The organism is Streptomyces sp. S3(2020) (genome assembly GCF_013044505.1).
Lineage (GTDB): Bacteria > Actinomycetota > Actinomycetes > Streptomycetales > Streptomycetaceae > Streptomyces.
Genome location: NZ_JABERD010000032.1, coordinates 1 through 57671 on the forward strand (window position 1 = coordinate 1; position 57671 = coordinate 57671).

General features: G+C 68.0%; 44 protein-coding genes and 4 pseudogenes (1 of these 48 running past the window's edge). 22 read left to right on the top strand and 26 right to left on the bottom strand.

What is annotated here, in order from left to right:
* The 3 genes from HLK59_RS13360 to HLK59_RS13370 form a co-directional block, all read left to right on the top strand.
* A partial coding sequence (locus HLK59_RS13360) for a jacalin-like lectin (RefSeq protein WP_277349474.1) occupies positions 1-338 on the top strand: 338 nt, incomplete at its 5' end.
* Between the two features lie 155 nt (positions 339-493).
* The gene (locus tag HLK59_RS13365; protein WP_240982378.1) at positions 494-1828 is read left to right on the top strand and encodes a glycoside hydrolase family 43 protein; all 1335 of its coding nucleotides are present in this window, start codon (positions 494-496) and stop codon (positions 1826-1828) included.
* 16 nt (positions 1829-1844) lie between these two features.
* Positions 1845-3848, top strand: a complete 2004-nt coding sequence (locus tag HLK59_RS13370) for a ricin-type beta-trefoil lectin domain protein (protein WP_171141605.1) — start codon at positions 1845-1847, stop codon at positions 3846-3848.
* A gap of 129 nt (positions 3849-3977) precedes the next feature.
* Here the strand turns inward: HLK59_RS13370 and HLK59_RS13375 are convergent, their stop codons facing one another.
* Positions 3978-5375 (bottom strand): HupE/UreJ family protein, encoded by a 1398-nt coding sequence (locus HLK59_RS13375; protein WP_171141606.1) that lies wholly within the window; start codon positions 5373-5375, stop codon positions 3978-3980.
* Entirely contained in the window at positions 5372-6607 is a 1236-nt protein-coding gene (locus tag HLK59_RS13380; RefSeq protein ID WP_346779723.1) for a DUF3500 domain-containing protein, read from the bottom strand. Before HLK59_RS13380 ends, HLK59_RS13375 begins: the two co-directional genes overlap by 4 nt.
* A 603-nt stretch (positions 6608-7210) precedes the next feature.
* Between HLK59_RS13380 and HLK59_RS13385 the strand changes: the two genes are divergently transcribed.
* The 5 genes from HLK59_RS13385 to HLK59_RS51935 all read left to right on the top strand — a co-directional run bounded on the left by HLK59_RS13385 (position 7211) and on the right by HLK59_RS51935 (position 14804).
* Positions 7211-8302: a DUF3500 domain-containing protein gene (locus HLK59_RS13385; protein ID WP_171141607.1), complete on the top strand. Its 1092-nt coding sequence runs from the start codon at positions 7211-7213 to the stop codon at positions 8300-8302.
* A 3-nt stretch (positions 8303-8305) separates the two neighbouring features.
* Positions 8306-9748, top strand: a complete 1443-nt coding sequence (locus HLK59_RS52370; protein ID WP_171141608.1) for a hypothetical protein — start codon at positions 8306-8308, stop codon at positions 9746-9748.
* Positions 9749-9797: 49 nt separating this feature from the next.
* On the top strand, positions 9798-11510 hold the full coding sequence (locus tag HLK59_RS13395; protein WP_346779724.1) for a tannase/feruloyl esterase family alpha/beta hydrolase: 1713 nt from the start codon (positions 9798-9800) through the stop codon (positions 11508-11510).
* An 895-nt stretch (positions 11511-12405) separates the two neighbouring features.
* A complete protein-coding gene (locus HLK59_RS13400; protein WP_171141609.1) occupies positions 12406-14307 on the top strand; it encodes an NACHT domain-containing protein in 1902 nt (633 codons plus the stop codon).
* A gap of 374 nt (positions 14308-14681) precedes the next feature.
* Positions 14682-14804 (top strand): hypothetical protein, encoded by a 123-nt coding sequence (locus tag HLK59_RS51935; protein WP_277349475.1) that lies wholly within the window; start codon positions 14682-14684, stop codon positions 14802-14804.
* Between the two features lie 4 nt (positions 14805-14808).
* On the opposite strand, the gene HLK59_RS13405 is transcribed toward HLK59_RS51935, so the two are convergent.
* From HLK59_RS13405 to HLK59_RS13450, 10 genes are all read right to left on the bottom strand, one after another.
* Complete coding sequence (locus HLK59_RS13405) at positions 14809-16209, bottom strand: aldehyde dehydrogenase family protein (RefSeq protein WP_171141610.1); 1401 nt, start codon at positions 16207-16209, stop codon at positions 14809-14811.
* Positions 16202-17539 (bottom strand): MmgE/PrpD family protein, encoded by a 1338-nt coding sequence (locus HLK59_RS13410; protein WP_171141611.1) that lies wholly within the window; start codon positions 17537-17539, stop codon positions 16202-16204. The genes HLK59_RS13405 and HLK59_RS13410 overlap by 8 nt, the downstream gene beginning before the upstream one ends.
* Before the next feature lie 16 nt (positions 17540-17555).
* On the bottom strand, positions 17556-19163 hold the full coding sequence (locus HLK59_RS13415) for a thiamine pyrophosphate-binding protein (protein WP_171141612.1): 1608 nt from the start codon (positions 19161-19163) through the stop codon (positions 17556-17558).
* Between the two features lies 1 nt (position 19164).
* Entirely contained in the window at positions 19165-20196 is a 1032-nt protein-coding gene (gene tcuB, locus HLK59_RS13420; protein ID WP_171141613.1) for a tricarballylate utilization 4Fe-4S protein TcuB, read from the bottom strand.
* The gene (tcuA, locus tag HLK59_RS13425) at positions 20183-21559 is read right to left on the bottom strand and encodes an FAD-dependent tricarballylate dehydrogenase TcuA (RefSeq protein ID WP_171141614.1); all 1377 of its coding nucleotides are present in this window, start codon (positions 21557-21559) and stop codon (positions 20183-20185) included. The genes tcuB and tcuA overlap by 14 nt, the downstream gene beginning before the upstream one ends.
* On the bottom strand, positions 21559-22581 hold the full coding sequence (locus tag HLK59_RS13430) for an ABC transporter substrate-binding protein (protein WP_171141615.1): 1023 nt from the start codon (positions 22579-22581) through the stop codon (positions 21559-21561). Before HLK59_RS13430 ends, tcuA begins: the two co-directional genes overlap by 1 nt.
* Entirely contained in the window at positions 22578-23465 is an 888-nt protein-coding gene (locus tag HLK59_RS13435) for an ABC transporter permease (protein WP_206327091.1), read from the bottom strand. Before HLK59_RS13435 ends, HLK59_RS13430 begins: the two co-directional genes overlap by 4 nt.
* Positions 23462-24223, bottom strand: coding sequence for an ABC transporter ATP-binding protein (locus HLK59_RS13440; protein WP_171141616.1), 762 nt, complete (start codon positions 24221-24223; stop codon positions 23462-23464). Before HLK59_RS13440 ends, HLK59_RS13435 begins: the two co-directional genes overlap by 4 nt.
* The gene (locus HLK59_RS13445; RefSeq protein ID WP_171141617.1) at positions 24220-25161 is read right to left on the bottom strand and encodes a DUF6282 family protein; all 942 of its coding nucleotides are present in this window, start codon (positions 25159-25161) and stop codon (positions 24220-24222) included. Before HLK59_RS13445 ends, HLK59_RS13440 begins: the two co-directional genes overlap by 4 nt.
* Positions 25162-25266: 105 nt before the next feature.
* Positions 25267-25923 (bottom strand): GntR family transcriptional regulator, encoded by a 657-nt coding sequence (locus HLK59_RS13450; RefSeq protein WP_171141618.1) that lies wholly within the window; start codon positions 25921-25923, stop codon positions 25267-25269.
* 66 nt (positions 25924-25989) lie between these two features.
* Here HLK59_RS13450 and HLK59_RS52375 point away from each other — a divergent pair, with 66 nt between their 5' ends.
* Entirely contained in the window at positions 25990-26763 is a 774-nt protein-coding gene (locus tag HLK59_RS52375; RefSeq protein ID WP_171141619.1) for an NAD(P)-dependent oxidoreductase, read from the top strand.
* Between the two features lie 102 nt (positions 26764-26865).
* Here the strand turns inward: HLK59_RS52375 and HLK59_RS52380 are convergent.
* A pseudogene (locus tag HLK59_RS52380) lies at positions 26866-27497 on the bottom strand (family 43 glycosylhydrolase); the annotation flags it as partial.
* Between the two features lie 59 nt (positions 27498-27556).
* Positions 27557-27832, bottom strand: a complete 276-nt coding sequence (locus HLK59_RS13460; protein WP_346779725.1) for an IS3 family transposase — start codon at positions 27830-27832, stop codon at positions 27557-27559.
* Positions 27833-27915: 83 nt separating this feature from the next.
* On the opposite strand from HLK59_RS13460, the gene HLK59_RS13465 reads away from it, so the two are divergent.
* On the top strand, positions 27916-28200 hold the full coding sequence (locus HLK59_RS13465) for a transposase (RefSeq protein WP_171141620.1): 285 nt from the start codon (positions 27916-27918) through the stop codon (positions 28198-28200).
* Positions 28201-28416: 216 nt separating this feature from the next.
* Here HLK59_RS13465 and HLK59_RS13470 read toward each other — a convergent pair whose 3' ends face one another.
* A complete protein-coding gene (locus HLK59_RS13470) occupies positions 28417-28875 on the bottom strand; it encodes a hypothetical protein (RefSeq protein WP_171141621.1) in 459 nt (152 codons plus the stop codon).
* A 636-nt stretch (positions 28876-29511) separates the two neighbouring features.
* Between HLK59_RS13470 and HLK59_RS13475 the strand changes: the two genes are divergently transcribed.
* Positions 29512-30750: an IS110 family transposase gene (locus HLK59_RS13475; RefSeq protein WP_171141622.1), complete on the top strand. Its 1239-nt coding sequence runs from the start codon at positions 29512-29514 to the stop codon at positions 30748-30750.
* Between the two features lie 36 nt (positions 30751-30786).
* Here the strand turns inward: HLK59_RS13475 and HLK59_RS13480 are convergent, their stop codons facing one another.
* Positions 30787-31818, bottom strand: a complete 1032-nt coding sequence (locus HLK59_RS13480; RefSeq protein ID WP_240982376.1) for an AsnC family transcriptional regulator — start codon at positions 31816-31818, stop codon at positions 30787-30789.
* 118 nt (positions 31819-31936) lie between these two features.
* Between HLK59_RS13480 and HLK59_RS13485 the strand changes: the two genes are divergently transcribed.
* The 4 genes from HLK59_RS13485 to HLK59_RS13505 all read left to right on the top strand — a co-directional run bounded on the left by HLK59_RS13485 (position 31937) and on the right by HLK59_RS13505 (position 38573).
* Positions 31937-33280: a diaminopimelate decarboxylase gene (locus HLK59_RS13485; protein WP_171141623.1), complete on the top strand. Its 1344-nt coding sequence runs from the start codon at positions 31937-31939 to the stop codon at positions 33278-33280.
* A 226-nt stretch (positions 33281-33506) separates the two neighbouring features.
* Entirely contained in the window at positions 33507-34955 is a 1449-nt protein-coding gene (locus tag HLK59_RS13490) for a M81 family metallopeptidase (protein WP_171141624.1), read from the top strand.
* A 258-nt stretch (positions 34956-35213) separates the two neighbouring features.
* Positions 35214-36620 carry a Na+/H+ antiporter NhaC family protein gene (locus tag HLK59_RS13495; RefSeq protein WP_206327092.1) on the top strand — a complete coding sequence of 469 codons (1407 nt, stop codon included), beginning with the start codon at positions 35214-35216 and terminating at the stop codon, positions 36618-36620.
* 1437 nt (positions 36621-38057) lie between these two features.
* Positions 38058-38573, top strand: a complete 516-nt coding sequence (locus tag HLK59_RS13505) for a hypothetical protein (protein ID WP_171141627.1) — start codon at positions 38058-38060, stop codon at positions 38571-38573.
* Here the strand turns inward: HLK59_RS13505 and HLK59_RS13510 are convergent.
* Positions 38540-39745: an IS110 family transposase gene (locus tag HLK59_RS13510; RefSeq protein WP_171141628.1), complete on the bottom strand. Its 1206-nt coding sequence runs from the start codon at positions 39743-39745 to the stop codon at positions 38540-38542. The genes HLK59_RS13505 and HLK59_RS13510 overlap by 34 nt on opposite strands.
* A 387-nt stretch (positions 39746-40132) precedes the next feature.
* Between HLK59_RS13510 and HLK59_RS13515 the strand changes: the two genes are divergently transcribed.
* Complete coding sequence (locus HLK59_RS13515; protein WP_171141629.1) at positions 40133-40609, top strand: polyketide cyclase; 477 nt, start codon at positions 40133-40135, stop codon at positions 40607-40609.
* Between the two features lie 324 nt (positions 40610-40933).
* Here HLK59_RS13515 and HLK59_RS13520 read toward each other — a convergent pair whose 3' ends face one another.
* Positions 40934-41422 (bottom strand): NUDIX domain-containing protein, encoded by a 489-nt coding sequence (locus HLK59_RS13520; RefSeq protein WP_171141630.1) that lies wholly within the window; start codon positions 41420-41422, stop codon positions 40934-40936.
* A gap of 366 nt (positions 41423-41788) precedes the next feature.
* Between HLK59_RS13520 and HLK59_RS13525 the strand changes: the two are divergent.
* A pseudogene (locus tag HLK59_RS13525) lies at positions 41789-41920 on the top strand (RNA-binding protein); the annotation flags it as partial.
* A gap of 582 nt (positions 41921-42502) precedes the next feature.
* On the opposite strand, the gene HLK59_RS13530 reads toward HLK59_RS13525, so the two are convergent.
* From HLK59_RS13530 to HLK59_RS13540, 3 genes are all read right to left on the bottom strand, one after another.
* A complete protein-coding gene (locus HLK59_RS13530; RefSeq protein ID WP_171141631.1) occupies positions 42503-43108 on the bottom strand; it encodes a dihydrofolate reductase family protein in 606 nt (201 codons plus the stop codon).
* Positions 43109-43162: 54 nt separating this feature from the next.
* On the bottom strand, positions 43163-43603 hold the full coding sequence (locus HLK59_RS13535) for a class I SAM-dependent methyltransferase (RefSeq protein WP_171141632.1): 441 nt from the start codon (positions 43601-43603) through the stop codon (positions 43163-43165).
* A gap of 638 nt (positions 43604-44241) precedes the next feature.
* Entirely contained in the window at positions 44242-44874 is a 633-nt protein-coding gene (locus HLK59_RS13540; protein WP_171141633.1) for a TetR/AcrR family transcriptional regulator, read from the bottom strand.
* A 129-nt stretch (positions 44875-45003) separates the two neighbouring features.
* Between HLK59_RS13540 and HLK59_RS13545 the strand changes: the two genes are divergently transcribed.
* The 3 genes from HLK59_RS13545 (at position 45004) to HLK59_RS13555 (ending at position 49236) form a co-directional block, all read left to right on the top strand.
* Positions 45004-46434: an MFS transporter gene (locus tag HLK59_RS13545; RefSeq protein ID WP_171141634.1), complete on the top strand. Its 1431-nt coding sequence runs from the start codon at positions 45004-45006 to the stop codon at positions 46432-46434.
* Between the two features lie 1497 nt (positions 46435-47931).
* The gene (locus HLK59_RS13550; protein WP_171141635.1) at positions 47932-48306 is read left to right on the top strand and encodes a peptidase inhibitor family I36 protein; all 375 of its coding nucleotides are present in this window, start codon (positions 47932-47934) and stop codon (positions 48304-48306) included.
* Positions 48307-48309: 3 nt separating this feature from the next.
* Positions 48310-49236: a hypothetical protein gene (locus tag HLK59_RS13555; protein ID WP_171141636.1), complete on the top strand. Its 927-nt coding sequence runs from the start codon at positions 48310-48312 to the stop codon at positions 49234-49236.
* Between the two features lie 176 nt (positions 49237-49412).
* Here HLK59_RS13555 and HLK59_RS13560 read toward each other — a convergent pair whose 3' ends face one another.
* Complete coding sequence (locus HLK59_RS13560; RefSeq protein ID WP_171141637.1) at positions 49413-51683, bottom strand: MMPL family transporter; 2271 nt, start codon at positions 51681-51683, stop codon at positions 49413-49415.
* 175 nt (positions 51684-51858) lie between these two features.
* Between HLK59_RS13560 and HLK59_RS13565 the strand changes: the two genes are divergently transcribed.
* Positions 51859-53031, top strand: coding sequence for a histidine kinase (locus HLK59_RS13565; RefSeq protein ID WP_171141638.1), 1173 nt, complete (start codon positions 51859-51861; stop codon positions 53029-53031).
* Positions 53006-53668, top strand: a complete 663-nt coding sequence (locus HLK59_RS13570; protein WP_171141639.1) for a response regulator transcription factor — start codon at positions 53006-53008, stop codon at positions 53666-53668. The genes HLK59_RS13565 and HLK59_RS13570 overlap by 26 nt, the downstream gene beginning before the upstream one ends.
* A gap of 365 nt (positions 53669-54033) precedes the next feature.
* On the opposite strand, the pseudogene HLK59_RS50960 reads toward HLK59_RS13570, so the two are convergent.
* The 4 genes and pseudogenes from HLK59_RS50960 to HLK59_RS13590 all read right to left on the bottom strand — a co-directional run.
* A pseudogene (locus HLK59_RS50960) lies at positions 54034-54508 on the bottom strand (type II toxin-antitoxin system PemK/MazF family toxin); the annotation flags it as partial.
* Positions 54509-55596: 1088 nt separating this feature from the next.
* Positions 55597-55761: pseudogene (locus tag HLK59_RS13580) on the bottom strand (IS5/IS1182 family transposase); the annotation flags it as partial.
* Between the two features lie 419 nt (positions 55762-56180).
* Complete coding sequence (locus tag HLK59_RS13585) at positions 56181-57257, bottom strand: polyprenyl synthetase family protein (protein WP_171141640.1); 1077 nt, start codon at positions 57255-57257, stop codon at positions 56181-56183.
* A gap of 409 nt (positions 57258-57666) precedes the next feature.
* On the bottom strand, positions 57667-57671 hold the end of the coding sequence (locus HLK59_RS13590; protein WP_171141641.1) for a hypothetical protein. Its footprint extends 751 nt past the window's final position; only the last 5 of its 756 coding nucleotides appear in the window; its start codon lies beyond the right edge, outside the window — the gene reads right to left on this strand; the stop codon is at positions 57667-57669.

A 57671-nucleotide genomic window follows, 5' to 3' on the forward strand; every position in this document is an offset into this window, starting at 1 on the left:
TCGCCCTGCGCGCCGGCTCCCGCGTGGACCAGATGAGCGTGACCCTGTCCAACGGCACCACGCTCACCCACGGCGGCACCGGCGGCACCGCCTCCTCCCTGACCCTGGCCAGCGGCGAGTACGTCACGACCGCCTACCTCTGCCAGGCCCAGAAGGACGGCCGCACGCGGATCTTCTACGCCAAGTTCACGACGAGCACCGGCCGTACGCTCGCCGGCGGCACCACCACCTCCGACTGCGTGACCCGCACCGCGCCCTCCGGCTGGCAGATCGCCGGCTTCCACGGCAGGACCGGCGACGAGGTCGACAAGGTCGGCTTCATCTACACCCAGCGCTGACCGCCCCGGGACGCGGTACGCCGCGTACCAGGCCCCCTCATCACGTTCCCGAACCCCGTTCGAGATCCCGGTCACTTCAAGTGCCCCGCACGCACACCCCCTTGGAGAACGAGTTGACCCCCAACCACCATCTGTCCCGCCGCGGCCTCCTGGGCATGACCGCCGCCGTACCGCTCGCGCTGACCATCGGCTCGGGCACCGCGTACGCAGCCGACTCGGCGTACGCGATGGTCTACTTCACCGAGTCGACCAACCTCGGTGACGGCACCGACTACGGTCTGCACCTCGCCGTCAGCCCCGATGGGCTCAACTGGACCCCGCTCAACCAGAACAACCCCCTGGTCACCCCGACCGCCGGCGCCCTGGGTCTGCGCGACCCGTTCCTGATGCGCAAGCAGGACGGCACCTTCGTCGTGATCGCCACCGACCTCAAGGGCACGGACTGGAGCTACAACAGCCAGTACATCCATGTCTGGGACTCCGCCGACCTGCGCACCCTCACCGGCTACCGGCGTCTGAAGCTGCACGACATGACCACCCACAGCTGGGCGCCCGAAGCGTTCTGGGACGCTGGCCGCGGCCAGTACGCGGTCATCTACTCCTCGGTGAACTCCAGCGGCCACAACGTCATCATGGTGAACTACACCAGCGACTTCGTCACCGCCTCCGCCCCACAGGTCTTCTTCGACCCCGGCTACGACGTGATCGACGGCAACATGGCCCTGGGTGTGAGCGGCTACAACTACCTGTTCTTCAAGAAGGACCAGACGCTGGTCAGCGCCAGGTCCACGTCCCTGGACCCGGGCAGCTTCACCGAGTACAGCGCGGGCGTGGCGCACGGCGGCACCGAGGCCCCCACCGTGGTCAAGTCCCTCACGTCCAGCAACTGGTGGCTCTGGGGAGACACGTACACGCCCAACGGCGTCTTCTACGCCTGGCAGTCCAGCAGCCCGGCCACCGGCTCCTGGGTGGCCCTCGACCAGCGGACCTACACCCAGCCGGTCAACTCCAAGCACTGCGGCATCGCGACGATCACCACGGCCGAGTACGACAACCTCCTCACGAAGTGGGGCGCCCCGAGCTGGAACCGGCTCAAGTCCTACAACTACCCGGCCCGTTACGTCCGGCACGCCGACTATGTGGGCCGCATCGACGAGTACCCGATCGAGCCGTACAAGGACTCCCTGTGGACCCTGGTCCCGGGTCTCGCCGACAGCTCCGGGGTCTCCTTCCAGTCGGTCAACTACCCGACCCGGTACCTGCGGCACTACAACTACGCGCTCCGACTCGACGTCAACGACGGCACGTCGACGTACGCCGGCGACGCGACCTTCTACCGCACGGCGGGCCTGGCGGACGCGAGTTGGTCCTCCTTCCGCTCGTACAACAACCCGACCCGCTACATCCGCCACTCCGACTACGTCCTGCGCATCGACCCGATCTCCACGACCACCGGCCAGCAGGACGCGACCTTCCGCGTCGGCTACTGAGCACAGGAGAAAAGCAATGTCGTATGTCAGCATCCGAAGACGAGCCGGCCGCGTCACCTCGCGCGTCCTCGCCCTCGCTCTCACCCTGGCCGGTGTGGCGGCCCTGGACGGCCGAGCTCCGTCGGCCCCCCTGACGATCGAGCCGGCCGCCGTCAGCACCAACCAGATCGGTGTGACCCCGCCGTCGATGGGCTGGGCGTCCTGGAACAGCTTCGCCAGCAGCATCGACTCCGAGGTCATCGAGCAGCAGACCGACGCGCTGGTCTCCTCCGGCATGGCGGCCGCCGGCTACCAGTACGTCAACCTCGACGACGGCTGGTGGCAGGGCGACCGCAACGCCGACGGGTCCATCGCCGTCGACGCGGAGCTGTGGCCGGGCGGCATGAAGGCCGTCGTCGACTACATCCACAGCAAGGGCCTGAAGGCCGGCATCTACACCGACGCCGGCCAGAACGGCTGCGGCTACTACTACCCCACCACCCGCCCGGCCGCCCCCAACACCGGTATGGAGGGGCACTACCAGCAGGACCTGGAGACCTTCCAGCGCTGGGGCTTCGACTACGTGAAGATCGACTGGTGCGGCGGGCGGGTGGAGGGCCTCGACCAGGAGACGACGTACAAGGCGATCGCCGCCGCCAACGAGGCCGCGACCGCCGTCACCGGGCACAAGCTCGTGCTGTCCTTCTGCGAGTGGGGCAGCGGACTGCCCTGGAACTGGGCGACCGGCTACGGCGATCTGTGGCGCACCAGCACCGACGTCATTTTCTGGGGCCAGACCCCCACGACAGCCATGATGCTCGCGAACTTCGACAAGGCGCTGCACCCGGCCGCGCAGCACACCGGCTACTACAACGACCCCGACATGCTGATGACCGGCATGAGCGGCCTGACCGCCGCCCAGAACCGGCTGCACATGGGCCTGTGGTCGATCTCCGGCGCCCCGCTCCTCGCGGGCAACAACCTGGCCACCATGAGCACCGTGACCAGGGACATCCTCACCAACCGCGAGATGATCGCCATCGACCAGGACCCACGCGGCCTGCAGGGAGTCAAGGTCGCCGAGGACACCCGGAACCTGCAGGTGTACGGCAAGGTCCTCGCAGGTACGGGCAAGCGCGCCGTGCTGCTCCTCAACCGCACCGGCGCCGCGGCCTCCATGACCGTGCGCTGGGCCGACCTCGGTCTCACCTCGGCCACCGCGTCCGTACGCAACGTCTGGACGGGCACCGACGCCGGTTCCTTCGGGACCGGTTACACCACGACCGTTCCCGCGGGCGACGCCGTCCTGCTGACCGTCTCCGGCGGCACCGAGGCGTCCGGGACGACGTACGAGGACACCACCACGGCCACCACCCCGGTCTTCACGGGCGTCAACACCGCGGCGGCCGGCACCAAGCTGGTGGACATCACCTACGCCAACGGCGGCACCACTGCCCGCAAGGCGACCGTCAAGGTCAACGGCCAGTACTCCTACGTCGTCGCCTTCCCGCCGACCGGCTCGTCCACCACCTACCGGACCGTGTCCGTGCTGGCGCACCTCGCCAAGGGCGCCAACACCGTGCGCTTCGACGCCGTCTCCGGCAGCACCGCTCCCGACGTCGATGCCATCCGCGTCCAGGGCATCCCCGGCACCAACGGCATCGCGCTCGTCGGCGCCGCCTCGGGCCGCTGCGTGGACATCGAGAAGAACACCAACGTCGATGCCACCCAGGCACAGATCTGGGACTGCGGTGGCGGACGCAACGAGACGTTCACCCAGACCTCCCGCGGCGAGCTGGTTGTCTACGGGAACAAGTGCCTGGACGCCGACAACAACGGGACCACCAACGGCACCAAGGTGATCATCTGGGACTGCACGGGCGGCACGAACCAGAAGTGGACCCTCAACGCCGACGGCACGGTCACCAACAACCTCTCGGGGCTGTGTCTGGACGCCTCGGAGGCCGCGACCGCCAACGGCACCAAGCTGCTCCTGTGGACCTGCAACGGCCAGACCAACCAGAAGTGGACCGCGGCCTGACACCGCTCCCGGGACCGGGGCTGAGGCTGGGGCTGGGGCCGTCGACCTTCACCAGCGGCAGACGCTCGGATCCGGAACGGTGAACCCCCGTGGAGCCGCCGCTCCACGGGGGTTCACCGCCGCAGCGCGCTAGGAGCCGCTGCGGGAATGTGATGGGACGGCGGTGGATTCCGGGGCCTGCTGCGCAGGCGCCGGGTCCGCGTCGGCCCGGGCTCGCCGGCGGTGGGCCAACGTCCAGGCGATCGCCGCTATCGCCGTCACCGCGAGCGTGGCCAGCAGCAGCGAAGCGTGCGAGCCCGCACTGTCGGCCGTCCTCGCGACGGGGTTGGGCACGCCCAGGCGGTCGACCAGCCAGCCGAGTGCGGCCGTGCCGGTGAGCACCGCGCCGGTCACCCGCAGTACGGGTTGGACGCGCAGCCGGGCGAGGACCAGCAGCGACGGCAGGGCGAGGCAGACCAGCAGCAGCTGAACCAGTTCGATGCCGAGGTTGAAGCCGAGCAGGCTGGTCACCAACTGGCCCGTGGTCAGCTGCATCTCGGCGAGCACGAAGGAGAACGCCATCCCGTGGCCGAGCCCGAACACACCGGCCACCAGGGCCTCCTTGCCCGGGAAGAGCGGCCTTACGGCGTGGATCGCGCCGACCAGGATGCTCGCGGCGATGAACGCCTCGACCGGCCAGCCGGGGATGTCGAGCCGACCCAGCGCGGTGGCGGCCAGGGCGGCGGAGTGCCCGGCGGTGAAGGCGAGTGTGGTCCGGCCGATACGGGCCAGGGCCTTCCTCGGACCCACCAGGCCGTTCCAGCGCCCTCCGCTCGCCGCGAGCGGGGCGGGCAGCAACAGGATGAGCAGGAACAGCAGATGGTCGGTGCCGGTGAGGATGTGGTCACCGCCGAGTTCGAGCATGGCGACGAAGCCCCGCCAGTCGCTGCCCGCGCCGAGGTCGACCTTCAGCGCCGGGACCTTCATGGTCCGGGTGTCGATGCGGATCGTGCCGACCTGGGTGGCACCCACGCCGTCGACCTGACCGGCCGCCCAGTCCTGACGGACCGTCACCAGCACGGTATGCGTGATGACTTGGTGCACGATCGCGTCGTAGCCGAAGGTGAAGTGTCGTACGTCGGTGTCGGCCGGCGGGGTGAGCACGGCATGGACGACCAGCTCGCGGTACTCGCCGGTGTCCGTCTGGACAGCTCGGCTCAGGGTCGGGCGGCCGACGGTGACCTGCCAGGTCTGGCCGTCCGTGGCGGTGGGGTATATGTGCTGGACCAGGTAGGAGCGGATAGCGCCGGTCTGGGCGCTCAGCGTCTTCTGTGACAGCTCGATCCCGCTGGCCCGGGAGAACTCGTCGACGGGCAGTTCCAGCCGTGCGGAGACCGAGTGCTGGTACACGTCGAGCTGTACCACCGAGTGCGGCATCGGATGCGCGGCGGCCGGCGACGCCCCGAGGAGGAGCGCCGCCGGTACCGCGATCGCGATCCCGGCAACCCAGCGCACCACTGTGGTCAGCCAGTTTCGCGATCCGGTCATGAGAAGGAGAACTCGCTGCCGTAGTCGCGGGTGTGATCGCGGTACACGGTGTGGTAGTGGATCTTGTCGCGGTACACCACGCCGGTCTGGCAGATGAACTCGACCCACACACCGGGACCGTCGATACGGACGTAGTCGCCGTTGGTGTCCAGACCAGTGCCGCCGGAGTAGCTGATGTAGGTGTCCTTCAGCTCCCTCGCGTACGACTTCATCAACTGCTTCGCGGTGGCGTCGTCCACGTCCGCGACCCAGGGGTGGATGGCCGCGAGGACCAGCTTCTGCTGCTTGGGGGTCAGCTCGCTGACCTTCAGGCCCTCCTTGGTCTCCGGGAACTCGCCGTCGGAGCCCGGGCCGAGGAGCACATCGCCGAAGGACTCGGACAGCTTGGCCGCGGCCAGCTGCTCGGTCGTCAGGCTGCCGGTGAGAGCGAGCATGCCATTGCGGAACTTCGCCATCGGCTCGTACGTCGTGCCGTCGTCCGCGGTCCAGCTGGTGGGCTCGATACCGGTGAAGAAGGGGCTCGCTCCGGCGACCTTGCCGTTCTTGAACGTGATGTTGACGGCGAGGTGGTGGCCGCCGAAGTGCAGCTGCCAGGTGCCGGTCTTCGACGGGGTACCGAGGAACGCCAGGTAGTAGTAGCCACTGCCGTACGCGAAGCCGCCCCCGCCGCCCGTACCGCCGGAGGGCGGGGCACCCGTCGGGACGTCGGTCGGAGTCGCGGTGCTCGACGCCGTGTCGGTGGCCGTCGCGCTCGGCGCCGGGGCGGCGGAGCTGGTGGACTCCGCCGAGGCGAGCACGTCGTCGGCGAGGATGGTCTGCATGACATGGTCGTAGCCGGTGCCCTTGCCGGACCCCAGAGCCACCTTCAGTACGCTCTCGGCGGCGGCCAGCTGCTCGTCGCTCAGCGAACCGAAGTCGATGCCCGGACGGCAGGTCCCGGCGCACGGCAGGTTCGACCAGGCGGTCGCGTTGGCCTGGCTGAACTCCAGGACGGTCGACGCCTGCTGGTCGGAGTCCAGCGTGTTGAGGAACGCGTTGGCCGCACTGACCACGGCGGCGGTGCCGGTGTCCTTCTTGTCGACCGCGAAGTGGGCCGCCGCCTTCTTGTCGGTGGTGGTCGCGGCGTTCGCCGCCACGAATCCACCACCCACGAGGACGACACCGGCGGCCACGCCGGCCACGCCCCGCCAGGTCCGCCGCTTACGCGCCTGACTGGTTCTTTCCCTACTCACGAAGACTCCCTTGAGGCAAGGTCTGGGACAACCTGCCGGCCAACCGGGCAGCACCCGTCAACCGGCTGCGAGATCGCCAAGTCCGCATCCCTGCACGCTGGTTGGACTCGGAAGAACACACGGGGGGGCACGAGGTACCCGTCCCCGATGGATAAGGAAATTATCAACGGCATTGTTGACACTTCAATGCGCGAGCATCGGGGCATGCCCCTTTTGGGTTGCGTGCGCCGCATATTCAAGGAATTTGCTGGGCCAATTGACAGGTTGGGCTTATCGCGACTTCAGCCGACCGGCGGCCCGAGCGGGCATCGCCGCACACCCTGGCGAACAGCGGGCGCCCGGCGCCCCATTCGGCTCGGAGACCCGAGTAAGGTCGCCGCCGGCGCCGCTCGACATCTCCTACGGCTTCGACCTGACGCCCAGTCAAGAAGTTGACGCCGAACCGCGGTCCGACCCTGTGAATCTCACATGAAAAGCCCCCCGGGCCTTTTGGCGACAGGATCGTTAACGATTTCCTCCTCCCGTGAGCCGGAGTTGGCATGACCGGATCACTTCTTCGGCGTGCCCCGCTCGGCCACGCCCGACACCCGCCCAGGAGGCCATGTGTTAACGCTCCGGAACGAATCGACCCAGGTCAGCCCCCGTCGGCGCGGCCCTCGTATCGCGGTCACCGTCGCCACCGCGGTGCTGCTCGCCGCCGCCTTCACCACCACCGACACCGCCCCGTCGGCCACCTCACGTGCCGGCGTCAGCACCGTCGCCTATTCCGCCGAGGCCACAGCGGCCTCGGAGACGCTCACCGCCGTCACCACCTTCCTGGGCACGCTGAGTTCCTCGCAGCAGTCGACCGTCAAGGCGGAGCGCACCCAGTCCAACCTCTCGCAGTGGTCCAACTTGCCCGACGGCCTGTACACCCGCGCCGGACTGCGCATGGACGCGCTGACCTCCACCCAGCAGTCGGCGGTCCTCGCGATCCTCCAGACGGCACTGAGCGACGAGGGCTACGAGCAGGTCACCGGCATCACCACCGCCGACGGCGTGCTGCACGACAGCACCGGCAGCGACGACTACGGCTCCGACCACTACTGGATCCGGATCCTCGGCACGCCATCCGCCGACGGCCAGTGGACGGTCCAGTACGGTGGCCACCACCTCGCCGTGAACATCACGCTGACCGGGGACACCATGCCCCTGGCACCGACCCTCTTCGGCGTGCAGCCGGCCACGTACACGCTCAACGGCGTGAGCTACGAGCCACTGGCCGGCGAGACCGACAAGGCCTTCGCGGTCGTACAGTCCCTGGACGACGACCAGTTGGACACCGCGGTCCTGGACACCGCGGTCACCGAGATCATCCTCGGCGCCGGACAGGACGGGAAGACCCTCGCCTACGAGGGCGTCCAGGCCTCCACCTTCACCGACACCCAGAAGGAGCTGCTCCTCGACCTGATCACCGAATGGATCAGCCCGCTCAACGACGAACAGAACGCGTCCAAGCTGGAGTCCGCCGAGGAGAACCTGGACTCGACCTACTTCGCCTGGTCCGGTGGCACGTCGAGCAGCTCGACGATCTACTACCGCGTGCAGAGCCCGGACTTCACCATAGAGTTCGCCCACCAGCCCAACATGGGCGGCACCACCCACATCCACGCGATCTACCGCGAGACCGGCAACGACTACGGCGCTGAGGACTGATCAGTGACCACTGTCCAACGCCGCCTGGCCCGGTGGACGGCAGCGCTGCTGCTCGCCGCCACCGGGTCGGGCCTCGCGGCCGCGCCCGCCTCGGCCCACCCGACAGACGAGATCGTCCAGCAGACGTACCTCACCCCGGACGGCTCCCGGCTTGACGTCCAACTCGTCATCACACCAGGCGTGTTGGTAGCTCCGGCCTTCGTCAAGGCCCTCGACTCCGACGGCGACGGGAAACTCGGCCCGGCCGAGCAGTCCGCCCACACCGAGGACGTCACGAGCGCACTCACGCTCCAGGTCGACGGGACGAGCGTCCCGTTGAAGCTCTCCGGGAGCACGTTCGCCGACCACGCCCTGCTCGCCTCCGGCGGGGGCTCCGTCACTCTGGACCTCACCGCGGTCCTGCCCGACGGCAGCCAGACTCTCACGTACACCAACTCATACGACCCGCCCGGCACTTCGAGCACGGTAGCGCAGGCGAACCTCATGATGCCGACAGGCACCTCCGCGGTTCCGGCAGACGTGCGGCGCGCCGACGAGGGGCGGACCATCACGGCCCACCTCCCCGACAGCGATGCCACGACGGCCGCCTCGGAGGAGGCGGACGAGGACAGCGCCATGCTCGACGCCTTGCGCTCTCCGCTCTCCTCTCCCTGGGCGCTGCTGGCCCTGGTCGGCACGTGCGCCCTGCTCGGCGCCTTCCACGCTCTCACCCCCGGCCACGGCAAGGCGCTCCTCGCCTCCTATCTGGTCGGCGCCCACAGCACACCCAGGCAAGCGGTGGCCCTCGGCTCCGTCATCACGGTCACGCACACGTCCTCCGTGATCGCCCTCGGCACGGCGGTCCTGTTCGCGGGGCAGTTCGTGACGCCCGGGGTGATGGTGCCGATACTCCAAGTGGCCAGCGGGGTGGTGGTGTTGTTCCTCGGCGTACGGCTGCTGCGGCGCAGGTGGCCGGGGCGGGGCAGGGCGGACCAGGATCACAGCCACAGCCACAGCCACAGCCACAGCCACAAGGGTCACCGTCACAGCCAAGAGCACGAACACAGGCACGACCACGGTGGGCCCGGCCACTCGCACTCACACAGCCCCGGCGGGCGCCATCACCATCACCCGGTGGTCATCCCCACCACGTTCCGCGGCATCGCCGCCCTCGGTGTCTCCGGCGGGATAATTCCCTGCCCCGAGGCGCTCACCGTGCTGCTGCTGGCAGTGGGTCTTGGCCGTACGGCCCTGGGCATCATCATGATCTTCGCCTTCAGCATCGGCCTTGCCGCAGTCCTGGTCGGGCTGGGGCTGATCCTGGTCAGCGCCCGGTCAGGCCTGGAGCGCTTCCGGCAGCCGGTACAGAGCCCCTTGATGCAGTGGCTGCCCGCGACCTCCGCCCTCGTGGTCTCCGTACTCGGGCTGACCATCGCGGTCAGCGGGGTGGGGGCGCTCACGGGATAGACGTCGTGCCCGTCACGTCCGCACGCATCCGAATTCACTGGAGAACTTTGTGAAGCCACCCCTCCTCCGGCGTGCCCTCGCCTCCCTCGCGGCTGCAGTTGCCTTGACCCTCGGCACGGGCACCCTCCTGACCGGGGGTTCAGCCCAGGCCGGTACCGCGCAGGCAGCCACCGAGGCCACCGCGCCCGTCATGGACTGCGCGGACATCGCCGCTCTCGACCTGTCAGGCATCATCGGTGCCCCCACCCAGATCGCCGCGGCGACCGAACTGTCCGCCCACGACAACCCCCTCGGCGACTGGGCGGCCTGCGAGGTGACGGGACTGATCGCACCACAGATCCAGTTCGGCCTGAAGCTGCCGATGACGACCTGGCAGGGCAGCTACCTCCAGGTCGGCTGCGGCGGCAACTGCGGTGTGGTGGGCTCGGGCAGCGCCCCGGCAGCCGACGGGTGCGTGCCGATGACCGACGGCGCCTTCGCGGTAGGCACGGACAACCAAGGGCACTTCGGCACCAGCATGTCCTCCGGCCTGTACGGCATCGACCCGACCCTCAAGGCCGACTTCGGGTACAAGTCCGAGCACCAGATGGCCGTCGTGGCCAAGGACATCATCGAGCGCTTCTACGGCGAGTCGGCCGGCCACTCCTACTACGACGGCTGCTCGCAGGGAGGCCACGAGGCGCTCACCGAAGCCCAACGCTTCCCAACCGACTTCGACGGGATCGTCGCCGGCGCCCCCGCGAACAACTGGACCGCGCACACCTTCCAGCACGCCTGGAACGCCCGTGCCGTCTTCTCCGGCGACGACGGCGAGGCCACACTCACCACGGCCGACCTCGCACCGCTGCACGCCGCCGTGCTCACGGGCTGCGACGCCACCGACGACGGGATCGTCGAGGACCCGATCGCCTGTACCTGGGACCCGGGCAGCATCCAGTGCGCCGACGGGCAGACCTCCACCGACGACGTCTTCTGTCTGACCGAGACCCAGGTCACCACCGTGCGCGAGCTCTACTCCGGCCCGCTCGCCGAGAACGGCAAGCTGCTCTACCCGGGCTGGCAGCTGCGCGGCAGCGAGCTGAACTGGGCCGGCGTCATCGTCCCGACGACCGCCACCGGATCGACCTCCAACAAGACCAACGTCGACGAGCGGGTCAGATACCTGCTCTACCCCGAGGCACACCCCGAGCTGAGCTGGGACGATGTGGAGTTCACCACCAAGAACTACAAGAAGCTGATGAAGCTCAACGAAGGGATGATGGACGCCACCGACCCCGACCTGTCCGCGTTCAAGGCGGCCGGCGGCAAGCTGCTCATCTGGCACGGAGTGGCCGATCCGAACATCTCCTCCGTCGCCTCGATGGCCTACTACAAGGCTGTCGAGAAGACGATGGGCGGCGCGGATGCGACCACGGACTTCGCCCGGCTCTTCCTGCTCCCCGGCGTGGCGCACTGTGGCGGCGGCCAGGGCCCGCACAACATCGACGCGCTCACCGCGGTCGTGGACTGGGTGACCGAGGGCACGGCCCCGGACAGCCTGGTCAGCGAGACGGTCGGCAGCAGCGGAACGGTCACAGCCAGCCGACCGGTGTACCCGTTCCCGTACATCGCGGTGCCGGACGGGAACGGCGACTACACCAGGCAGGTCTCCATTGCCGAGCGTGACCTGAGCGTGGACTACCTCGGGTCGTTCCGTTCGGGCTACGAGACCGTGAGCAACTGGGTCCACGGTCAGTGGGTGACCACCTCCGGGAAAAGCTGAGTCCGTTCGCTCCTCCGCACGGAGCGGCGCTGCTGCTCACGAGATGGCCGCCCGCCAGGGTGGCCAAAGCGTGAGCCGCGGTACGTGCGGCACAGCGTCGGGCGGCAGGGTGAAGCACAGGACTTTGGTCATGGGGGGATCGGTGCGGCCGCTGGAGTCACGACCGTGACTGGTTGCAGACGACGTTCAGCACGGACGACGGCGACAAGAAGGTGAGGAACCTGTTCCACGGGTACACGCCGACGTCGGTGAAGGAACGGCTGGGCGAAGACAGCCGTCACCACCGTGGATGGACATCGACGCCGTCACGTCCCCGACTTCCTCGTACTGCGTGAGAACAACGTGCCCCTGGTCGTGGACGTCAAGCCTGGGCACCTACTCACCAGGCCGAAGGTGAACTGCGCGCTCGGCTGGGCCCGTGAGGTCGTGCCGTCACGCGACGGGGACTTCGAAGTCTTGTCCAAGCCCACCGGAGTTGGAGGTGGCCAATCTTCGCTTCCTTGCTGACTACATCGCCGCGACTGGCTCTTCGACCAGGACCTGCTCGCGGAGTTCCGGGCGACGGACCGGACGGGGCGACGCTGGGCGAGGCGTTACGTGCGTTCCCCCAGCACCCGGACTCGCGGGTGCTGGCCGCTGTCCTGCGGCTGTTGTGATGTCAGCACTTCGTGACGGACCTGGTGGAGCAACTGTCCGAGCGCCACGTACTGCACAAAGCAACAGGTCATGTCCAGAACTTGAGTGACCGGATTGGGCACTTGACCGTTGGGCGGGTATGCGATGGCGCTGGATGTTGGCATGGCTGCTATGCACCGTGACTGCTGGTGGGCTGATGTGCGTGTGGGGCCTGGGGGGACTTGACCAAGTCTCCGCAGCCGCTTCGGTGTTCGGGACTGTGGTCAGCCTGCTCGGGGTCCTGACAGTCTGGGCGTGGCAGGGCAAACCACGGCATACGAGCTCCGACACGGGGCAGATCACAGAGACGGCACAGACGCTTGCCCGCGTTGTTCGGCGTCGGTGGGAGGACGAGGCCATCCTGCGGCAGCTCTTCGAGCCCGCACCACTGCCCGTGATCTGGACCTGCTGCCGGCGCGGGGAACTCACGGACCGCACCACGCGGCCGGATTCTGCAATCCTGTGCCATGCGGATGTCCCCGACGAGCTGGTTGAGACGTTCCAGACAACACGTCAGCGCGTAGTCGTGCTGGGGCCTGGCGGTTCGGGAAAGACGACCTTCGCCGTCCTGCTTGTTCTCGCCCTGTTGAGGACGCGGAACACTGATGACCCCGTACCAGTGCTGTGTCCTCTGTCCTCCTTCGACCCGTCACGTGAAACTGTTCGGGACTGGCTGCAACGCCGAGTCACAGAGGACTATCCCGCGCTGAGTGATGTCCAGCGATACGGCACCAGCTCCATCGTGGAGCTCCTCACCGAGCATCGTCTGGTGCCCGTGCTCGACGGGCTGGATGAAGTACCAGCAGCACGTCAGGCGGGGGTCCTGGCGGCCCTCAACGACACCTTGCCAACGAATGCTCCGCTCGTACTAACCTGCCGTACCAACGACTATGCGCGCGCCGTACGGGAAAGCACGCCCCTGGCGAATGCGACTGTGCTGGAGCCCGCGCCGCTCCACGTGGGTCAAACACTTGCTGCGCTACGCCTGGCTGCTCCCAGGCAGCAACGTCCCGAGTGGGACACCTTGGCCGCTCATCTCAGTCAGAACCCTGATTCACCGGTCGGTCATGTCCTGACCAGCCCTCTGATGGCGACCATGGCCCGATCGGTGTACGCAGGTGGAGACCGTGATCCCACAGAGTTGACCGACCTCCGACGCTTTCCCACTCTTCCTGCTGTCGAGCACCACCTGCTGGACGCGCTCATTCCAACTCTCTATGCGCGCTCTCGGCGACAGTCCCCCACCGGAGGGTGGAATGCCGAGAAGGCGCGGCGCTATCTGACATTCCTTGCGCAGGGGCTGAGCAAGCAGGGCACCTTCGACTTTGCTTGGTGGAAGCTCCACACCTGGAGTTCCGCGCTGACCAATCCCTGGCGGCGCGCTGCTACTTGGCTGGCGATCGCCCTTGTCGGACACCTTGTCACCAATCCGTTCCTGGTGCTCTTCTTCGGTGCGCCGTGGGAGATCGTGCCGATGTGTATGGCTCAAGCCACTGCGGTCGTGCCCATGTTTCTCCTCAGCAGCCGAGCACCCGTCGCTCTTGCGACGATCGGACATCGTACTGGGTTCTCCGCCCTTGTGGCCCTCAGCGGCGGCTTGGCTATCTCCCCGGCCGCCGTACCCTTCCTCCCCGGCGCGAATGTAGCGCATAAGGTCCTCGGAGCCACCGCCTCCGTCGGCCTGTGTCTGTGGCTGGTCGTTCTTGCTGCGGGTTTGCCCGCCCCGCCCGAACGGCCGAACCGTGGCCGCCCCGGAATTGCTCAGTGGAGCCGACGTCTGCCCCGCGCATTGGGCATCACGGCATGTGTCGCTGTCTCATCCTCATTGTTCTTCGCGAGCTACGCGGCGTACCTGCATCGTGACGGAGAGCCGCGCTTCCTGGCCAGTCTGCGCGACGGGCTGGTGATCGGTGCCGTCTTGGGCATCGGACTCGCCTTCCTCCGCTGGATCAGGTCCGCATCCGCTGCAGACGATCAAGAAAGCCTTGAGGAGACACTGCGCGCAGATCGCCACTGGCACTGCTCGGCGGCGGAGCCTGTGCCCTCCTGTTCGTGCTGCCTGACGCCGGTGTCAGAACGAGCGTCTGGTTCGCCAACACATTCACAGATCTCGCGGTCGTGACGGCTTTCCGGCTCCTCGACAACGGGGTCATCGGGTTCGTCCTCGCACTGGCCACCTGCGCCTGGCCCTATTACGTCATCGCCCGGTTTCAGTTTGCTGCCCGCGGGCAACTACCCTGGCGCCTACAGGCATTCCTCGCAGACGCCCATCGTCTCGGCATTCTGCGCAGAGTGAACTCGACCTACCAGTTCCGCCATGCCCGACTGCAAAGTCACCTCGCCGAAAGCATTCGGTTGCCGGAGCCACGCATTTCTGCCAGCCTGCCAGGCGCACATTCTGATTCGACATCCTCACCATAATCCGATTGGCGTGCCGACCCGCGCTGCATCCCCGCGAGAGGGACACCGGAGCGAGACGAAAATGCGGGACATCACATGCGAGTGTCGATGTCGGCGCAGGTCGGCTTCACGCTGGGGGACATCGGAAACGAGAACCTGCAGGCCGCCTCGCACAGTCCGGACGACGCCGGTGACTTCGTCAAGTGGGTCGCGAGGTGACGATTTACAGGAAATGGCGGGGCCGGTGCCGGAGTAGGACGGCCCGCGCGTCGGTCATGTCAAGGACGGCGTACCGGGGTCCTTCTACGCCCTGGCCGCTGTCCTTGACCCCGCCGTACGGCATCGGGTCGGGGTGACAGCTGGACGTATCGTTGATCATGACGCCGCCCGTCTCCAGCAGACGGGTGAAGGCGAAGGCGACATCGAGGTCCTGGCAGAACACTCCGGCCTGGAGCCCGTACCGGGTGGCGTTGGCCTTGCGCACGGCCTCGTCGAGGGAGCCGAACACATCGACGGCGACCAGCGGGGCGAACGCCTCCTCGGACGCCAGCCGGGCCCCCTCCGGCAACCCGGCCAGCACTGCCGGGGCCATCAGAGCGCCCTCCCTGGTTCCGCCCGTGAGAAGTCGGCTGCCATAGCCCACGGCGTCCTTGAGGAGGCGCTCCGCACGCTCGGCCGCCGTCGCACCGATGAGCGGGCCGACCCGGGTACCGGGGGCGCGCGGATCGCCGTACGGGATGTCCCGGACGAGGGCGGTCAGCCGTGCGAGGGCCTCGTCCGCGATCGTCTCGTGCACGAGGAGCCGCTGTACGGAGGTGCACACCTGTCCGGCCTTGCGGTATCCGGCGCTGGCGACGAGCGGCAGGGCGTGGTCCAGGTCGGCGTCGCGCCACAGCAACGTCGGGGAGTTGGAGCCGAGTTCGAGGTGGGTGCGGGCGAGGCCGCTCACGGCCCGGATATGGCGGCCGACCTCGGTGGAGCCGGTGAAGGTGATGTAGCGGACGTCCGGGTGCCGTACGAGGTGGTCGCCGACCGTTTCGCCCGGCCCGTGCAGCAGGTGGAGGTGCTGTTCGGGCAGACCGGCCTCAAGCAGGGCCTGCACGAGGGTGATGGCGGACAGCGGGGCCTGTTCGGCGGGTTTGAGGACAACGGCGTTTCCGGCCGCGAGCGCGGGTGCGATCTTATGGGCGACCGTGCTGAGCGGGGCGTTGAACGGGGTGATGGCCGCGACCACCCCCACCGGCACGCGCAGGGTGAAGCAGAGCGAGTCCTCATGACCGGCGGCGGCCTGGACCGGGACCATCTCGCCGGTGAGCCGCAGAGCCTCCTGGGCGCTGAGTTCGAGGATGAGGAGGGTCCGGTCGAGTTCGGTGGTGGCGTCGGCCGGGGTGAAACCGGTCTCGGCGACGTACTGGGTGACGACCGTGTCCCGCCACTCGTCCAGCAGCCGGGCCGCCCGGCGCAGGACCACTGCCCGTTCCTGGTGGGGCAGTTGGTTCACGGCTCGGGTCGCCGAGGCGATGGCCGCGTCCACCTGATCGGGGCCGGGGACGTCGAGTTCGGCGATGCGGTCGCCGGTGTACTTGTCGAGCACCGGGAGTCGCTCCGTGCCGGCGTCAGCCACCGGATCGCCCCCAGTCCAGCGCTCTCATCCGTTTCAGGGCGGGCAGGCCCCACAGCGCGTCCGCGATAGAGGCGGCTCGCGCGGCTCCCAGGAAGTGCGGCACCAACTCGTCATACTTCAGACGTAGTTCGTCGTCACTCAGAGGGTCGTCAGGGTCGCCCTTGCGGGTCAGGCGGAGCCGTTCGTGTGTGCCGCCGTGCCGGTCGGTGATGCGGACACGGGCGGTGCGGCGACCGGGGGCGAGTCGGTCCAGGTCCGGGTCGATCCGGGCCGTGGTGAGGTCGACGAGCCGGCGGATCGCCGGGTCGCGCAGCGACTCGGGAGTGAAGGCCTGCAGCCGTACGCTGCCCAGGACGAGAGCGGCGGCCACCGTGTAGGCCAGGCTGAACTTGGCCTCGTCGGCTTCCCGGGGGTCGAGGCGCCCTGCGACCCGGGTGGCGGTCTCGTAGGTCTCGATCTCGATTCCGGTGACATCCTCCGCCCTTACGGAGTGGCGCAGTTCGAGAGCGGCGTCGATGGCGGCGAAGGTGTGCCCGCAGCAGGCGTGGTACTTGAATGTCGACTGAGTGACGCAGAACGGTTCGCCCAGGCCGCTGACGGAGAGGCTCTCGATCCCGGCGGTCGCGACGCCGAAGCCGACCGGTCCCTCCAGTACGTCGAGCGCGCCTGTGAGCCCCTTCTCGGCGGCGAGCGCGGCCACCGCCCCGGCTTCGGCCGCGTGTCCGGAGTGCAGCGGCTTGCCCGTGGACGGTGACCGGAAGGTCTGCTGGAGGCCGGCGGTCATGGTTCCGGCGAGTGCCAGCGCACCCGCGAACCGGCCGGGATCCAGCCTGAGTAGTTCCGCCGCCGCGGCCGCCGCGCCGAAGGTGCCGACCGTGCCGGTGGTGTGCCAGTTCCGGTAGTGCGCCGGCCCTACGGCGAGTGCGATCCGGGCGCCGATCTCGTATCCGATGGTCACCGCGCGCAGGAAGTCCTCGCCGGAGGCGTCGACGAGTTCGGCGACCGCGAAGGCGGCGGCGATCGTCGGGGCTCCGGGGTGGTAGAAGGCGTCCCGGTAGATGTCGTCGAGTTCGGCGGCGTGCGCCGCCGTGCCGTTGATGAGGGCGGCGGCACGCACATCGGCAAGGCGCCCGGAAGGGATGAGCCGGGCGGGTCCCGGGCTCGGATCGAGCGCCTCGGTCAGTGCGCGGGCAGCCCGGGTGTTGACGCCCGGGACGGTGGCCGACACCCAGTCGACGACCGCGCGTACGGCCGCGTGCCGTACCTCCGCCGCGAACGGGGTAGCACGCCGGGCGACCGCGAAGTCCGCCAGTTGTTCCACGACTGTCATGTCGGTGCTTCCCTCCTCAGAACTGCGCCTCGTACTGGGCGGGGTCGATGCGTGCCTCGATGAGCAGCGGGCGGGTGAGACCGGCCAACCCGGCGGTGGCCTTCTCCAGTTCGCTGACCGAGGTGACCCGCACGCCGTCGCAGCCCATCGAGCCGGCGAGGGTGACCAGGTCGATGTCGTCCAGGCGGGTCGCCGTACTCGGGTAGCCGAGGGCCTGTTGTTTGAGTTCGATGCGGTTGAGGCTGCCGTCGACGAACACCACTACTGCCAGGCGGAGTTGACGTGCGGCTGCCAACCGCAGTTCGGTGGCGGCCATCGCGAAGCCGCCGTCGCCGACCAGCGCGACGACAGGGGTCTCGCCGAGGGCGAGTTGGGCGCCGACGGCCCCGGGGAGTCCGAAGCCCATCGAGGACAGGCCGTTGCTCATGAGGACGCTCCGGGGGTGCCGGGTCTGCCAGCCCTGGCCGACGAGGAGCTTGTGGGAGCCGACGTCGCAGGTGACGACTGTCTCGTCGGGGGCGGCCGCGCGGACGACATCGATGACGTCGGTGGGGTTGAGGCGGCCGGACACCCGGCCCGCGTAGTAGGCCGTGCGGAGCCGGTCTCGGTGGGCGGCGATGTCGGTCTCGCTCCTGCGGGGTTCGCCCCGCCACCCGTCCGCAAGCCAGTCGAGGCTCGCGGAGACGTCTCCGACGACTTCGCAGTCGCTGGGGTAGATCTGGTCGGTGTTGGGCGTGGTGTCGATGTGCAGGACGGGCGTCCTGAGCGACCACGGTCTGATCAGTTCGACCGGGTCGAACCCGGCGGTGACGACGAGGTCGCTGTCGGCGAGGAAGTCCCACAGGACCTGGTTGCACGCCATGTCGAGGACCCCGGCGAAGCAGGGGTGGTTCTCGGGGAACACCCCCTTGGCCATCGGAGACACCACGACCGGGACTCCGGCCGCCTCCGCCAGCCGGATCAGGGCGTCGGACGCGCCGCACCTGCTCGCTCCGGCCCCCGCCAGCAGCACCGGGCGCCGGGCCGACCCGAGCAGTTCCGCGGGGTCCGGGCCGCCGGGGGCCCGGTGCACTCGTAGACCTCCGGCGGCCCCGTCCAACGGCGGCGGCGTGACCACGACATCGGACACCTGGGCGGCGAACGCCTGTGCGGAGCCCGTGAGATGGACAGCCCCGGGGCGTTCGGCGACAGACAGGCGGAGCGCCTTGCGCAGCACCGTGTCGACCGACTGCGGGTGGATCCGGCCCGCCCACTTGGTGACCGGGGAGAACAGCAGCTTGTGGTCGACGACCTGATGGGTGATCACATCCTCGCGACCGGCATCGACCTGGCCGGAGATCGCGAGAAGTGGAACACGGTCCCAGGTGGCGGCGGCCACTCCGTTGACGATCGAGGTCGAGCCCGGCCCGAGGGTCGACAGGCACGCCCCCGGCCGCCCGGTGACCATCGCGTGAGCCTCGGCCATGAACACCGCGGTGCCTTCACGGCCGCCGAGCACGACCTCCACGTCGAGGGCGCGCATCGCCTCCATCAACTCGATGATCGGGTCGCCCGGGTAGGCGAACACACGCCCGACCCCTGCGGCTCGGAGGTGTTCGGCGACCACCGTGGCGGTGTTGCCCATGTCATCGCTCCAGGTTGTCGTGGTGAATGGACAGGGTCCGGAAGATCCCGTGCACGAACTTGGTGTACGGCGCTATCCCGAACGCGACGACGACCGCGCCGACATGCAGCAACAGCAGCGGCCCGAAGACGACCGTCTCCCGGAACAGCAGCGTGAGCATCCCGGTGGCGGCGAGCACGAGCAGCGCCCACAGGAACCCGGTCCCACCGGATCGCACCCACAGCCCGGTCCCGCCGACGAGCATGGCGATGCCGCCGGCGCTGCCGCTGATCACAGGTACGGAGAGATAGCCGTACGGCGGATGCACGCCGAGGACGTTCTGGAGGAAGGCTGCCGACGTGGTCGAGACGACACACAGCCCGAAGCCATAGAGCAGCACCCGGTGGTATCCGCGCCGGCCCGGCCGCTCGCAGTCCGCCCCTCCCCCGGTCATGTGTTTCAGCTGCACGGCCTGGTGGAAGGTGGTCGCCCAGACGCGCGGCCGGAAGAGGCCGGCCATGCTGCCGTGGATGTCCCGCCAGTACCGCAGCGCGGCCCAGCCGAGCATTCCGGCCGCCCAGAGGCTCGGCGCACCCACCGCGATCAGCAGCGGGGTGTGCGGGAGGATCTCGTACGGGTCGCCGGGCGTGTCTGCCACGACGAACGGGCGGCCGGTGAACAGCCAGGAGAGCACAGCAAGTACGAGACATACGACGGTGAAGGCCAGGCCCGTCGCCCGGGGGCCCGGCTTCCGCTGCGGCCAGACGTAGCGGCGGTAGCTGTCCTGGCGTACCTCGGCGAACACCTTCGGCGGATCCACGGCGAACTGGTGCGGTGGGGCGTACATACAGGCGGTGAGGCAGTCGCCGCAGTCGTGGCAGAGGTTGGCGAGGTGCGTCATGTCCTCGCGTTTCAGGGTGGTCCGCAGCTCCAGGGCGGGCCAGACGGGGCAGTAACCGGCGCAGTAGCGACAGGAGTTGCAGATGGTGAGCTGACGCTCCGCCTCTTCGAAGAGATCACCGAAAAGGTCACCACAGAGATCATCCGAGGGCATGTCGGGCCGCCTCCGTTCCGGCGATACGGCCCCACACGGTGCCGATAGTCATGCCAAATCCGGCGAGGTATCCGGTGGAGAGGATGTTCCCGGACATGATCTCGCCGGCGGCGAAGACGTTGCGGAAGACCCCGCCGTCCACCCGGCGGACCTGCGCCTGGTCGGTGACCGCGACGCCGAGGTAGGTGAAGGTGATGCCGGGGCGCATCGGGACCGCGAAGTAGGGCGCTGTGTCCAGACGTTGGGCCCAGTTGCTCTTGGGTGGATCGAGTCCGGCGGTGGTCCTCCCGTCGGGGTGAGCCATGGTGAAAGGGCGGGACGGATCGACAGCCCTGTTGAAGGTGTCGACCGTCCCGGCGACCGTCCGCTTGTCCAGGTCCAGCAACTCGGCCAGTTCCTCGACGCTTTGGGCGCTGTAGGTGCCGTACATGGGAGGCAGGAAGGCTCCCTGGACCTTGGCGTCCCACAGGGCGTAGGCGATCTGGCCGGGCTGGAGGGCGATGTTGCGGCCCCAGATGGCGTAGCGCTTGGGCCAGATGTCCTCGCCCTCGTCGTAGAAGCGGCGGCCGTCCCGGTTGACCACTATGCCGAAGGGGATGGAGTCGATGCGGGTGGCGATTCCGCCGTCGTACTTCGGGCTGCGAGCGTCCACGGCGACCGCGTGGAACCCGCGTTCCTCGCCCGCTTGTCGGGCACCGGCATTCAGCAACTCCCTGAGTATGCCGCCGTCGTTGTACGCGGGTCCGCGCACGTGGAAGCCCTGGGCCGCCTCCCCCCAGTAGCGGCCAAGCCATGCGAGGTCGGCCTCGAAGCCGCCGCTGGAGCACACCACGGAGGATGCCCGCAGGCGGCGGCCGTCCTCGGTGTGGACCGCCGTGCAGGACTCGCCCTCGAACTCCAGGCGCGTGGCCTTGGTGTCGTACTCGATCGTGATTCCGCTCCGCTCGGCAGTCCGGTAGTAGGAATTGAGCAGGGCTTTGCCACCGCCGAGGAAGAAGCGGTTGGTGCGGGCGAGGTTGAGGGTGCCGGAGAGAGCGCGCTGCCAGTGGGCTCCGTGGGCGGCCATCCAGTCGGGTGCACACACAGAATGACGGATGGTCAGTTCGGCGAGCCGTTCGTCGCTCGGTCCGTCGCCGACTCCGCACAGATCCTTCCAGAGCTCAGTGAACGGGTAGGGGCCGGTGGTGAACTCGTCTCCGGTGTCATGGGCGCATCGGATGTTGCGTGTGTGCCGGCTGTTTCCACCGCGGAAGTGGACGGGCGCGCGTTCCAGAAGCAGGACGCGGCTCCCCGCGTCGGCGGCGGTCAGCGCGCTCACGATCGCCGCGTTGCCGCCACCGATGACAAGGACATCCGCGTCCATCAGGTGCGCAGGTCCTTCGGGACGAGTTGGTTGTAGTCGGGATCCTTCTCGATCAGGCCGGAGGCTTTATGGAAGGCCACCGCCGCGTCGAAGGAGGAGCGTTTGAAGGCGTTGGTCTTCGGGATCTCCGATCGCAGCAGAGGCAACAGCGCGTCGAGGGTCTCGTCGGCCATGCCCTCGCGGTACGCGGCGAGGAGCTTCTTGACCTCCGCCTCGTCGCCACCGTGGATGTCCTCCTTGGCCCGTACGAGGGCCTTCTGGAAGGCGGCGATCTCCTTGGTCTTGTCCTTGAGGATGCCCGCAGTGGTGAAGAAGACGCCGTGGGAGACGTCGACCAGGTCGGGGACGTCGCCGCGGGAGGGGGAGATGTAGAGGGTGCCGACGCCGTCACCCTCCGCCTGCTGGCCGAGTGGCTGGGCGAAGGAGAGGGCGTCCACTTGGCCGTTCTTGAGCGCGCCGAGCGCGGCGGTGGGTTCGCTGCCGAGGTTGACCAGTTCGGCGTCCTTCTTCGCGTCCATCCCGCCCTGGGTGAACAGGTAGATCACCAGCGCCTCGGTGCCACTGCCCGGCCCGGTGATGCCGATCTTCTTGCCCTTCAGGGAGGCGATCCGCTCGTCCAGGGAGGCATCGACCGCGGCACCCTCGAATTTCGTGCCGGTGACGATGTCGATGTAGTAACTGTCCACCAGGTCGGCGACCAGGCGGATGTCGTCCTCGATCTCCGAGAGTTTGAGGACGTCGGTCATGACACCGCCGCCGATCTCGATGCTGCCCGACTTGAGAGCGGCGGCCACCTTCGAGCCGTTGCCAAGGACGGGGGGCTCCGCGAACGAGACGCCCTCCTCCTTGAAGTAGCCCTTCTCGGTCGCGATGAACATGGGGAAGAAGGCGATCGATTTGCTGACCTGCCCCACGGAGAGCTTTCCGACCGCAGTGGAGGCTCCGGACTCGGCACAGCCCGCGCCGGTGACGACGACCGCTCCCGTCGCGAGCAGGCTCTTGACCAACTGCCGTCTGTTCACTTCCGTACCTCCAAGGGCTTCCAGCGATTGGCTCTGCGGTCGAGTACACCGACGAGCTGGTTGAGGATGGTGGCGATGGTCCCGAGGACCACCAGGGTTGCGAAGACTCCCGCCGTGTCGAAGTTGGCGGCGGCGTCGCTGATCAGATAACCCAACCCCCGGTTGGAGGCGACGAGTTCGCCGATCACCGCGCCGATCAGCGAGTACGGCACGGCGATCTTGAGTCCGGTGAGCAGGCCCGTCATCGAGCCGGGCAGAACGACCTTGAGCACGACCTCGCGGCGGCGACCGCCCATCAGCCGTACCGCGTCGATCAGTTGGCGGTCGACCTCGCGCACGCCGACCGCAGTGTTGAGAAAGACCAGGAAGAAGACGGTCGCTGCGGCGAGCAGCACCTTCATCTGGACGCCGATGCCGAACCAGACGATGAACAGTGGCGCCAGGGCCACCTTGGGCAGCGAGTAGAGGGCCACGACGAAGGGGTCGATGATCCGGTAGAAGGTCGGCAGCGAGGCGAGGACAAACCCGGCCAGCGCCCCGGCAGCGGAGCCGAGGGAGAAGCCGAGGATGATCTCCTGCAGGGTGACCCAGGTGTTGGACCAGAGCAGCCCATCCCGATGCCACTCGCCCAGCCGCTGCACGACGTGCGTCGGCCGGCTGGTGAAAGTCTCGTCGAACACCCGCCCGGCGCACAGCTGCCAGGAGACCAGCAGCACGATGACGAAGACGAGTCGGCCGGCCCAGATGACGACGGTGCCGCCGTGTTTCTCCCACCACGTGCGGTTCAGCGGGACGGTGACGGACTGACCGATGAGCGTCCCCGCGTCCAGCGGCTCGGCCTCCATGGTCCCCGCTCCCGCCTTGTCCGCGTCGGCCGCGTTCATCGCACCTCCCGGAGTGCCTCGGTCATCTCCTTGTGCAGAGCCACGAAGTGCGCGTCGACCCGTAGCTCGTCGGCATCGCGTGGTCTCCGCAGGTCGATCTCCCGGTCCAGGACCACCCGGCCGATCCGGCCGAGGACCACGATCCGGTCGCCCAGCAGCAGCGCCTCCTCGATGTCATGGGTCACGAACACCACGGTCTCCCCGCTGCCCTGCCACAGCCGCAGCAGTTCGGCCTGCAGGACGGAGCGCAGCTGCGCGTCGAGGGCGCCGAACGGCTCGTCGAGCAGGAGGACTTCGGGGCCGCTGGCGAGCATCCGGGCCAGACTCGCGCGGCGTCGCATGCCGCCGGACAGCTCGCGCGGGTAGTGCCGTTCGAAGCCGGTGAGGCCGACCCGTCTGATGAGGTCCGTCGCGCGTTCCCGGCGCTCCTTCGCCGGAACTCCCCTTATCTCCATCGGCATTTCCACGTTGCGGGACACATCGCGCCACGGCATCAGGGTGTCCGACTGGGTCAGGTATCCGACCTCGGTGCGCGGGCCCGCCATCTTCTGGTCCCGGAACCTCACCTCACCGGAGGAGGGCGGTATGAGCCCGGACATCATGTTCAGCATGGTCGACTTGCCGCAGCCGCTGCGGCCGAGCACCGTGACGAACGCCCCCTCCTCGATCTCCAGGCTCAGATCGCGCAGGGCCACGATCCCCAGGTCGCCCTTGACGAACTGCTTGCTCAGGTCACGGATCTCCAGAACGGTGGTCATCGGTCCTTCTCCGCCCCGACCAGCCAGCGCGTGTTGTCCACGGCCATCAGGCGCACCTCCGCCTCGGTGAAGCCGGCGGCGAGCAGCTGTTCGGCGAGCAGCGGCAGGCCGTCCTCCACCGGCGGGTTGAAGGGCTGGCCAAGATCGCTGGAGAGCACGGAGTGCTCGGCACCGACGGCCCGGATGTTCTCCAGCCACAGGTCCCAGGTGACCTTGCCGGTGTACGGCGTGGTGAAACACCGTTCCAACAGGGCTCCCTTCGCGGCGAGTCGGCGTTGGCGCTCGATACCGATGCGCTGGGAGGTGAACTCAGGGTGGGTGATGACGATCCGGCGCACCCCCTCGGCGACCGCGGCGTCCACGACGGTGTCGATCTCGTCGGCGCCGAGGTGGCCGGTGGCGAGGGTCATATCGTGGGCCGCGATCACCTGGAGCACCTGGCGGGTGACCGCGAGCATCTCGCCGTCCGGCCCGACCACGTCGACCGGGTCGGCGGTCATGCCTGCGGCCCGCATCTCGTCCTGCAGCTGGACCCACATGGGCGGTGTCGCGCCCTCGGGACTCGCTGCCGTACAGGCGCGTTCGTTGGCGCTGTCCACGGTCGGCAGCCAGACGAACTGCGCGCCGCCGCGGCCCGCGATCTCGACGGCGATCGGGTTCATTCCGCCCACCGAGCCGTTCAGGGTGATCGCCCCGACGGCGCCGAATCCCGGTAACGCGGTGCGGACCACTTCGGCCCGCTCCGAGGTAGGTACGTAGTGCGACTTGAGGACGAACCCGGCGAGACCGACCTCGGTGAACCGGGATGCCAGGGTCAGATCATCGACCCTGCGTTTCATCAGGTCGGGTGCGATGTGGACATGGACGTCATACGCACCCGCAACGAGTGCGCGTGCTTCCTCGGACGGTATCGGGTGCGAGGCTAGTAGATCGGTCACGCCGTCTCCTGTCGCCAATTTGGTGACCCGGATTGTTAACAATCGATGGAGAGGCGTCAATGGGTCGCGCAGAAAGTGGTACTCACGCGGCCGTACTCACAGGTCTCAGCCGACCGCGCCGCGCAGCGCCCGAATCACGCTGGCGAGGTGACCGCGGGCAGTCGCCTCCGCGGCCACAGGGTCGCGATCACAGATCGCGCCGATGATCGCGAGGTGCTCGGGCAGGGAGACGTTCGGCCGACCCGGCTGCAGGGCCAGGCGGAACTGGTGCCGGACGGACTGACCGCGCAGCCGCTCGATCACCCCCTCGGCCGTAACCTGACCGCTCATCTCGACCATGCGGCGATGCAGCCGGTTGTTCAGCACGGAGTAGTCCAGGACCGCCCCGGCGTCGACCGCCGCGACCATCCCCTCGCGGATCTCCCGCAGTTCCGCGACCTCCGCCTCCGTCACCCGCTGCGCGGCCTTCGCGGCGCAGAGCCCCTCGACCACCATCCGGATCTCCGTGATCTCGATGGCCTCGGCCAAGGACACCGCCCGCACCCGGGCACCCCGGTGCGGGATGCGCTCCACCAGACCTTCGTTGCCCAACTGGAGCAGCGCGGCCCGCACCGCGCCGCGGCTCACCGAGAACCGCTCGGAGAGATCGGCTTCCACGAGGCGCTGATCGGGCACGAAGTCCCCGCTCACAATCGCCGTTCGGATGGCCTCGACGACCGGATCGGACTCGGACGGAACCTTGCGCACAGCAGGCACCTGCATCCCCTCTCCCACGGGACGACCACAACTGGTAACAATATTGTCGTCAACTGAGTCCGAGGAGCGCCCGTGGCCGCAAAGGTTCCCCGTATCGCCGTACTCGGCCTGGGAGAGGCGGGCGGCGCCATCGTGGCCGACCTGGTCGCTGCGGGCGTAGGCGTGCGCGGCTACGACCCGAGGGTCCCGGCGCCCGCGGGTGTGGTGGACACCGGCGGAGAGGCGGAGGCCGTCGAGGGCAGCGACCTCGTTCTGAGCGTCAACACCGCCTCGGCCTCGGTGGAAGCCCTCCGGGCGGGACTGGTCTCAGCCACGCCTGGCTCCCTGTGGGCCGACCTGAACACCGCCTCGCCCGCGGTGAAGCGGCTTTTGGGCGAGCTCGCCGACGAGGCGGGGATCTGGTTCGCCGACGTCTCCCTGATGGCGCCCGTGCCCGGAAAGGGCCTGCGTACCCCGATGCTCGCGTCCGGGCCCGGCGCCTTGCGCTACGCCGACCTGCTCCGCCCCCTCGGTGCGACCGTGGACGTACTCGACGGCCCGGCGGGCCTGGCCGCCGAGCGTAAACTGCTGCGGAGTGTCTTCTACAAGGGTCTGGCAGCGGCCGTCGTGGAGGCCCTCGACGCGGCCCGGAGCGCGGGATGCGAGAACTGGCTGCGCGAGCACATCACGACCCAGCTGACCCGCGCCGACGCGACCACCCTGGACCGCCTGACCGACGGCAGCCACCGCCACGCCGTACGCCGGGCAGCCGAGATGCAGGCCGCCGCCGACATGCTCGACGACCTCGACGTGCCTCCTCTCATGACCACGGCGAGCAGGGACTTGCTGCGCCGGCTGATCCCTTGAACGAACGCCGCAACGACCACCACCCGTGCCGTCGTGCATCACCTAGACACCCGGAGTGGACACATACGGACATCATGCTGCTCGACGGCGACCGCCGAACGGTCAGGTGCTTCCTTCACCGGGCTGCACGGCATCGCGCCGGGTTTCACAGTCGAACCAGTTGAATTGCACGGTCCCCGACGAGGCGTACATCCCGATCACCCGGCCGGCGAAGCCTCGGCACCTCGGTGGACTGATAGCGGCCGTCGTGGGCAGCGAGTTCGACCACCGTCCCCTTCCCTCCGCGTCCTGCACACCGAGCGAGACGATGTCAGGGCCCTGGTATAGGTCGGTGACGGGCTGGGTGGTGTCCACCTCCATCCAGTGCACCACCGGGCCGGGGCCGTCAGGCGGGGTGCTGCTGACGGCGTCCGACGAACGTGACCTCGGGGTCGTCGAGCGACACGCCGCAGGCTCGGTCAGCAGGACCGCTCCTGCGTCGTGCAGTGCGCCGCAGTCCGGGAACGGGGGGAGATCCAAGGAAGGTCTCACTGCCGAGCACGTGCCAACCCAGGGTGCCGTCGTACGGGCGCACGCCGAGGAAGGTCATCCACCTGGAGCCGTCCGGTCCGTGCGCCGAGTCTCCGTGGCCGGTGTTCTGGATGGGATGACCGGAGCCACGGTGGGGCAAGGACCAGGTTGGCCGGACAAGGCTCGAACGGCCCGTCGGCGGTGCGGGAACGGGCAACCAAGATGCCCTGGCAGCGCTCGGCGCCGACCTAGGTGTCAATCCCTTCGATCTGTGGAGACCTTCCTATGCAGCCAGTTCCTCGGTGAGGTTGGCCTTGTAGCTGTGTTCGTAGTCGATCGGGCTCTTGAAGCCGCACACGCTGTGTAGCCGACGGCTGTTGTAGAAGTCGGTGATCCAGGTCGCGATCCGGATCCGGGCCTCGGTACGGGTGGCGAAGGCGTGTCGGTGGATGTACTCGACCTTCAGCACGCTGTTGACTCCACTGGTGTGGGTGAACGGCCGCCGCTTCAGGGTGAACATCATGTCGGCGATCGCCTCACGCGGGGCGCTGTGGTTCACCGCCTTCCCGCACGAGTTCACCGCGAAGGTGATGTGGCAGTTCCTCGATCGCCTCGGCCGCCTGACAAGGCCGGAAGGTCCAGGTGATCGCAGACCGGCACCCAGTCCACCGCAGCAAGGCCGTCCGTGCCTGGCTCGCCGCCATCGCCGACCGCATCGAGCTGCACCTGATGCCCGGCTACAGCCCGGAACTCAACCGCGGCAAGCTGCTGAACACCGACCTGAAACACCACGTCCACGCTGCCCGCGCCACCTCCGCCGACGACCTGGCCCACGAGACCCGGCGCTTCTTGCACCGCCGCCAGCGCCAACCACGCATCGTCTGCGGATACTTCGCCGCCCGGTATGTCCGTTACACCATCGAATAGGGAACCCACCAGTTTCGGCTCAATAGCAAGAGAGCCCCCGTGAGTTCATCACGGGGAGCTCCTTCTTCTGAATGCCGCCGGGCAGGCGCGACTGCCCGCGCGAGGGACGACTTGGTAAGCCAGGTCTGCGGTCCTGAACATACGGACCCGCTCTCCGCGGTCAGAACCAGTGCAGTTGCGGTCTGCCCGGCCTACCTGACGAGGTCTTCTGCGCCGCTACTCCCCGCCCGAGAACCCCCAGTACTGATGGATGTCTCTCTGGGTAGAAATTATTCCGGTATACGGGTCGTAATTCAGATACTGGGCTGAGCCTTGGTTCTGCACCACCACGTTGCCCCAGGAATCCGGCGAGTGGTACGCCCATCTCTGGTAAGGGCTGTCGACGCACGCCACCCAGTACACGCCCCACCCGAAGTTGCTGAGGCACAGGTTCGTGTACGCCAACTTGATGAAAGACCCCGACCGGTCCCACAACTCCGTCGGGTCACCATACGTACAACCATCAGCACCCACGATGCCGTTGTCGCCGGCGTGGAGACAGTAGCCGTAGTCACGGGACCGAATCCAAGTGTTCTCACTGGCGCTTGCACTCGTTGCCAGCAGCCCCACGTTGACCCCACACGCGACAACCACCGCCAGGGCAACCCGGGCCGCCCGCCCAAACTTCCGTTTCATGCACACTCCCCTTGAGCTCGCTGATGTTTCGATCTTGAATTCGAGAGGGTCAGACAAGTGCACCGAAATGAGATGACGGACGGAGGCTAGCGCAAGTCCAGTAAATCTAGCGAGAGCCGTGCAGCCAATGGCCGCCACGGATAGAGGGATCAAAATCGGAAGAGCCTACCGAAAAGGCCTCCCGGGCAATTCACCAACAACCCAGCGACAATAAAACGACAAGGAAGATACAACAAAGCCGCGTAAAGGTTCCATCCTCAATACGGCTTTGATGCGTTGGTGTCGGCTCGCGCCAGGAGACGGTGGTCTCGCCGGCGAGGCGGCAGACCATGAGGCCGGTCACGACCAGATGGATCATGGCTTCGGAGCGATGGGGATGGGCTTCACAATCACGGGTCAGTAATCCGGTCGCCTGACGGCGACACCCTGTGTGCGTGAAAATCGGTGTGTGGTCGTCCGGCGGACGTCGTGTCGCCTTGGCGCGTTCCGAGCCCGTGGGTCAGTAGGACGCTGGGGGTCCACCGACAGGCACCCGGATGTGTTGCTCCGAGCACGTGAATCAGACTCTTCCGCCTGCCGGACCCCCGCCGGACGGTCGCGTGCTCGCGGCCGACGACCGGAGGGGGTGCCGACGGGATGGAAGTGATCCACGAACGTTGCGCAGGAGTCGACATCAGCAAGGTCGATGTGAAGGTCTGCATCCGCGTGCCCAGCACCGGCAGGCGGCGCCGCAGCGAGGTACGGACGTTCTCCGCGGTGACCTCGGGGCTGCTGGCGATGCGGGACTGGCTGCTCGCCGAGGGCATCACCGTGGTCGGTATGGAAGCCACCGGCGTCTACTGGAAACCGGTGTTCTACCTGCTGGAACACGACATGGAGTGCTGGCTGCTCAACGCCCGTCACATGAAGTCGGTGCCGGGGCGCAAGACCGACGTGAAGGACTCCGAGTGGATCGCCAGACTCGTCGAACACGGCCTGGTCCGCCCGTCGTTCGTGCCACCGGAGCCGATCCGGCAGCTGCGGGACGTCACCCGCTACCGCACCGAGATCGTCCGCGAACGCACCCGCGAGGCCCAGCGGCTGGAGAAGCTGCTGGAGGACACCGGCATCAAGCTCTCGTCCACGGTCTCCGACATCCTGGGCGTCTCCGGCCGCGCGATGCTCGAAGCCCTCATCGCCGGCGAGCGTGACCCGCACGCCCTGGCGCACCTGGCCAAGGGCTCGATGCGCCGCAAGACCGACGCCCTCGTCGAGGCACTGACCGGCAACTTCAGCACCCACCATGCCTTCCTGGCGAGGGCGATGCTGGACCGGATCGACGCCTGCACCGCGACGGAAGCCAAGCTGAGCAAGCACATCGAGGTGATGCTGCAGCCCTTTTGCCGCCGCATCGAACTCCTCGTGACGATCCCCGGCGTCGATACACGTGCCGCGCAGGTGATCCTCGCCGAGATCGGAGCGGACATCGCCCGTTTCCCCAGCGCCGGCGACCTGGCCTCGTGGGCCGGAGTGTGTCCCGGCAACCACCAGTCCGGCGGCCGGACCGGCAGCGGCAAGACCCGTCACGGCGACCCTTGGCTGAAGGCCGCTCTCGGCCAGGCAGCCGTCTCCGCCTCCCGCACCAGGGACACCTACCTCGCCGCCCGCTACCGGCGCATCGTCGCCCGCCGCGGCAAGAAGCGCGCTCTGGTCGCGCTGGAGCACTCGATCCTGATCGCCGTCTGGCACATGTTCACCCACGACACCGACTACGCCGACCTCGGCGGCCACTACTTCATCGAACGCACCGGCCGGGCCAGGCAGACCCGACGCCTGGTGAGCCAGCTCAACCAACTCGGCTACCAAGTGACCCTCCAAGCAGAAGGCGCTGCCTGACCAGCGGCTACGGACACGGAACGGGGGATTTTCGAATCAGGTGACGGGGAAAGCAGTCGGGTTCAGCGCGAGCGCGCGGATGCAGCGCCCGTCCGCGTCGAGTTGGCGCCCCATCTGCTTCATGGTGTGCAGGCAGACGGCTCGGTCGGTGACGGTGTACTCCGGATGGCTCTCGGACAGGACACGTTCGAACTCCGGGAGTTCGGCCGGGGTTCGTAGCCACACCATCGTCAGCAGGTTGTCGGGACCCGTCAGGGAGCAGCTCAGGCGGACTTCGGGGCGCGGGACGAGCGCACGCGCGACCTGGTCGAGAGAAGAGGACGGTACGCGCGCCCACAGGATGGCGGTCGTCGGCCATCCGGACACGGATTGCGCGACCTCGCATCTGAGCCGCAGGGAGCCGCTGGAAAGAAGCCGGTTCACCCGCCGACGGACGGTGGCCTCGCTGACGCCTGCCTGTTCGGCCATCTCCGTGAAGCCCATGCGCCCGTCTGTGTGGAGCAACTCGTAGAGGGATCGGTCGACCTCGTCCACCCTGATTCCGTGGGCTTCGACGGCCGGCGCCTGGAGGGTCTGCTGCTGTGCCGGGGCAAGGCTCCGCAGGCGCCAACGACTCGGTTCGCTGTAGCCGACCGTGCGGATCTCGGATCGGTACGACAGCACGCCGGGCATGACGTCCAGGACGTCGCGCAGGAAGTGGGCCACGGCCGCGGGGCTTCTCCGGGCGACCACCACGAGCAGGGAACTCGCTCCCGTCGTGTGGTGCACGTAGCGCACGGCCGGATTCTCCACGAGACGTGCCGCCACGTCATCGAAGTGACCTTGTGCCGTGACGACGCGGACGTACGCCATGCACGTATCGCCGTGCATGGACGGGCCCACGGTGCAGGTCACCCAGGCCAGACCGGCCGCGCTGAGGCGCTGCCACCGCCGCGCGACGGTGGCCGAATCGAGCCTGAGCGTCCGGCCCAGGACGGCCCACGTCGCCCGTGGGGCCACCTGCAGCGCGTTGACGATCTCGAGATCGACCTCATCGACGACGAGATCAGGCAGGTCACTGAGGGGCATGGAGCGGAGTATGCAATATTTCGGCTCGATTCAGCGAACATTTGACGAATTTCAGCACCCAGGGTCCGGTGCGCCGCAGTGGGGTGAGTCTGGGGGTCACGAACAGGGAGGTGCATCCATGGACCGGGACAGTCAGCCACCCAGCGAAGGCCGATTCGATCGGGTCGTTCGGGCCGCGGTCGAGGCGGGACTCACCGGGGCCGCGCATCCGGTGGCCGGGTTCATCGACATCGACGGGCTGCACACGACGGTCGGCGAACTGCAGAGCGCGTTCGAAGGGGTCGCGGTTCTGCACGCCTTTGCCGCGAAGGCATGCCCGCTCGTCCCGGTGCTGCGGTTGCTGGCAGCCAGAGGGCTCGGCTGCGAGGTGGCCAGCCCGGGCGAACTGGCACAGGCTCTCGCCGCGGGGTTTCCTGCCGAACGCATCGTTCTGGACTCGCCCGCGAAGACGCGCGCGGAACTGGCCGAGGCGCTCGACCTCGGAGTGGCGGTGAACGCGGACAATCTCGACGAGCTCAAGCGGATCGACGAACTGGTCACGCCACAGACGGCTTCCGTCCTGGGAATCCGCGTCAACCCCCAGGTGGGAGCAGGGTCGATCAGTGCGATGAGTACGGCCTCCGCCAGTTCGAAATTCGGTGTCCCGCTCGCCGACCCCGGCATGCGCGACGAAGTGGTGTCGGCATTCGCCGCCCGACCCTGGCTCACGCGCCTGCACGTGCACGTCGGCTCGCAGGGTTGCCCGCTGGAACTCATCGCCGAGGGCGTGCGCGCTGCGTACGAACTCGCCGAAGAGATCAACGCCGCCGTCGGGCGGCGCCAGGTGACCAGCCTGGACATCGGCGGAGGCCTGCCGGTCAACTTCGACGACGACTCGGTCCGCCCCAGCTACACGGAGTACGTAGCGGTGTTGCGGGCGCGCGTGCCCGAACTCTTCAGCGGCCGCTACTCGCTCGTCACCGAGTTCGGTCGGTCCCTGCTGGCGAAGAACGGCTTCGTCGCCGCGCTGGTCGAATACACCAAGGACGCAGGCGGGCGGCGCATCGCCATCACCCATGCCGGCGCGCAGACCGCGACGCGCACTGTGTTCATGCCTCAGGCGTGGCCGCTGCGAGTACAGGCCTACGATGCCGGCGGCCGACGCCGCCGCGGCCGCGAACTGGTCCAGGACGTGGCCGGGCCATGCTGTTTCGCCGGCGACGTCGTGGCCCACGGCCGCGAGCTGCCGGAGCTGACGGAAGGCGACCTGGTGGTCCTGCGCGACACCGGCGCCTACTACTTCTCGTCCCACTTCTCCTACAACAGCCTGCCCCGCCCGGCCGTACACGGATTCAGCAGTGCCGGTGACGGCACGGTCTTCGTCCCCATCCGCACCGCCCAGTCCACGGCGGAAGTCGTCGCGGAGGCAGGCGCGGAACACCGCGACGCCCTCCTGGCCCTCAACAGCGCCGAGGACCGCTGAAGTCCGGTCCCTCTCCTCGCGCCGGGGCCGGGCCGACTTCCGCAGCGCCGCGGCACACCGGGGCCGCAGCTTCCGCCGCGCCACGCACTGAGCCAGGAGCCGCCGACACAGCTGGATACGCGCGAACTCGACTGTCCAGGATCGGGCGCTCCTGCCCGATGTACCTCCGTGAACTGGCCGCTACTGCAAGCCGCTACTGCAAGCACAGACCGAGCAAAGGACGACCATGCGTGTCTTTACCGCCGGCATCGGCACCGAGACGAACACCTTCTCGCCCCTGCCCACCGGGATCGACGCCTTCCACGAGCAGGGCTACTTTCCCGCGGGAACGCATCCGGAGCACATGACCCGGTACTCCGCCCCCATGACGGTGGCCAAACGACGAGCCCGCCAGGAAGGGTGGACGATCCTCGACGGGGTCTTCGCCAACACCCATCCCGCGGGCCTGGTCTCCCGCGAGGCCTACGAGGGCCTGCGCGACGAGCTCCTGGCGGACCTGCGGCGCAGTCTGCCCGTCGACGTGGTTCTCCTCGGCCTCCACGGCGCCATGGTCGCCGACGGCTACGACGACTGCGAGGGCGACATCATCACGCGGGTACGAGAGGTGGCCGGTCCGGATGCGGTGATCGGATGTGAACTCGATCCGCACGCACACCTCAGTGACGCCATGGTGGCCAACGCCGACGTCCTGATCGCTTACAAGGAGTATCCGCACGCGGACATCGAGGACCGGGCCGTGGAACTCGTCGACCTGTGTGCGAAAACGTTCGCCGGGGAGATCCGGCCGGTTCCCGCCGTCATCGACACCGACATGGTCATCCCCCTGCACACCTCCCGCGAGCCGGGCCTCTCCTACCTCGCCCGGATGAAGGCCCTGGAAGGACAGGGCGGCGTGCTCTCCGTGTCCACCATCCAGGGCTTCGCCACAGGAGACGTGCCGGACATGGGAACGAAGGTCCTCGTCTACACGGACGCAGACCTGCCGACGGCTCACAAGACGGCACAGCAACTGGCAGCCGAACTGATCTCCCTGCGGGAAGAGTTCCTCGTCCGGTACCTGAAGGTCGATGAAGCTCTCGACGCCGCGCTGAGTCAGCGCCCCGGGCCCGTCATCCTCGCTGACCGCTCCGACAACCCTGGAAGCGGCGCGGCCGGAGACTCCACCTTCATCCTTCAGCGGCTGATCGAACGAGAAATCACCAACGTGGCCCTCGGACCACTGTGGGACCCGGTGGCGGTGCAGACCGCCTTCGCAGCCGGCGTGGGCGCGCGACTGCCGATGCGCGTCGGCGGCAAGACCAGCCCCATGTCAGGAAGCCCCGTCGACGAGGTCTTCCGGGTGAAGGCGCTGCGCCGCAAGCACACGGAGACCAATCAGACAGGAGAGCCACTGTCGGTCGGGGACGCCGCCCTGGTGGAAGCGGGCGGCATCGAGTGCGTACTCACATCCGAGCGGGCACAGGCCCTGAACATCGATCTGTTCACCGGACTGGGGTGCACCCTCGATGACAAGGCCGTGGTGGTCGTCAAGTCCGCCCATCACTTCTACAAGTCGTTCTCGCAGCTCTCGCCCCACGTCCTGTATGTCGGTGCGCCTGGTTCGGCGACTCCCCGGTGGAGCGATCTGACCTATCAGAAGGCGAGGCTTCCCAAGTGGCCGATCTCTGAGAAGTAGGCAGCTCGCCCGCGTACTGCCGGTCTCCGCAGGCCTCGCCCACGCGGCACCGCCCCTCGGCAACCTACCGACGCGCCCCTCGCGGGCCCGTACACCTGGCACCGCTCTCCCGGCAGGGACCGTCCGTGCCGCCGCTCGAAAGCCACTCATCAGCCACTCATCCAACCGACACGGAGGCACGCCATGAGCGACTTGCACGACTGTCCGCGGACCGGTCCTACGACCGCTGTAGCGACGTCCCCCACCAAGGAGTCCGAGATGGCGCTCAGCCCGAAAGACCGGTCAGAGCCCAAAGGGCGCCGCCTTGTCCCTGCGACAACCGCTGTCGGCCTGGTTGCCTCCCTGATCGCAGGGATCGCGACATCGCCACCGACGCTGTGGGGCCTGCTGCCAGTCGTCTTCTTCTCACTGCTCACCCTGTTGGGGATGGACATCCTCATCGCGACAGCCGTGTCGGTGACGAGCGTGCTGCTCATGCTCCTGCCGGCTCCCAGCGCCGTCGGGGACATGTTCGGCGCTTCGCTCGGAGAAACCGTCACGATGATCGGCGTGATCATCATGCTCGGCGCCGGCACGGGTGAGATTCTCCGCATCACCGGTACCGCCGACACCATCGTCAAGTCCATGCTGCGGGTGATCGGCGACAGGAGTCCCCAACGCACCATCCTCGGCATCATGCTGGTCTGCCTTGTCCTGGTCGCCGCGCTGGGCACTCTGGCGGGAGCGCTGGCCGTGGCGGCCCCGCTGCTGCTCCCGGTGGCCGCCCGTCTCGGCTTCACGCGTTCCGCGACAGCGGCAATGATGTTTCTGGGCGGCTCCGCGGGCCTGGCCGTCGCCCCCTTCGCGGGAACCAACGTGGCGATCATGGACGCAGCGGGCGTCAGCTACCCGCAGTACCTGCTCTACGGTGCCGCCCCGCTGGCCGTGATCTCTGTCATCGGCGGCATGATCGTCATCCCATGGATGCAACGCCGTACCGAGAACACCGGTGATGAATACGACGGCTCGGAGGTCACCGAGACCGATGAGCCGACCCCCGGCATTCGGCGCACCCGCGCGACCGTCGCCTTCGCTGTCACCCTGGCTGTCTGCGTCGGTTACGCCATCGCTGCCGGCGCCGGTACATCGTTTCCGTTGCTCGCCCTGCCGGTGATCGCTGTCGTCACCGGTGTCGCCGGCGGCCTGCCGGTCCTTGCGACAGCGCAACACGTGATTCGGGGAGCCTCTACGCAGCTCAGAATGTTCTTCCTGTTCTGGCTGATGGCCGTCTTCTTCATCGCCGTCGAACACTTGAAGCCCTTCGACGTGCTGCGCACGATGTTCGACGACGACCTCGGCTCGATGTCCCCCCTGGCATTCGTGGCAGTGGTCGCCCTGCTGGGCATGCTCGGCGCTCCTGGAGCGGCAGCCGCACACGTGGTCCTTCTCGACAAGGTCTTCGGTGACCTCGCGACCAGCATCGGCGTGAGCGTCAATGCCTGGGTGATCGTGCTGCTGTTCGCCTCGAAGCTGGACACCTACGGTCCGTTCCCCAACGGCAACATGGTGGGGGCGATGGGCCTGGCCCGGTCGACGAATCTGCGCAACCTGCTCGTCACGGGCATCCTGATTCTTGTTCCGGCGACCCTGATGTACGCCGTCATCCTGGTCTTCGAGCTGCTCTGACACAGCCGCCCTCCACGCTCGGAAGGTGCGCTGCGGTGGTCGCTCGTACGCCACGCGGCACGAGCGACCACCGCGGTGAAGTTCTCCACGGCAGCACCCCGCACTCGGCCTTCGGTGCGGGGTGCTCCGCGTTGTGATCTGATCCGGACGAACGAGGCTGCGTGCAGTGCCAGGCCCGGAGCGGGGCGCCCCATCAGCCCCCGCGTCCGGCCGGCCTGTCCGATTCGGCACTGTTCCGCTCCTTCGCGCCGCGGACCGCACGGCATTCGATGGTTCCAGGGCCGCACCGGACTGCTCGCGACGACGTCCGCCGCCGCCTCGGACACGCCGGGCACCGAAGCCCCTTGCTGGTGTGGGACATGGCCAACCACACCGGACCGCCCGGTTGTCGCCGCCGGGCGCGAGCGTTGCCGGGCGTGTCGCCGCGGACGCCACCGGCCGATGGCAGGCAGCCCTCACCGGCGACCGCCGGCTCGTGGTCCGGAACACGGCCACCACGCGGGCGACCGAGGTGTCCGTTCCCGCGGGCAGCTGCGGCCTCGCTCTCACCGACGACGGCCGGACCACCGCCGTCGGCACACGGGACGGCAGCGTGCAGGTGTGGCACGGCTCTGCTGCACACGTTTACGCCCAGACGCGAGCGGCTCCAAGTCTGCGCCCTCGATTTCGGCACCGCCGGGACATCGCTCGCCATCGGCGGCGACGACGGCCGGGTCCGCGTCGCACGGATCCCCACAGCAGCCGACGGACCGTTTCCCGATCCGACCGCACTGGGAACCCACACCGCCGAAGTACGCGCCGTCGCCCTGTCGCCGGACGGCACGACCCTCGCCACCGGAGGCAACGACCACCGAGTGCGGCGGTCGTGCCTCCGGCCCGACCGGACGCCGCACCACGCACCCCCGGCCGAACTCTCCGACCTCACCGGCGAGGTGCACACCTCGACTACGCGCCGGACGGCGGTCTCCTCGCCGCCTCAGGGGGCTTCGACATCCATCTGTACGACAAGCGGCACGACTACCGCCTCCACGCTGTGTTGCGCAATCACCAAGCGGCCGTCGGCACGGTCGCCTGCTCCCCTCGTGACGAGGCCCTCTCAAGCGTCGCGGAGGGCGGCACCGCACACATCTGGGACCTGCTGAACACGTCCCGGATCTCCGCCAAGCTGTGCATCTCGGCGTTCGTCAGCACGAGCGGGGCCGTGCAGGAGCGTGGTCACGGGGCGGGAGTTCAGGCGGCGCATGGTGAGAATCTCAGTTCTTCACGTCGGCTATGCCGTGCTCGTTGGTCGCGCGCTCGCGGCTGACCAGCCTATTTTTCTCCTGCTTGTGGCCGCTGTCGGCGGCTGGCCCGGGCTGCCTTGCGGGGGGGGTGCCTCTATGGGGTTCGTCAAGGAATCGAGCTGCGTTTGGCCGGGCTGACGGGCAGCATGGCGGCATGCCGGATCTGCTGTGGGATGACGTCAGGAACTTCTTCGACCCTAACCTGATGGGTGCTCTGCCTGATGTGTCCGTGACCGACACCTCGGTCGATGACTGGCAGGCGGTGTTCGACCTGGCCGGGTCGAGCGGGTGGACGTGGGAGTACTCGGAAGGCTGCGTTCGCATGCCTTTGCCCTCGGCGCAGGAGGTGCTGTCACGGCCCACGGACGCGGACACGGCCCTGCTGAAGGTATGGCCTGTCGCGGATGTGCAGGTGAACTTCTGGCCGATGTCGGCCGGTGAGATCGACTTCGATGTCGATCTCCGGGAGTTGCAAGGCCAGGAAGGAGTGGACGTCCTGTGCGGCCTCCTCGGCACGATCGGGCGCCGGCTGGGCAGGCCCGTGTTGATGACCGGAGAAGGAGACCGGGGGAAGCCGGTGCTCGGGTTCGACCCCAGGGCCGATCGCGTGGTTCTGCTGGCAGATCCCCTCGGAGTTCAACTGACCGCCGCTGCAGGCCGGGATTCGTAGAAGGCGCCGTCGCGGAGCATGGCGAACAGGACGCTGATGCGGTGGCGGGCGAGACGGAGAAGAGCCTGCGTGTGGGTCTTTCCGCGGGCCCGGCACTTGTCGTAGTAGGTGCGGGAGGCGGGATCGTGCAGGGCGGCGAACGCGGACAGGAACATCGCCCGTTTGAGCTGCCGGTTTCCGCCTCTGGGCGCGTGTTCGCCGTGGATCGAGGTTCCCGAGGACTTCGTCGTCGGAGCGAGCCCGGCGTAGGAGGCCAGATGTGGGGCGGTGGGAAAGCTGGTTCCGTCGCCGACGGTGACCAGCAAGGTGGCGGCGGTCCTGACCGCGACCCCCGGAATCGAGGTCAGGACCGGGGAAAGAGGGTGAGCCTCCAGCAACTGCCGGATCTGTGCTTCAAGGGCTCGTCGCTGTTCATGGACGGCGGCGAGCGAACGAGCAAGGGATGGGATGACGATGTCGAGGGTGCCCGTGCCTGGAACGATGACGGTCTGTTCGTCCAGGGCATCGAAGACCTCGTCGATCAGCCGCTCGGCCATGCGTGGAGCTTTGGGTCTGATGACCTCGACGAGCTTGCGGCGTCCGGCTTTCCGCAGCGCGGCCGGGGAGCCATAGCGTTCCAGCAGCCAGGTCACCGCGGAGTGGTCCAGGCGTGGGCCAAGGACGCGTTCCAGCGAGGGGTGGAACTGAGTGAGGAAGCCGCGTATCCGGTTGGAGGTCCGCGTGGCCTCGGCTGCCAGGTCCTGATCGAAGCCCACCAGCACGGTCAGCTCGGCGGTGATCTCGTCGGTCAGTTCCAGCGAGCGCAGGGTGTGCGGCATCGTCCGGGCGGCGTCCGCGATCACTGCGGCGTCCTTCGCGTCGGTCTTCGCCTCGCCGGGATACAGGTCGGCGATCCGCCGCATTGCGAGTCCGGGCAGGTAGGCGACCTTGCAGCCAGCGACCCGGGCGACCGTCAGGGGCAGGGCTCCGATCGAGGCGGGCTGGTCCACGATCACCAGCACGGTGCCGAACTTCGCGGCCAGCTTGCCGAAGACGGCCCGCAGCTTCGGCTCACTGTTGGGCAGCTGCTTGTCGAAGACCTTCTTGCCGGCCGGGGTCAGCCCGTGGCCGTGGTGGGCACTCTTGCCGACGTCCAGGCCGAGAAAGACGCCCACGTCGTCGATGTCGTACAACCCATCCTCCTGAACCGAGTTCGTGCGGTGCTGGCCAGGGCGTTGGCGTCGTATGCGCGCATCCACGTTATGCAGACCTGCCGCCCGCGGGATGCCGGGCATTGCGCCAGACCAGGCGGTGGTCAGACCTCTCATCAGCGTCTCCAACGGCGCCTCTCGGGCCCGGTGACACCACCCCCCAGGTCATCCGTTCGACAGGGGGGAACAGTCATGCCGGGCCCGGAGGCCAGCGGCCCTCTTGCAGGACCGCGGAAAACATAACGGGGGGTGATGATCACCGGTTGTCGAAGTCGTCGTCCGGGCCGACGAAGCCGAAATCCGCCAGCACGCCGAGGCGCGGCCAGCGAGGATCTGGTACTGGCTGGGCCTTTGGCGGAGGATGGATGCATGATCGGTGACCGCTCGGGTGTGGGCGACAGCGAGGTCTTGCGCTCCTACCCGTGCGACGACTTCGTTACCTCACCCGCGCTGGAGGCCTGGCGGGGCGTGCACGTTGAGGCGCCGGCCGAAGCGGTCTGGCTGTGGGTCGCGCAAGTGAGGCTTGCGCCATACTCCTACGACTGGATCGACAACGCTGGCCGCCGCTCACCTCGCGAACTGGTGGGCCTTCCTGAGCCTCAAGTCGGAGAAAGGTTCACTACGGCTGGTGTACGCGAGCTGGGCCGGATCGTCTCGGTCGACCCAGGGAAACAGCTGACAGGCACCATCATGGGTGCCTTCATGTCCTACGTCCTCGTGCCCCGGGATCACGACACGACGCGCCTGCTACTCAAGGTCGTCATGCGGACCAGCCGCTGGGCGGCCCCATGGCTGTCTGTCGGCGATCTGATCATGGCTCGACGGCAGCTGCTGAACCTGAAGTAACTCGCCGAGCGCCACCGGCACCACCCTTCTCCGGGCTAACCGAGGTGCAATCCACCAGGCTCAATACTCCAGTCGCAGTTCGCAAGAGATCCTTCTACCATGCACCCGCAATAGCCAACTCACCCGAGCCGGACTCTTGTTCGAACCACACGGACCACTCAGGCGGTAGTGAACAGCCAGTCAAGAACCACCCCGGCCGATGGAGCATCCTAGAAATCGTCCTGCGGCTCACGGTGTACCGACGCTTCGTCGAGTGGAGCGAGGCCCGCTTATAGGCCAAGCTCCACCGCTTGGTCCTCGACGAACTTGGCGCGAACGACAACCTCAGCCGTTCACCAGGATCGGCGAGTCCGGTGGGCCGTCCTTCAGCAGGGACGCCAGCAGCTCCGGCAGCCCAGTCGGCCGCACCACATCCGAAGTCGTGACCAGATCCGCCGCGGTCCACCAGCGGTGCCCTGTGATCGCGGCCTTCTCGATCTCCTCAAAAGCCGAGGTATCGACCTCGAACGCATGCACCCGAGCCATGTAGTAACGCTGGCGCACCTCGTAGGCGACACCGCCCCGGACCGTTGTCCACGGACGCCCTCGCCAAATCTCCGGACCCAGCGCGACGTTCGTCAGCCCGGTTTCCTCCCGCAACTCCCGCAAGGCTGCCTGCTCATGGCTTTCACCTGGCACAAGCCCGCCTCCAGGCGTGAACCAACGGACGGAACCGTCCCCTGTGTTTCCGGCGCAGAACAGCAGCAACCGATCGGCGTCGTCCAGCAACACCACCCGCGCGCTCGGGCGCGGCACCAGCCGTCCCTCCGCCATTACCACCTCGTCAGGTCAAAGCCACGCCTTGCGACCGACTACCGGAAGGGCACCCGGGTTGGTCTTCACAACCGCACACAGAGGCATTCTTCAAGAATCGCCATCAACCATCGCCACCGCCTCGCAGCGGCGGGGAGCGCGGCGGTCCCAGGAGGCCCGTGCCGCAGATACCCCCGAAGGTGAGAGGCGTAAGTATCCCGTCACCCCGCACCGTACCCGTCAACGACCCAGCCCTGCCCGCGAGGTAGGCGGCAGAGTCAGAAGGGGGCTGCTTCCGCGCCCTGGCCGGCCGATGGGCCGATGCCCCCGTTGCTCTTTCGCGAGTCCTACCAGCACGTGGCTGGTCCCGTGACGACCCAGCCGGCGCTTGACGGCGAGGGGGCAGCCAACATCAACCCCACCGCCGCCCGCGACGAGCAACTGGCCAACATCCGCACCATCTACCCACCCGGCAACGAAAGCCTCGGCGCTCTCGCCATCGAGATCGCTCTGCCCTAGGGTCCATCTTCGAGAGCTCGTTCGATATCGATGGTGGTGTCGTGATACGTCGCCATGAACTCACTCTTGCCGAATGGGAGTACCTGCTCCGCCGATGCCGTGCGTCGGCAAAGGGCAACCGCGGGCGGAGGACCGCCGGGTCACCCATGCGATGGCCTACAAGATCCGGACCGGGGCGTCCTGGCGCGACCTGCCGTAACGTCACAGCGTGCGAAAGACGGTCTACCGCTTGGCCACCGCAGTGCCATCGGCTGTGTGTTCACCCGGGCCCCGCAACAAATCCAGTTCCGGGCGGACGCCGCCAGCGACAACGACTGCCTGGTCCCGATCGACTCCACCACCGTCCGCCTTCTGCCCAAAGACGGATGATGAAGCCAGCACCAGACCTATCCCTGTACGCGCACCTGCGGATGCCCGATGACACCGCAAGGCCACTCCGCAAGAAGGCCGCTCGGCTGATCTGTTCGTTGGACGCGACCTGGACCGGGCGCCCTGCCGTTGGCCGTTCGCCCTCTCCGAGATTTTGCTCCGCGCCCGCCGGCGCCGGCCTGGCGGCGGTCCGGACCGGCGGGCGGGGCGACGTCACGCAGGGACGGCGAGCGGTGGGTGCTGGAGTACGCGGGGCTTGTACTCGACCAGCTGGATGCGGCCGTCGAAGGTGCGGTGCTCGGTCATTTCGAGGGCGACGTCCGGGTAGCCGTCGTAGATGCGTTCTTGGCCGGTGGCGCCGGTGATCACGGGGAACATGACGACGCGGAAGCGGTCGACGAGTCCGGCTTGTAGCAGGGACCGGGACAGGCTGAGGCTGCCGATCGTGCTGAGGAGCCCCGAGCCACTCGACTTCATCGCGCGGACCGCCTCGACGGCGTCGTCGCGGACGAGCGTGGAGTTGGCCCACGTCAGCGGTTCCTTGAGGGAGGAGGAGAACACCATCTTGGACGCTTGCGTGAGTTCGTCGACGGACGCCTCTTCTTCGGGCCTGAACTCGGCTTGGCCATCGGGGACCTCGCCTGCGGCGAAGCCCGACATCAGGTGGTAGGTGTTCGCTCCCATCAGGTAGGTCACCTCGGGCTGCTCGCCGAGCCATGCGAGGTACTCCGGGCCCTCCAGGCCCCAGAACCCGGGCCACCCCTCGCCCGACGCGTAGCCGTCGAGGGAGGTGATGAAGTCGACAAGAAGCTCCGACATGGCGGTGTCCTTTCCTCAGGTGTCACGAGCTTGGACCGGCCGGGAGGCACAAACTCATCGGCCGCGCCGTGGAGTAACGAAAAAACCCATGACGCCACGGCCGGTCAGGTCAGCGGAACCGCAGCGCTTCGGAAGCGGTATCCGGTCAGGCTCGGCACGATGCCGGATCCAGATGACGGTGCCGCCGGTCTTGCACAGCTGATTGCAGGTCTCGATCGTGTGCTTGATGTCGGTGTCGGTGATGTTGCCGAAAACGCTGCAGATCAGGACGGGATCTGCAGGGGGCATGTCCTCGTAATGGTCGATGCGGGAGGCGTCGTCTGTCACGACCTCGACCTGGTGCAACCCGGCCCAGCCGCCCCTTTCCAGAGCGACGGCAGTGTTGCGCGGGTCGAGTTCCAGAAGCGTCGCTCGCACATCGTCGCGGCGGGGATGCCGGGCCAGAGCGTCCAGAAGGTCGCGGCCTTCCCCAGCGCAGAGGCTGATCGCCTTCAACCCACCAGCCAAGCATCAGACTTGGCATCGCGGACCTGTGATTGAAGTGTCCGCAGTCGCCGTGCCATCCACGAGCCGGCCGCGTCGTACTGATCGTGACAGGCGCTCCAATCCCTAGGCGGACGCTACGGTCGCTCGCCCGTCTGCCTACGACACGGTCACGGCGCCCAGCGGCCTGGACCAGGGCTATGCCTACCTGCTGACCGCGATGCGCCACCGGCGCGAGTCGCAGGACCTCGCACCGAGCAAGCTCGTGGACATTACGGGGAGCATCACATTTCCGCCGTCAAGCCGCTCCACAGGTCACAGCCCCGCCCACTGAAATCCTCCGTGCAGCCCGAAACCGAGCCCCGGCCCATGGTCGATCCGGCAACGGCGGCATCACGGTCGGTTGGCGGTCCGCCGGCTCCTGCAATCCATCGGTCTCCGAGCGAAGTCGCCTCCGGCGCTGTTGCTGGGCCGGTACACACCGATCATGTCGATTCTGCTGTTCTTCCAATCGCCCGCGATGGGTTGATCGCCCGGATCACCGTAGGTGATGGGATCCAGACCTGTGAGGGCTCAGGACGTACTGGACGTTTCGCACCCAGGTGTCAACGATGATCCTCAGTTTTAGACCGTCACGCGTAGCCAGCGCCTTAATCGGTATCGAGTCCGAGCCGGCGGATCAGTAGGGCGAGTTGGTCGGCGAAGCGTTCGATGAATTCCGGGGAGTACGGGTCGTCCCCGCAGACGCCCGCGATGACGTGCGGGAGGGTGACGGGGGCCATCGCCGCCGCCATCAGCATGACGGTCAGGCAGGCAGGGTCCATCTCCTGGGGCAGGGCCCCGGCCGCCTGCAGTTCACGGATGTCGGCCACGGACTGGGCGAGGCGTCCGGTGCGGGGCACGTGGTCCGGGTCCGCCTCCGGGCCGGTGTATTCCAGGCCGCCCCAGGCCAGCAGCCGCATGCCGTCCCGGTTTTCCAGGGCCTCCAGCGCGTAGCGGCGCAGTTGCTCGGGCAGCGGGGTGCCGGGTTCGACGAGCTTGCTCGCCCGCTCGCCCCAACTGTCCGACATGGCCTGGAACAGGCCCTCCTTGCCGTCGAAGTAGTAGGAGATCAACTGCTGGTTGACGCCCGCACGCTTGGCGATGGCCGCGATGCGGGCACCCGCGTAGCCGTGCGCGGCGAACTCCGCCACCGCCGCGTCGAGGATCAGCTTGCGCGTGCGCTCCGGATCGCGCTGCCGTTCCGACGGCTTCGGGGAGCGGCGGGGCTTCGACACGGTCATGCCTAAACCGTGCACGCAAGTGGCCGAATCAAGCACAGAGGCAGCTTAATCAAGCAACTAGTTGACACAGTCGTTTGGATCATTGATTGCGGGCTGCCGGGTACCACTGTTCGAGCCAAGGAGTAAGTGATGGAAAAGCACCCGCTGCGGTGGTGGGCGCTGGCGGTATGTGTCCTGGCCGTCCTTGTCGACATGATCGACAACCAGATCGTGGCCGTGGCACTGCCTGCCATCCACCGCCACCTCGGCGCCGGAGAGGCCGCGATGCAGTGGATCTCCGCCGGCTACGCCCTCGGATTCGCCCTCACCCTGATCGCCGGCGGCCGGCTGGGTGACCAGTACGGCGTCAAGAAAATGTTCCTGGCCGGCATGGGTGTCTTCACTCTGGCCTCGCTGTCCGCCGGGCTGGCCCCCGAGCCGGGCCTGCTGATCGCCTCCCGGGTGGTGCAGGGAGTCGGCTCCGGCCTGATGGTGCCGCAGGTCCTGTCGTTCATCCACACCGAGTTCGACGAGGCCGAGCAGCCCAGGGCCATGGGCCTGTACGCCGCGGCCTTCCCGCTCGGCGGACTCCTCGGGCCGCTCCTGGGCGGCGTACTGACCGAGGCCGATCTGTTCGGATCGGGCTGGCGCGCCATCTTCCTGGTCAACATCCCGATCGGGCTGGCGGGCCTGATCGGCGCCCTGGCCACCATGCCGGCCCGGCCCGGCTTCCTGCGCCGCCGACTGGACTTCGGCGGTCTGGCGCTGCTGACCGTCACCGGGTTCGCGGTGTTCTATCCGCTGGTGCAGGGCCGTGAGCAGGGCTGGCCGCTGTGGTCGATCCTGATGATGGCCGCGGCCCTGCCGCTGGCCGGCCTGTTCGCCCTGCACCAGCGCCGCCAGGAGGCGCGGGGCGGCGAGCCGGTGGTCCCGCCGTCCATGGTCCGGATGCGCAGCCTGGCATCCAGCCTGCTCGTGATGCTCACCACCCAGATGGCGATCGGCGTGTTCTTCATGCTGACCCTGTACCTGCAGCTCGGGCTCGACTTCTCGCCGGTCCAGGCCGCGCTGTCCTTCGCCCCGGGCGTCCTCGGCATCGTCATCGGCAACGCCCTGTCCATGAACCTGGCCGCCAAGATCGGACGACCCTTCCTCATGGCCATGGTCGCGGTGCTGGCGGCGAGCCTGGGCTCCATCGCCCTGGTGATCCACGCCGCGGGCAAGGATCTGAACGTCTGGCAGATCCTCGGCCCGATCATCCTCTTCAGCTTCGGCATCGGCGGCGTGCTCAACGCGCTGTTCGGCACGGCGTTCGCGCAGATCCATCCGCAGCAGGCCGGTGCGGCCTCCGGCCTGGTCAACACCACCGCCCAAGTCGGCCAGGCCGCGGGCATCGCACTGTTCGGCACGGTGTTCTTCTCCCTGCTGCCGGACCACGGTTACGAGACCGCCACCGTCAGGACGTTCCTGGTGAGCATCGGGGTGACGCTGGTGGCCCTGATGCTGACGGTGGCACTGCCCAGGAAACAGCCGGCCCAGAACACGGCGCACGCGCCCGACCCGTCATCCGCTCGGGTCTGACCGACGCCGCGGACACACGGAGGCGGCCGCCTCCGCTGCTACGCCGTGCGGTCGGTCTTGTACGGCTCGTTCACGGCAGGCAGCTCAGCACGCCCGAGCCCGCCGACCGGCCAGGGCTTCGGCGAAGTCATGTGACGTCCGTTGGTGATCATGTGAGCGGGGAGTGCGCGCGGTGGCCGTGTGTCACGAGCGTTGCCGCGGAGGCCGGCCGCGGTGTTCGTGGCCCGGCGAGCTTCAGGGGTGCTGCTCGTCCGGTCGATGCGCCGGTGCTTCAGCCGGATGACCCGATGGACCCCGGGGAAGAGACCGTCGGTCCGAGATCCGCCGGATCAGGGTCGCCGACGTGAGCGTGCCCAGGTGTCATCGGGTCTCTCGACGTCGGCGGGGTTGTGTTCGAGACGTGCGGTGATGCCGGCGCAGAAGACCGTGATGGGGAAGCAGGGACGGGTGCGTGCCTGCGTCGAGTCGGCGGGGTCTCGCGTCAACTGCGCATGAGCCCATGGTCACGGGGACAGAGATGGTGTTCAGGTGCGTCGCTGCCTCCTGCCGGCCTCCGAGTGGAGGGCGGGCCCCGGTAGCCGGACCTGGCACGAGTAAACCGGCCGACTGTGGGCGTCGGGGGCGGGCTCCTCGAAACACTCAAGAAGCAGCTCGCCACGCAGGTCGTCGAGTTCGTGGGGCGCCTCCGCCAACAGCGCGTGGGCCCACGCTTCAAGCGATGCGTTCTCCAGCGCACCGTTCGGGACCTGACTGATCGGCTCGGGACCCATCGGACTCCACTGCGACGCACCGTCCGCGCGATACGACATCCGCCACCAATATGGCTGCCAGTAGGGCTTCTTCAACAAGGATCAGCTCCCGATTCAGCGTCGACTGCCGTCCTCCTTTCGGTTTATGACGGCCTGACAGGTTGATCCGTCCCGGAGGAAGCGGCACAGGCGCGGCTTCCAAGGTCATGGAGTCCTACCCTACTTGATGTGGGTCTGAGCTGGTCATTCGTAAGATCGGCCGGGCCCAGGCGACGCCGCCCACCCGAACCTGGCCGGCGCGGGTGGTCCGGTGATGGCCAAGGACGTCGCGACCACCCTGGGCCGTGAGACCACACCGAGCAAGGTCGAGCCGGTCCGCGGTCAGCTGCGCAAACTCGCTGGCCGGCTGGCTGGCCCTGCCCGGATCCAGATCCGGCCGCTACCTCAGCGAGCTCCAGCGGCCCGAGCCCGCCGAGTTGCTGGCCGCGCTCGCCGCAGCTCCAAGCACCCCAAGCGCGAACATGCGCAAGCATGCGTGACTCCCCTGTCAGGCTGATCCACTCAGCTTGTTCCACAAAACGACGATACGGACCCTGAAACTATTCAGGTACCGCTCCCCCGACGGCCGCCACCAGAGTGCTGCGTGAATCACCGGGGGAAGGGTTGCCAGATGTACCCAACCCCTCAACGACAGCGGTGCCGAAGCTTCCGCGAGGGAAGCCGGTCACTCGCAATGGGAGGGCATGACATGATCAGAAACAAGATCGCAGCCTTGATCGGCGCGGCAGCACTCGCGGGGCTGGGCATCGCCGCCACCGCTACTCCGGCGAACGCGGCGTGGAGCGACTGCGACTCCGGCGCACTTTGCGCGTACCTCGGCGACTACGGCTACGGGACTCCCGGTCAGGTGTTCGGCAACAACACGAACCTGGAGCAGTACAACAAGTTCAACAACGCTGAATCGGTCTTCAACAACGGCAACTCCTGCGACGTCCGTCTCTACGACGAACAAAACTACGGCGGCAACAACGTCATTCTCAAACGCGGATACATCGTCCGCGACCTCGACACGGAAGCCAGCACCTTCGCGCAAGACATCGCGTCCAACTACTGGGTCTGCTGACCCATGCGCAGGCTGCTGTGGCTGTCTGTCGCAGCGCTTCTCGCGGTCGGATGCTCCGCTGCATCCGGCCGCGGGGCCACGGCGGAGAACCGGCCCGACCTCTGGCCCCTGAGCGGCGTACTCCACTTCACGGCAACCGAGTCCGCCATGTTGCACCGCGCGGAAGAACAAGAGGTACGGAAGTGTATGGCGGGTCGGGGCTTCGACTACGTCGTGGTGCCTGTCGGCGACGTCGAGCGAGAAGCGGCCGTGAGCCCCTACGGTCTGCTGGCAGAGAGTCAGGCTGCCCAGAACGGCTACGGTCTGGGCTTGAGACGGCTGCAGAAGCCGCCCATCGACCCGAACGCCCAACAACTGTCGGCGTTGTCCGAGCGCGCCCGCCTTGCATGGGATGAAGCTCTCAAGGGAACAAGGGACGGGCCATTCGAGAAGATCGTGCTGGAGGACGGTCCAACGGTGGAGGTACCGACCGACTCCTGTGTGTCCGTCGCACGCGGGGCGCTGTACGGCGCTTCCTGGGACCGGAATTACTACACCTTTCAGAGTCTCAGCACCTCAATCGTGCGGGACACCTTGGAGCATCCCCTCGTGAAGGCGGCTGAAGATGAATGGGCCGCGTGCATGCGCGATGAAGGGTTCACATACCAAGAACGAGTGGACCCGCTCAAGGCGTTGAAGAAACGGCTCGATGCCGCCGGGTCCGACGCGGCCGCTGTCCGCTCCGCCGGGAAGGAAGAGCTGCGGGTCGCCGTGCGGGACGCCGTGTGCCAGGCTGAGGTCGGCCTCGCCGAGCAGATCGCCCGGGCTCAGAAACAGGTGGAGAAGGCGCTCCCCCGAGCCCGAACATCCCTACTGAAGGACTTCCGAAAGGCACGGCAAACCGCATTGAAGCGCGCGGCAGCGCAGCCCGCCGCTTCACCCTCGAGATGAGGGGACCCGGATCGGGTTCCGATGAGATCGTTTCATCGTGAACTCGCAGGTCGTGGTACTGGTGTGAGTCCGTGACGTCCTGGCGCATCTTCCGCAAGTCCCGATGCAGCCCAACCGCATGACATCCATCGTCAAAGCCGTCCTCACTCGGGAGCGGCAACGCTGAAGAAGCTCAGTCAACGGTCAACCAGCCGTGGACGCGGGGCCTCACCCGGGGATTCCGCGCCGGTGTCGTCGGTGCCGACCGGGCCGCGGGGAAGCAGCCGGTCCAGCCACTTCGGCAGCCACCAGTTGGTCCGGCCGAGGAGTGTCATGGTCGCCGGTACCAGCACCATGCGTACGACCGTGGCGTCGATGAAGATCGCGGTGGCCAGGCCGAGCCCGAACATCTTGGTGGAGGGGTCGTCGGCGACGGCGAAGGACAGGAAGACCGCCACCATGATGAGGGCGGCCGAGGTGATGATCCGGGCGGTGCGCGAGACGCCCTCGACGATCGCCGTGCCGTTGTCGCCGGTGCGCAGGTACTCCTCGCGTACGCGGGAGAGGAGGAACACCTCGTAGTCCATCGACAGGCCGAACAGGATGGCGAAGAGGAACATCGGGATGAACGACACGATCGGAACCGTCGATTCCAGCCCGATGAGTGCGCCTCCCCAGCCCCACTGGAAGACCGCGACCATGATGCCGTAGGCCGCGCCGATGCTCAGCAGATTCAGCAGTACCGCCTTGAGCGGTACGAGTATCGAGCGGAAGACCAGCATCAGCAGCAGGAACGACATCGCCAGCACGGCGGCGACGAACGCCGGCAGGCGTTGGCTGGTGCGTTGGCCCACATCGGACAGGCTCGCGGCGGCGCCGCCGACGTGGGCCCTGGCCGGTCCGTGCCCGATCGCCGTGGGCAGCACGTCGGTGCGCAGCCGGGCGATGGTGTCGGCCGTGGCCTTGTCCTGAGGGCTGGTGGTCGGGAACACCACGAGGGTCGCGATGCCGGTGGCCCGATCGATGTGCGTCGGCGCGACGGATGCGACGCCCGGATCCGCCGCGACCGCCCCGACGAGACGGTCCACCACTCCCCTATCGCCGGTGGGGTCCATGGCGATGACGAGGGGACCGTTGGTGCCCGGGCCGAACCCCTCGGCGACGAGGTCGTAGGCGCGACGCTCGGTACGGCTCTGCGGCAGTGAGCCGTCGTCGGGCAGGCCGACGCGCAGGCCGAGCACGGGCAGCGTCGCCGTCAGCAGCAACCCCGCCGCGCCGACCGCGTACGGCACCGGGTGCCGGCTGACATGCCCGATCCAGCGACGCCACCCGGCGGCGTGGGCGGCGCCTGCCGCCGAGTCCCGCCGCCGTGCGAATCGGACCGGCTTCCTGGCCCGCAGAATCCGGCCGATCCGGCCGGCCCGGGCCAGGCGCGGGCCCGCCGCGCCGAGGAAGGCCGGCAGCAGCGTCACCGACGCGAGCACCATCGTCAGGACGACGATCGAGACGGCAACCCCGCCCACCGTCATGAACGGCACGTTCGCGACCGCCAGGCCGAGGATCGACACGACGACGGTGCCGCCGGCGAAGACCACCGGCCGCCCCGCCGTTGCCACCGCTCGTCCGGCCGCCGCCTGCGGATCGAGCCCGCACGCGAGGTACTCCCGGTGCCTGGCGAGCACGAACAGCGCGTAGTCGATGCCCACTCCGAGCCCGACCATGCTGCCCAGGACCGGTGCGAAGGTGGGGACGTCCGTCACCCCCGCCAGTACCGTCATCGTGGCGACCCCGACGGTCAGCCCGAAGACCGCCATGCCGATCGGCAGCGCGGCGGCGACGAGCGAGCCGAACGCCAGGAACAGGATCGCGGCCGCGGCCAGGAGGCCGATCAGCTCGCTCGCGCCGCCGTCGGGGTCGGAGAAGGCGTAGAAGAGGTTCCCGCCCATCTCGATGCGCAGCGGCAGCTCGGCGCGCAGCCGGTCACCGAGATCGACGAGGGCGTCGAGGTCTTCGGCCGACAGCCGGCTCTGGTCGGGGTACTGCACCCGGACGACCGCGATCCGCCCGTCGGCCGAAACGAGGCCGCCGCGCACGGCGGTGTCCCCGCCCGCGTCGAGCGCCCCCGCCGGGTCGCTCGTACCGAGCACGTGCGGCAGTCGCTCCACCTCCGCCCGCAGCCGCGTGAGAGCGGTGCGCGCGCCGTCGTCGTCGAAGAACGTCGCACCCTCGTCGAGGGGGGTGACGACCACTTGGGCGGTCATCCCCTCCTGGCCGGTTCCTGCCCGCTCGATCAGTTCCGCGGCCCGTCGGGAGTCCAGTCCGGGAGCGGTCATCGAGTCCGCGGTACGACCGCCGAAAGCGACGGCGGCGAGGACGGCGAGCGTGGTGGCGATCAGCCATGCCGCGATCACCCGCCAGGGATGGCGGGCGGCGCTTGCGCCCAGGCGCAACAGGGCTTTCGAGAGCATCGGTTCCTCCAACCACCGCGTCGGCCGTCCTTGTACGGCCGCCGATGCCGAGGCTCGTCGACACGGCGCTCCGCGGCATCGGCCCGCGGGCCGCGGATCTGTCGGCCTCGGGGTGGAGTGACGACCCGTCCTTTCGGCCGATGCGCGGCACGGCGCGGTCCCTAGGCTGAGAACCGTGCTCCGAGACGACCTGCGAACCCTGTGGACCGAACCCCGGCCGCCCTACGCGCCCGCCCGGGTGCGGAGGGACTGGGCGCTGCTCGCCGCGTGCCTTGCCGGTGTGGCGCTGGAGGCCACCCTGCGCGAGAACGTCGAGTGGCGGCCGGTGGCGGTGGTGTTCGCCGTATGGCTGTGCCTGCTGCCCCTGTGGCGCCGGACCCGTCCGCTGGCGATGGTGACGCTGGCGTTCGGCTCGGTGGCCCTGCTTCAGGTGGCCTCGCTCGTCGCCGTACCGCGGGAGCCCGTCGGCCTGTACACCGGCATGGTCGTGCTCGTGCTGGTGTACGCGCTGCCCCGGTGGGGATCGGGACGCGAGATCGTGCTGGGCGGCGCGGTGATCCTCGCGACCGGCGCGCTGTGTTCCGTCACGGACGAGACCCCGGTCGTCGAGAATGTCGTGGGCTTCGTCTTCCTGCTGCTGCCCGGCGTGGTCGGGGCTGCCGTGCGGTTCCGGGTGACCGCCGGCGAGCGGCAGTTGGAGCAGTTGCGCTCCCGCGAGCGCGAACAGCTCGCCCGGGAACTGCACGACACGGTGGCCCACCACGTGTCGGCCATGGTGATCATCGCCCAGGCGGGCCGGGTGCTCGCGGGCACCGACCCGTCCGCCGCCGTCGAGGCGCTGGAGGGGGTCGAGGAGGAAGGGGCGCGCACGCTGGAGGAAATGCGCGCCATGGTCGCCGCGCTGCGCGACCGCGGGGTCGGCGCCGAGCTGGCGCCCCCTGCCGGAGTCGCGGATCTGGAGCGCCTGGTGCGCACCCCGGGTGCTCGCCTCAGGGTCGACCTGGGGCTCGACGGCGAACTGGACGCGCTGCCCCCGGCCGTGGACGCGGCCGTCTACCGGATCGTGCAGGAGTCGGTGACCAACGTGCTGCGCCATGCGGTCGACGCGACCGAGCTCGTCGTTCGGGTCGCCGCGGAACGGCACACGGTACGGGTGAGCGTGGGCGACAACGGCCGGCGCACCGGCCGGGGGCGCGACGGATACGGACTTACCGGACTGCGCGAGCGCGCGACCCTGCTCGGCGGCACACTACGAGCCGGCCCGGGTACCGACCGGGGCTGGCATGTCGAAGCCGAACTGCCGAGAGCGAGGAGCGAAAGCGGTGTCCATTCGCGTCCTCGTCGCTGACGACCAGGCGATCATCCGCTACGGGTTGCGGATCATGCTGAACGCCCAGTCCGGCATCGAGGTGGTCGGCGAGGCCGCCGACGGGCGGGAAGCGGTACGTCTGGCCCGCGAACTACGCCCCGACGTCTGCCTGTTCGACATCCGCATGCCCGTAATCGACGGGCTCGAAGCCACCCGGCTGGTCGCCGGCCCGGGCGTCACCGACCCGCTGGCCGTGGTCGTCATCACCACGTTCGACCTCGACGAGTACGTCTACGGCTCACTGCGTGCCGGCGCCCGCGGATTCCTCCTCAAGGACACGGGACCGGACCTCCTGGCGCAGGCCGTACGGTCGGCGTCCGACGGTGAGGCGCTCATCGCGCCCAGCGTCACCGTCCGTCTGCTCCAGACGTTCGCGGACCTGCCCGCCGGCCGGCCCGCGACCCAGCCGGTCTCCCCCGTCACCGCCCGCGAGGAGCAGGTACTCCTCGCCGTCGCCCGCGGGCTCACCAACACCGAGATCGCCGACGCGCTGCACATCAGCCTCAGCACGGTGAAGACGCATCTGGCCAGCCTGATGGCCAAACTCGGCGCCCGCAACCGGGTCGAGATCGCGATGTGGGCCTACGAAACACGCCGCATCCTCCCCGGAACCTGAGCCGGGCGCCGGGCCGTGTCCCATGAGTCCCCGCCCGGACATCAGTGCACCGGTCGGCTCACCTCGGCTCCACGGGCCTCACCCGCCCCAGAGCATGACGTACGAGGAGGCCGGAACCGGGACGGTGAGACGCCCGATACGACAAGGCTCCCGACAGCTGCCTCGCCAGTCCCCACCTGCACGCCTCGACGAACTGGATCAAAGACCTCACCAGGATCACCCGACAATCACGACTCGATACGCGCTACTCCAGCCGTAGATCGTGATCTCGATGGTGAGAGGCGCCGAGGCGGCAGGTGTCCAGCGTGGATCATCTCGCCCGAGATCGCCCATGCCGTCGCGGGCGTCGGCTCCTTCTCCGTGTACCCGAGCTCACCGCGACGGAGGGCCTCCCAATACCCCGCGGAGCTTCGCGGTCGTCGCTGGGGTCCGCTCCTGTGCGTATTCAGCGAGTCGGAGGGCATCGTCGATCTCGCTGAGCTTCCTGGAGGACAGGACGGCCACCCGCGCTATCAGGTCGTCTCAGGACACGGTGGTCAGCCATATGCACGGGGTGAAGCCTGAATGCGGGAACGCGAGCCGCAGCACGCCTTCGAGCGGCAGCCCTTCACCGGCGCCGACCGTCACTTCGATGCCCAGACCCCTGATGTCGAGGCCCGCCGGAGCGACGACCTGCATCACCTGGAACCCGGACGCGTCGTCTCCTGACAGCAGTACGACCAGCCTCCGCTCGTCGAACTGGACCCACCAGACTTCGCCGCGTTGCCCAAGCCCTCCGATACACAGGACAGCAGGCAGACGCTGCGCGACCTGACGCGGTGTGGAGACGGGTGCGGCCACCATTGATCATCGGCGCGTGAAGGCAAACAATCATGTGGTGGCCGCAGGTCACAACGTACCCCCGCCTGTTGGCAGGAGGCGTTCGAGGACCTGATGAGCCGGATAGCGGGACGCTTCACACGGGTCGAATCCCGACGCCGAGCACGGAAGTTGGTACTCGGACATCCACAACGGCCAGTTGTCGTCAGCGTCGCCCAGGTTGCCGGTCCAGCGCACCCACCCATGGCGTGCACGAGGAGCAGTCAATGTTGAAGCGCTTGATACGGTCGGCGTCGGGATGATCCCCACACCCGCGGGGGTGTTCCCGTCGGCGGACGCCTCGCCGCGCTTCGTCCATCGTCCATCGTCCATCGTCCACGGGATAGGGGAACAGCGGCCTCTGGCCTCCGCGCGCAGGTTTCGCCCATCACGCGGAGGCGATCGCTATTGGGTTCGCCATCATCCTCAACGTCGGTACAGTCGAAGGTCCCCGGAGCTGCCCCGGTTCGAGGTGCTAGCCGTAGTAGCAGGTGCCGATGTACCAGGCGTTGTCGATGTCGCTTGTGGAACCCAAGTGGGTCTCGCCCGGCCGCACACACGCATAGCCATCGAACGGGGTCCAGTCGTAGTCAACCTGAAGCCGTGCCCCGACATGCGGCGGAGGGTTGTTTACGCAGTGGTTGTAATAGGCATCTGTCTGAGTCTCGTAGTAGCCACATGCCTGGATCGAGACGTCGTTTCCTGCTGCCGACGCCGATCCCGGCAACAGTGCAAGAGCGAATGTTGCACACACCACAGCACCGGCTGCTTGCAACTTTTGGCGCATTGAGCACCACTACCTTTCTCACCCTAATTCTCGCCGTCATACTTGAGTAGACGGACAATTCCCTTGACTTGCTCCGTATTCTCTGACGCTTCCTCATATGCTCCGGCCAGAGAAGCTTTTCGATGTTGTTCGAAAGGCCTTCACCGACAGAGCAACCGATGCTGGGCGTATATCGAAAGTGGATCGGGCCCCCCAAGGCCGCATAGTAAGCGTTTGGGCTAGTCACACCAGTGAGGCTGGGGACCATGCCGTTGCGGCGTAGAGGCCGGGCCGACTTCCAGGTCAAGAGGGTGTAGATGGCTTGGACGGCGCGGTCCATACGCCGGGTTGAACATCGGGCTCGCCGGAATAGTCGCCAGGACTTCAGCCGCGCGAAGGCGCGCACGCCCGGCGCCCGCAGCCAGGCGTGGTCCCGGTTGAACTGCTGGTACTGCTCGGCCTGTTCCTGCTCCGACCTCGCCTACCAGGGCGGCGGCCGCCCCCGGCTGATCACAGGCATCAAACGCAGGCCCACGCAGGAGCTCAAGGATCCGCGGCACCGAGCACCCGATGAGAAACCCACCCATCAGGCGGGGCAAGCACGTCGCCAACGCCCGCGCAGGGCGGAGTCATCTGCCGGGCGCCCGGAGTACGACATCCCGTACCAGCCCACGCTCTGATTCGCCCGCCATGTGGCAGCCGCCGGCGTGGATGCAGTCCGACGCGCTACGGTTGAGGCCCGCCTTGGTCAGCGAGTCCGGGGCTGGCGGCCGGGGTCACCATGGTGTTCAGCCTCGCATCGCTCCGCGATGGCGATTCGAGTGCACTTGCGTTGGCTGCACGCCCGCCCACCGAGACTCCGAGCGATAGGAAGGCGCGACTAGAGGATCACAGGGCTCGCTGCGCTCCCCACCGGGGCAGTCCCTCGAAGAAGTCGACCGCCTCTGCACGCCAGTGCCCCCGCCACCCCGCAGCAACAGCGGACGCCTCCCCGGCGATCCGGCGGATCTCGGCACGCAACTGTTCGTCGACCCCGTGCCGACGAGCGATGTCCCGGACTTGCGCCACGGTCTGCGGAGCACAGCCCACCTCGGCGAGCGCCGACTCCACCACGTTCCGTTCCCGGCCAGCCGTAGCCGCCAGGACAGCGCACACCGCGTAACTGCGCCGACCCGCACGCAAATCCGAACCGGCCGGCTTGCCGACCGTCTCCTCGTCCCCGAACAAGTCCAGGTAGTCGTCGCACAGTTGCCCGCTCACCCCGACCAGCGTCGCGTACCGGGCCAGTTCCCCTTCGTGGTCGGCCGGGTCCTGTCCCGCGGCGAGCAGACCCAGCCGCAACGGGGCCAGCACCGAGTACCGGGCGCTTTTGTAATCGGACACGGCATCCAGCACGGAACGATCGGGCACCGGCCCGAAGTCACGCTCCAGGTCGAGGACCTGTCCGATGACCGTATCCGCCCCCGCCGTCGCCTGCACCGCCGCCATCGCCTGCCGCAGTTCCCGCGGCACCGGCGCACGCAGCAGCACCTGCACCGACAAGAACGCAGCCAGATCGCCGGCCAGGACCGCAAGGCCCAACGCCGTGTGCGGATGGTCGGGGAACCGCTCGCGGTAGGCGTAGTACACCGACGGCGCGCCCCGGCGTACCGGGGAGTCGTCGACAATGTCGTCATGGATCAGCCCGTGCGTCTGCAGGAGCTCGATGCTGAGCGCCGCCTCCTCCAGCCCTGCCACCTGATCATCAGTGACCAGCCGCGCCGACTCGTGCAACAGGGCGACCCTCAGCCGCTTCCCGCCCCGCAGGGACATGTCCCGCACCAGTTCCAGCGCCTCCGGCACGAACGAACTGCGCGGGAGCCCCTGCTGGGCAAGCTCGTCGAAGTAGCGGACGAACAACGCCTCGAAACGGTCCCGATAGTCCGTCAGCCGCTCATGGACATCGGCAGTGATCTCAACAGTCATGACTCTCCTGACTCAGCAGTCACAAGGAGTATCAGAAGCTGGCCGTCAACACCGCCTCCCAGAGCACCAGGTGAACGAAGCCCCCTCGTGCGGAATCACGACCCGCCAACCAGGCGAGGGCCGGGGGTCAGTGCGGCATTTCGGGCGGTCCAAGGCTGGCTGCACCGCGTGCCGGTCGGCTCAGGCCTGGGGGAATTTGAGCCGTCTCCAGCGGTTCCAGCAGCGCGCCTTAAGCAAGGATGATTCCGTCGGGGCCGAGGCCGTGGTCGACGGTTCGAGGACGTCGGCCCAACGGAGCTGCACAACAGAATCACTCATCTGCCCAACGGCCGTCAGCGGCGACTTCCTGGTGACGAACGACGGGATCGGAACACTTCTTGCCGGGATCCGCAGCATCAGAAGCCGTATCTCAAC

Excerpts from the sequence above, each read along its gene's own strand:
- HLK59_RS13495 (WP_206327092.1), top strand. The coding sequence starts at position 35,214 with ATGGCGCTCAGCCCGAAAGACCGGTCAGAGCCCAAAGGGCGCCGCCTT.
- HLK59_RS13440 (WP_171141616.1), bottom strand. The coding sequence starts at position 24,223 with ATGACCACCGTTCTGGAGATCCGTGACCTGAGCAAGCAGTTCGTCAAG.
- HLK59_RS13485 (WP_171141623.1), top strand. The coding sequence starts at position 31,937 with ATGGACCGGGACAGTCAGCCACCCAGCGAAGGCCGATTCGATCGGGTC.
- HLK59_RS13480 (WP_240982376.1), bottom strand. The coding sequence starts at position 31,818 with ATGCCCCTCAGTGACCTGCCTGATCTCGTCGTCGATGAGGTCGATCTC.
- HLK59_RS13515 (WP_171141629.1), top strand. The coding sequence starts at position 40,133 with ATGATCGGTGACCGCTCGGGTGTGGGCGACAGCGAGGTCTTGCGCTCC.
- HLK59_RS13365 (WP_240982378.1), top strand. The coding sequence starts at position 494 with ATGACCGCCGCCGTACCGCTCGCGCTGACCATCGGCTCGGGCACCGCG.
- HLK59_RS13435 (WP_206327091.1), bottom strand. The coding sequence starts at position 23,465 with ATGAACGCGGCCGACGCGGACAAGGCGGGAGCGGGGACCATGGAGGCC.
- tcuB (WP_171141613.1), bottom strand. The coding sequence starts at position 20,196 with ATGCCCTCGGATGATCTCTGTGGTGACCTTTTCGGTGATCTCTTCGAA.
- HLK59_RS13530 (WP_171141631.1), bottom strand. The coding sequence starts at position 43,108 with ATGTCGGAGCTTCTTGTCGACTTCATCACCTCCCTCGACGGCTACGCG.
- HLK59_RS13410 (WP_171141611.1), bottom strand. The coding sequence starts at position 17,539 with ATGACAGTCGTGGAACAACTGGCGGACTTCGCGGTCGCCCGGCGTGCT.
- HLK59_RS13470 (WP_171141621.1), bottom strand. The coding sequence starts at position 28,875 with ATGAAACGGAAGTTTGGGCGGGCGGCCCGGGTTGCCCTGGCGGTGGTT.
- HLK59_RS13560 (WP_171141637.1), bottom strand. The coding sequence starts at position 51,683 with ATGCTCTCGAAAGCCCTGTTGCGCCTGGGCGCAAGCGCCGCCCGCCAT.
- HLK59_RS13550 (WP_171141635.1), top strand. The coding sequence starts at position 47,932 with ATGATCAGAAACAAGATCGCAGCCTTGATCGGCGCGGCAGCACTCGCG.
- HLK59_RS51935 (WP_277349475.1), top strand. The coding sequence starts at position 14,682 with ATGCGAGTGTCGATGTCGGCGCAGGTCGGCTTCACGCTGGGGGACATC.
- HLK59_RS13450 (WP_171141618.1), bottom strand. The coding sequence starts at position 25,923 with ATGCAGGTGCCTGCTGTGCGCAAGGTTCCGTCCGAGTCCGATCCGGTC.
- HLK59_RS13555 (WP_171141636.1), top strand. The coding sequence starts at position 48,310 with ATGCGCAGGCTGCTGTGGCTGTCTGTCGCAGCGCTTCTCGCGGTCGGA.
- HLK59_RS13370 (WP_171141605.1), top strand. The coding sequence starts at position 1,845 with ATGTCGTATGTCAGCATCCGAAGACGAGCCGGCCGCGTCACCTCGCGC.
- tcuA (WP_171141614.1), bottom strand. The coding sequence starts at position 21,559 with ATGGACGCGGATGTCCTTGTCATCGGTGGCGGCAACGCGGCGATCGTG.
- HLK59_RS13415 (WP_171141612.1), bottom strand. The coding sequence starts at position 19,163 with ATGGGCAACACCGCCACGGTGGTCGCCGAACACCTCCGAGCCGCAGGG.
- HLK59_RS13475 (WP_171141622.1), top strand. The coding sequence starts at position 29,512 with ATGGAAGTGATCCACGAACGTTGCGCAGGAGTCGACATCAGCAAGGTC.
- HLK59_RS13490 (WP_171141624.1), top strand. The coding sequence starts at position 33,507 with ATGCGTGTCTTTACCGCCGGCATCGGCACCGAGACGAACACCTTCTCG.
- HLK59_RS13545 (WP_171141634.1), top strand. The coding sequence starts at position 45,004 with ATGGAAAAGCACCCGCTGCGGTGGTGGGCGCTGGCGGTATGTGTCCTG.
- HLK59_RS13585 (WP_171141640.1), bottom strand. The coding sequence starts at position 57,257 with ATGACTGTTGAGATCACTGCCGATGTCCATGAGCGGCTGACGGACTAT.
- HLK59_RS13540 (WP_171141633.1), bottom strand. The coding sequence starts at position 44,874 with ATGACCGTGTCGAAGCCCCGCCGCTCCCCGAAGCCGTCGGAACGGCAG.
- HLK59_RS13520 (WP_171141630.1), bottom strand. The coding sequence starts at position 41,422 with ATGGCGGAGGGACGGCTGGTGCCGCGCCCGAGCGCGCGGGTGGTGTTG.
- HLK59_RS13375 (WP_171141606.1), bottom strand. The coding sequence starts at position 5,375 with ATGACCGGATCGCGAAACTGGCTGACCACAGTGGTGCGCTGGGTTGCC.
- HLK59_RS13505 (WP_171141627.1), top strand. The coding sequence starts at position 38,058 with ATGCCGGATCTGCTGTGGGATGACGTCAGGAACTTCTTCGACCCTAAC.